This window comes from Ruegeria sp. BG10, assembly GCF_056538575.1.
The window spans coordinates 461,373-503,321 of the sequence record NZ_JBQFTI010000002.1 but is presented as its reverse complement, the minus strand read 5'-3'; the positions used below and the strand labels follow the sequence as shown (position 1 = coordinate 503,321).

General features: G+C 60.6%; 38 protein-coding genes and 3 pseudogenes. 11 read left to right on the top strand and 30 right to left on the bottom strand.

Translation table 11 applies throughout. The features are described from left to right. The 13 genes and pseudogenes from ACR0D8_RS13260 to ACR0D8_RS13200 form a co-directional block, all read right to left on the bottom strand. Nucleotides 1-539, bottom strand: a pseudogene (locus ACR0D8_RS13260) (hypothetical protein); the annotation flags it as partial. Between the two features lie 150 nt (nt 540-689). Continuing rightward, on the bottom strand, nt 690-1,985 hold the full coding sequence (locus ACR0D8_RS13255) for a gluzincin family metallopeptidase (protein ID WP_480647107.1): 1,296 nt from the start codon (nt 1,983-1,985) through the stop codon (nt 690-692). Nucleotides 1,986-2,001: 16 nt separating this feature from the next. Next, on the bottom strand, nt 2,002-3,342 hold the full coding sequence (locus tag ACR0D8_RS13250; RefSeq protein WP_480647105.1) for a TfuA-like protein: 1,341 nt from the start codon (nt 3,340-3,342) through the stop codon (nt 2,002-2,004). After that, nucleotides 3,339-4,544 carry a YcaO-like family protein gene (locus tag ACR0D8_RS13245; RefSeq protein ID WP_480647103.1) on the bottom strand — a complete coding sequence of 402 codons (1,206 nt, stop codon included), beginning with the start codon at nt 4,542-4,544 and terminating at the stop codon, nt 3,339-3,341. The genes ACR0D8_RS13250 and ACR0D8_RS13245 overlap by 4 nt, the downstream gene beginning before the upstream one ends. A gap of 124 nt (nt 4,545-4,668) precedes the next feature. Then, the gene (locus ACR0D8_RS13240) at nt 4,669-5,664 is read right to left on the bottom strand and encodes an aldose epimerase family protein (protein WP_480647101.1); all 996 of its coding nucleotides are present in this window, start codon (nt 5,662-5,664) and stop codon (nt 4,669-4,671) included. A 134-nt stretch (nt 5,665-5,798) separates the two neighbouring features. Further along, nucleotides 5,799-7,277, bottom strand: a complete 1,479-nt coding sequence (locus ACR0D8_RS13235; RefSeq protein WP_480647099.1) for a mannitol dehydrogenase family protein — start codon at nt 7,275-7,277, stop codon at nt 5,799-5,801. Between the two features lie 29 nt (nt 7,278-7,306). Then, nucleotides 7,307-8,080, bottom strand: a complete 774-nt coding sequence (locus ACR0D8_RS13230; protein WP_480647097.1) for an L-iditol 2-dehydrogenase — start codon at nt 8,078-8,080, stop codon at nt 7,307-7,309. Then, a complete protein-coding gene (locus ACR0D8_RS13225; RefSeq protein ID WP_480647095.1) occupies nt 8,077-9,081 on the bottom strand; it encodes an ABC transporter ATP-binding protein in 1,005 nt (334 codons plus the stop codon). Before ACR0D8_RS13225 ends, ACR0D8_RS13230 begins: the two co-directional genes overlap by 4 nt. 12 nt (nt 9,082-9,093) lie before the next feature. Then, the gene (locus ACR0D8_RS13220) at nt 9,094-9,924 is read right to left on the bottom strand and encodes a carbohydrate ABC transporter permease (RefSeq protein ID WP_475164134.1); all 831 of its coding nucleotides are present in this window, start codon (nt 9,922-9,924) and stop codon (nt 9,094-9,096) included. 13 nt (nt 9,925-9,937) lie between these two features. Further along, the gene (locus ACR0D8_RS13215; RefSeq protein WP_170435930.1) at nt 9,938-10,804 is read right to left on the bottom strand and encodes a carbohydrate ABC transporter permease; all 867 of its coding nucleotides are present in this window, start codon (nt 10,802-10,804) and stop codon (nt 9,938-9,940) included. Nucleotides 10,805-10,910: 106 nt separating this feature from the next. After that, nucleotides 10,911-12,215 carry an ABC transporter substrate-binding protein gene (locus ACR0D8_RS13210; RefSeq protein WP_480647093.1) on the bottom strand — a complete coding sequence of 435 codons (1,305 nt, stop codon included), beginning with the start codon at nt 12,213-12,215 and terminating at the stop codon, nt 10,911-10,913. A gap of 95 nt (nt 12,216-12,310) precedes the next feature. Next, the gene (locus tag ACR0D8_RS13205) at nt 12,311-13,336 is read right to left on the bottom strand and encodes a LacI family DNA-binding transcriptional regulator (protein WP_480647092.1); all 1,026 of its coding nucleotides are present in this window, start codon (nt 13,334-13,336) and stop codon (nt 12,311-12,313) included. A gap of 130 nt (nt 13,337-13,466) precedes the next feature. Beyond that, complete coding sequence (locus tag ACR0D8_RS13200) at nt 13,467-14,438, bottom strand: substrate-binding domain-containing protein (RefSeq protein WP_480647090.1); 972 nt, start codon at nt 14,436-14,438, stop codon at nt 13,467-13,469. Between the two features lie 152 nt (nt 14,439-14,590). Here ACR0D8_RS13200 and ACR0D8_RS13195 point away from each other — a divergent pair, with 152 nt between their 5' ends. From ACR0D8_RS13195 to ACR0D8_RS13170, 6 genes are all read left to right on the top strand, one after another. Beyond that, nucleotides 14,591-16,918 carry a DUF1989 domain-containing protein gene (locus ACR0D8_RS13195; RefSeq protein ID WP_480647088.1) on the top strand — a complete coding sequence of 776 codons (2,328 nt, stop codon included), beginning with the start codon at nt 14,591-14,593 and terminating at the stop codon, nt 16,916-16,918. A 35-nt stretch (nt 16,919-16,953) separates the two neighbouring features. Beyond that, nucleotides 16,954-17,925, top strand: coding sequence for an ABC transporter substrate-binding protein (locus ACR0D8_RS13190; RefSeq protein ID WP_480647086.1), 972 nt, complete (start codon nt 16,954-16,956; stop codon nt 17,923-17,925). Nucleotides 17,926-17,994: 69 nt separating this feature from the next. Continuing rightward, nucleotides 17,995-19,044: a quaternary amine ABC transporter ATP-binding protein gene (locus ACR0D8_RS13185; RefSeq protein ID WP_480647084.1), complete on the top strand. Its 1,050-nt coding sequence runs from the start codon at nt 17,995-17,997 to the stop codon at nt 19,042-19,044. Between the two features lie 11 nt (nt 19,045-19,055). Then, nucleotides 19,056-20,636: an ABC transporter permease gene (locus ACR0D8_RS13180; protein ID WP_480647082.1), complete on the top strand. Its 1,581-nt coding sequence runs from the start codon at nt 19,056-19,058 to the stop codon at nt 20,634-20,636. A gap of 182 nt (nt 20,637-20,818) precedes the next feature. Continuing rightward, complete coding sequence (locus ACR0D8_RS13175) at nt 20,819-22,336, top strand: ABC-F family ATP-binding cassette domain-containing protein (protein WP_480647080.1); 1,518 nt, start codon at nt 20,819-20,821, stop codon at nt 22,334-22,336. 109 nt (nt 22,337-22,445) lie between these two features. Next, on the top strand, nt 22,446-23,855 hold the full coding sequence (locus tag ACR0D8_RS13170; protein WP_480647078.1) for a S8 family serine peptidase: 1,410 nt from the start codon (nt 22,446-22,448) through the stop codon (nt 23,853-23,855). Here the strand turns inward: ACR0D8_RS13170 and ACR0D8_RS13165 are convergent. Beyond that, nucleotides 23,852-24,595 carry an anti-sigma factor family protein gene (locus ACR0D8_RS13165; protein ID WP_480647077.1) on the bottom strand — a complete coding sequence of 248 codons (744 nt, stop codon included), beginning with the start codon at nt 24,593-24,595 and terminating at the stop codon, nt 23,852-23,854. The genes ACR0D8_RS13170 and ACR0D8_RS13165 overlap by 4 nt on opposite strands. Next, entirely contained in the window at nt 24,592-25,098 is a 507-nt protein-coding gene (locus ACR0D8_RS13160) for an RNA polymerase sigma factor (protein WP_475164155.1), read from the bottom strand. Before ACR0D8_RS13160 ends, ACR0D8_RS13165 begins: the two co-directional genes overlap by 4 nt. Nucleotides 25,099-25,300: 202 nt before the next feature. Between ACR0D8_RS13160 and ACR0D8_RS13155 the strand changes: the two genes are divergently transcribed. Genes ACR0D8_RS13155 through ACR0D8_RS13145 form a run of 3 tightly spaced genes read left to right on the top strand, consistent with a single transcriptional unit; the run spans nt 25,301 to nt 28,749 of the window. Next, entirely contained in the window at nt 25,301-26,116 is an 816-nt protein-coding gene (locus ACR0D8_RS13155) for an alpha/beta fold hydrolase (RefSeq protein ID WP_480647075.1), read from the top strand. A gap of 27 nt (nt 26,117-26,143) precedes the next feature. Next, nucleotides 26,144-27,190 carry a P-loop NTPase family protein gene (locus ACR0D8_RS13150; protein ID WP_480647073.1) on the top strand — a complete coding sequence of 349 codons (1,047 nt, stop codon included), beginning with the start codon at nt 26,144-26,146 and terminating at the stop codon, nt 27,188-27,190. Further along, complete coding sequence (locus ACR0D8_RS13145; protein WP_480647071.1) at nt 27,187-28,749, top strand: ABC transporter transmembrane domain-containing protein; 1,563 nt, start codon at nt 27,187-27,189, stop codon at nt 28,747-28,749. The genes ACR0D8_RS13150 and ACR0D8_RS13145 overlap by 4 nt, the downstream gene beginning before the upstream one ends. Here the strand turns inward: ACR0D8_RS13145 and ACR0D8_RS13140 are convergent. The 4 genes from ACR0D8_RS13140 to ACR0D8_RS13125 form a co-directional block, all read right to left on the bottom strand. Next, nucleotides 28,689-29,393, bottom strand: coding sequence for an SDR family NAD(P)-dependent oxidoreductase (locus ACR0D8_RS13140; RefSeq protein ID WP_480647069.1), 705 nt, complete (start codon nt 29,391-29,393; stop codon nt 28,689-28,691). The two genes, ACR0D8_RS13145 and ACR0D8_RS13140, sit on opposite strands and share 61 nt — an antisense overlap. Before the next feature lie 42 nt (nt 29,394-29,435). Beyond that, nucleotides 29,436-30,782 (bottom strand): dihydrolipoyl dehydrogenase family protein, encoded by a 1,347-nt coding sequence (locus ACR0D8_RS13135; RefSeq protein WP_480647068.1) that lies wholly within the window; start codon nt 30,780-30,782, stop codon nt 29,436-29,438. Nucleotides 30,783-30,822: 40 nt separating this feature from the next. Continuing rightward, nucleotides 30,823-32,487 carry an FAD-binding oxidoreductase gene (locus ACR0D8_RS13130; RefSeq protein ID WP_480647066.1) on the bottom strand — a complete coding sequence of 555 codons (1,665 nt, stop codon included), beginning with the start codon at nt 32,485-32,487 and terminating at the stop codon, nt 30,823-30,825. 71 nt (nt 32,488-32,558) lie between these two features. Then, on the bottom strand, nt 32,559-33,179 hold the full coding sequence (locus tag ACR0D8_RS13125; RefSeq protein WP_480647064.1) for a glutathione S-transferase family protein: 621 nt from the start codon (nt 33,177-33,179) through the stop codon (nt 32,559-32,561). A gap of 173 nt (nt 33,180-33,352) precedes the next feature. Between ACR0D8_RS13125 and ACR0D8_RS13120 the strand changes: the two genes are divergently transcribed. Next, entirely contained in the window at nt 33,353-34,240 is an 888-nt protein-coding gene (locus ACR0D8_RS13120; protein ID WP_480647062.1) for a LysR family transcriptional regulator, read from the top strand. 53 nt (nt 34,241-34,293) lie between these two features. Here ACR0D8_RS13120 and ACR0D8_RS13115 read toward each other — a convergent pair whose 3' ends face one another. The 9 genes and pseudogenes from ACR0D8_RS13115 to ACR0D8_RS13075 form a co-directional block, all read right to left on the bottom strand. After that, nucleotides 34,294-34,935, bottom strand: coding sequence for an NAD(P)-dependent oxidoreductase (locus tag ACR0D8_RS13115; protein ID WP_480647060.1), 642 nt, complete (start codon nt 34,933-34,935; stop codon nt 34,294-34,296). Next, nucleotides 34,932-35,837, bottom strand: coding sequence for an EamA family transporter (locus ACR0D8_RS13110; protein ID WP_480647058.1), 906 nt, complete (start codon nt 35,835-35,837; stop codon nt 34,932-34,934). Before ACR0D8_RS13110 ends, ACR0D8_RS13115 begins: the two co-directional genes overlap by 4 nt. Nucleotides 35,838-35,957: 120 nt before the next feature. Continuing rightward, the gene (locus ACR0D8_RS13105) at nt 35,958-36,119 is read right to left on the bottom strand and encodes a hypothetical protein (protein WP_480647056.1); all 162 of its coding nucleotides are present in this window, start codon (nt 36,117-36,119) and stop codon (nt 35,958-35,960) included. Next, a pseudogene (locus tag ACR0D8_RS13100) lies at nt 36,109-36,327 on the bottom strand (c-type cytochrome); the annotation flags it as partial. The pseudogene ACR0D8_RS13100 and the gene ACR0D8_RS13105, both read right to left, overlap by 11 nt. A gap of 12 nt (nt 36,328-36,339) precedes the next feature. Then, on the bottom strand, nt 36,340-36,642 hold the full coding sequence (locus tag ACR0D8_RS13095; protein WP_480647054.1) for a c-type cytochrome: 303 nt from the start codon (nt 36,640-36,642) through the stop codon (nt 36,340-36,342). A 24-nt stretch (nt 36,643-36,666) separates the two neighbouring features. Further along, nucleotides 36,667-36,984 (bottom strand): cbb3-type cytochrome c oxidase N-terminal domain-containing protein, encoded by a 318-nt coding sequence (locus ACR0D8_RS13090; protein WP_480647053.1) that lies wholly within the window; start codon nt 36,982-36,984, stop codon nt 36,667-36,669. Then, a complete protein-coding gene (locus tag ACR0D8_RS13085; RefSeq protein WP_480647051.1) occupies nt 36,975-37,142 on the bottom strand; it encodes a cbb3-type cytochrome oxidase subunit 3 in 168 nt (55 codons plus the stop codon). Before ACR0D8_RS13085 ends, ACR0D8_RS13090 begins: the two co-directional genes overlap by 10 nt. Next, nucleotides 37,139-37,870: pseudogene (ccoO, locus tag ACR0D8_RS13080) on the bottom strand (cytochrome-c oxidase, cbb3-type subunit II). The gene ACR0D8_RS13085 and the pseudogene ccoO overlap by 4 nt, the downstream one beginning before the upstream one ends. A gap of 259 nt (nt 37,871-38,129) precedes the next feature. Then, nucleotides 38,130-38,375: a hypothetical protein gene (locus ACR0D8_RS13075; RefSeq protein WP_480647049.1), complete on the bottom strand. Its 246-nt coding sequence runs from the start codon at nt 38,373-38,375 to the stop codon at nt 38,130-38,132. A gap of 237 nt (nt 38,376-38,612) precedes the next feature. Between ACR0D8_RS13075 and ACR0D8_RS13070 the strand changes: the two genes are divergently transcribed. Continuing rightward, nucleotides 38,613-39,116: a MarR family winged helix-turn-helix transcriptional regulator gene (locus ACR0D8_RS13070; RefSeq protein WP_480647048.1), complete on the top strand. Its 504-nt coding sequence runs from the start codon at nt 38,613-38,615 to the stop codon at nt 39,114-39,116. Nucleotides 39,117-39,292: 176 nt separating this feature from the next. On the opposite strand, the gene ACR0D8_RS13065 is transcribed toward ACR0D8_RS13070, so the two are convergent. Together ACR0D8_RS13065 and ACR0D8_RS13060 are read right to left on the bottom strand one after the other, a co-directional pair. Beyond that, complete coding sequence (locus ACR0D8_RS13065; protein ID WP_480647046.1) at nt 39,293-39,721, bottom strand: group III truncated hemoglobin; 429 nt, start codon at nt 39,719-39,721, stop codon at nt 39,293-39,295. Nucleotides 39,722-39,756: 35 nt separating this feature from the next. Beyond that, on the bottom strand, nt 39,757-41,823 hold the full coding sequence (locus ACR0D8_RS13060) for an MBL fold metallo-hydrolase (protein ID WP_480647044.1): 2,067 nt from the start codon (nt 41,821-41,823) through the stop codon (nt 39,757-39,759). Between the last annotated feature and the right edge of the window lie 126 nt (nt 41,824-41,949).

The following is a 41,949-nucleotide window of genomic DNA, read 5'->3' as shown; positions in this document are numbered from 1 at the left end:
CCGCTGATCGCCGGGCTGTCAAAGCCGAAATAGATGTCGAGCAGGACTTGTTCGATCATACCGGTCATTACGTCCATCCGAATGGTGAAGTCGGCCTTATCATAGGGCCAGAACTTAATGTCATTCGCGATCTGGTAATCAGCGCTTGCTACACCAGTTTTGGATGGATCAAGCGGAGCACGAGCTGCTTGCCTTGTTGTATCCTTCTTTGGATCGTAATTCGCACCCGAATTGCCGCCAACCTGCTGAGACAAATTGTACGGAAGGTTCTGATCGGGAAAAAGATTTTCGTCATCCGTTGCGCTCTCTCCCGGTCCGTCAACCAGGAAAATCGCGGGTTCAGGCAAATCGTAGTGTGTGCCTTCAAAGGAAAACGAGTAAATCCGCGCAAATTTCGGGTCGGTCAGTGCAAGCTGATCTTCCAAATGTTTGTTCTTGCCTTTTCCACGTTTTGGTAAGGCGTTCTTATCGTATTTGAAATCTTCAAGTACACGACCAAACAGCAACACTTCTGAAAAACTGAGCAATGACTCAGACATATCACTCCCTCCCAACTTTGGGCTTGACGCTGTCAGAGACCTCATCTCCCCCTCAATGCAGCCTGACTAAGTGCAGGCAAAAAATGTTCCACAAAAATCACCCCACGTCTAAATGCCACAAAACGGCTGAAAAAAAAAGGATTTTAGCCGTCAGCCCGGAACCCGTGTTCGAACCGAATTCGCGTGGCTGTCTTCATTCGGATCGGGCATACGCGGGCCGGCGGTCGTCAGACCGATGTCGCGCATGCGAAAGTTGCCCTGGATGATCCGGCTGAACGCGCCGCCGGTGATTTCCTGATCGACCGCCAACAGAGCTCTTTCGACCCCGAAATAACTAAGCATATCGGCGTCCAGCCGTTCCCACGCGTCGGCCAAGTAGGTACCCAGGTAATCCCGCGCCTCAAGAAGGGCGATACGGAAACCGTCGGGGTTCTCTGCATACCGCGCGTCGAAAATACCCTGCATCACCTCGTTGTAGTCCGGCGAGTCCTCCAACTGATCCGACAGGTGTTCCTCTTCGGCAGAGATGAGGCCGTGCACCAGCAAACGCTCATGATAGATGTCGACGAAAATATCGAACATTGCGCCGGTCAAAGGTTCGGACAGGGCGTGTTCGCTGGACCAACCGTCGGCAAATTCAGACAGGGACCGGTCGTTGGCCGCGACGCGGATCTGCGCGTTTTCTGACAGTTCGGCAAAACGGTTCAGACGATTGAACGTATAGAGGTTTCCGCGCGTGTTTTCGAGCAGCGTCTCGACAACCGATCCGAAATGCAGCGAAGCAAGCAGCGCCACCATATCCGCCGCGGATTCGTGAAACCCATAATACTCGCCCGAGGCATCACCGTCGGACGGCATCCCGATCACGCTGTAGATGATGGCATGCCCGATCTCATGCGCCACCACGTCGAAATTCAGACTGTAGGGGCGGTATTCATCGCCGTGTTCATGCGTGCCGCCTGTTTCCAGAAACCCCCAGCCGATATGCGCATTGTCGAGACTGGGCAACAGCGACAGCTCCAGGCGGTTGAAATCACGGGCGAAATGCCAGGGGATCGGACGGTCGAAATAACCTTGCCAGACATCCATGGTGAAATGCGCGGACCCGAACAGATGCGCGGCCTCGAAGGCGGGGTCCGAGGGATCAATGTGGATGAAATTGCCAAACTCGTCCGGCATGGCGGGCGGCTGGATATAGCCGTCCCACGGGGGCAGATACATGCCCGGCCCGTCCGGACCCGGCACGATCGCGCCATAGGGCGTGGTTTTGCCCACCGGGTTGACGGTGTACATGCGCGGGCCGGACGGGCCGGGCCCGATGCTGCCTTGCGGGGCCGAAACCTCAACCAGTTCCAGTTGCGCGTCGGGTTCCAGAAAGGGCGATTGCGGAAACAGCAGGAACCGCGTGCCGGGCTCTTCATTGTCGGTATGTTCGGGTAAGTTCACAATACGCCCTCCCGCATCAGGTCCGATCAGGCGGTTCGGCCACCCGTGCGGTGGACTCCCGGTGATCGGCTGCCCCATGGCAAAACAAAAACTCAGCTTCTATCAATTCGTAAAACGCGTCACGCCCGGCAAGGCCGAGAGAAACTGCGTATGATTCAAGATCATCGGGCACCTCGCGGTCAAGTCGTGTTTCGAAATACCACATCAGAATGCGCAACCGGTCCGCGCCGGATGTGTTGTCCGGGGCGGTCTGGCCCGCCTTGCGGGCCGCGCGGTCGCGCAGTTCGGCAAAGCGGTCCGAAAGACGCAGTTCGGTCAGAAGCGGGGCATCCAGTTGGCCGCAATGCGCGGTCTTTGCGGCATCGACCCGGGCAGCGTCGGCCAGCATCGCCTCGTACCCTTCGGGGCTGAGGTCATTCGCCTCAAGCCATGCCATCAGATCAGAGCGTCGCGAAAGCCCCGCTTTGCCCCTGTGATCGGCCATCTGCCTGACCAGAGCGTCTCGGTCCGGTTCGCGTTCCTGTCTGGCTGCATCCTGTTGCGACAGCAGAGCCAAGACAGCGCGGTCCCGCATCTGAAAAAAGAGATCGGGTCTCAACCTCAGCTCGTCGATCACGGCTTTATCATGTTTTATGTCTGCCACATCGACGCGGTTGCGCAGTGCTTTCCACATCAGCGTGGGTTCGGTCCGGGCCGTATTGGTCGGGGGCAGGGGGGTGCCGGCCAGATATTCGGACATGCGCACCAGCATGGCGCGGGCGTCTTCGGCCTTGGCGTCGACGCTGCCGTCGGCGATCCAGTCTGCAAAACCTTCAATGCCGCTGTGCCCTTTCATCGCGGCGATGATGCCCGGCCAGTCGCGATTGCGATAATGGATCGCCTTTGCGCATCGCAGCAAATCGGCAGCGGTTTCCTCCGGCAAAACCCCGGCCGCCTGAGCCCGCTCTGCGGTGGCGCGGATGGACACCATCGGCTGACTGAGGGGCCGGAAGCCCAGCTCGGCCGGGCTGTGAAGAACGGCGACCTCATCATCATCCGTAAGGACCCCGCTGTGGTATTCTTCGAAAATGCGCCCGACGCCGATCATCCCGAAATCGGCCAGTTCGGCAGCCCGCAACGCGCCCATGCTTGCACTGCCGAAGACCGGAATGCCCTGTTCCATTGCCCAGAGGATTTCCTTGTGCCAGACCGAAGGGACACCTTCGAAATACCCGTCGATTATTCCGATTGCCAAGGGTTTGGAGCGCGCGACCCGATAGACATCGCCCTGCCGCACAGGGGGAAGAACTGTGGCGTCCAGATGCTCGGACACCGCATCACGCGAAAGGGTTGGGCCCACGAAAACAACGGCCGTCATTCGAGCCCTTCCACAATACGTTGCGTCCGCGTGCCGGGAACGTAATCCGGATCGTCGTGCGGCGCCTCCAGCCCCGGGATAACGGCCCGGACAACTGCGATGTCAAAACCCGGTCGTGACAGATCCACCGTGACGACCTGCGATATCCCCGCCGAAGACAACCGCGCCAGCAGCAGGTTCAGATCCTCCTCAAATGCGCCGGTAACAAAGGACGGGCAATCCGCGAATTGCTGTCCGGCAATCGAGCCGTCGATCAGATCGCGCACGTATTTGCTGCGTTCGATCTTTGCCCGGTCGGTGAATTCGTCAGGGTCCAGATCGTCGCGGGCGCCGGAAATATAGGTCAGCCGTGTCTGCGCCGCTTCGGTCAGGGCGCGCAGCAGGGCGATGGCGCGATCCGGATGACAGCCGTCTCCGATACCGATGTGGCCGGGCTGGTCACTTTTTTCGCAGATCACGCAGCGAAAGCAGGCAATCCCGATATCCGAGGTTGTGTTCCACACCCCAACCTCCAACCCGGCGGCGGTGATCATCTCCAGCGCCTGTTGGCAGCGGGTATCGTCGATACTGTCCGGATCAAGGCGGGCGGCCTGTTGCCGGTGATGCCAAAGCGTTGTCGCATCGCGCTCGATCAATTCGCAGATTGCATGGCAACTGGCCTCAGCCAGATTGTTGCCAGACGCCAATCCGTTGGTGGTGCGGGGAAAAGCGGCCTGACCGCCGACAGGCCGGGCCGTGTAGTCGGTATCAACCATCTCAAGCGGAACCCAGCAGTTGCAATCGGCGAACAGATCCCGCCCCCGGACCCATAGCATATTGCAATGCGGGTCAAAGCGCGCGCCGGTCACCCGGGGCAGCCTGTCGACATCCACAACCGACGCCTCGCCGATCAGGTCGGAATATCTGGCAAGGCGTTGCGGCAGCTGGACCTGTTCGGCATGCCAGGATTCGATCGCCTCCATCACGCCTGAGGCCTCAGCCGCGCGCAGAGACAAGCCTTTGCCAAGTGAAACCGCAACCGAGCGCGAGTTCGGCCGGGCCACCATCACGGTGGGCAGCCCGATCCGGTCCAGACCTGTCAGGTTCGCGATCCGGGTAATGCCCATCTCTTTCAGCCGGGGCTTTACGATTTGCAATGTTTGCTCGGGGTCACGGGCGCGATGTGTGTCCAGCACATATTGCTTCTGCGATGTTTCGGACATGTCGCGGGCCTTGCCAAAAATACGAGCAAATGACCGCAACGTGAAAATTACTGCGCCGGGCCAGTCTGTTAGGGGTCAGGATGATGGATCGGACCGCTGCGGTCAACAGCGGCGACGATGGCGTTCAATCCCCGATAGCCCCGTCACGGCTGAACGCGAACCGCGACACGTGGCGGTACAGTTGTCCATCCCGCAGAACCGCACCGGGAAAATCCGGGTTATTCGGCGCATCCGGCCAGCACTGAGGTTCCAGTGCCAGACCTGCGAATGCGGTGTAGCCTTCCCCCGAAAGCGTCGCCTTGCCGGCGTGGTTCAGATGCATCCCTGAATAGACCTGCAGCCCCGGTTCGGTCGAAGACAGTTCCAGCCGCACACCTGAATCGCGCGAATGCAGCATCGCCACGGGTTTCTCTGCGGTCCTGCCATGAGAAACGCAGTAGTTGTGGTCATACGGGAACTTTCCAATCGCCCTGGGCTCGCGAAAGTCAAAATCCGTGCCTTCGACGGGTGCGGGGCTGCCCTGCGGTATCAGATCATCATCAACCGGCAGGTACTGTTTCGCAAACACCTGCAGGACATGGTCCGTGATGTCACCGGTTCCGTTCAGGTTAAAATAGCTGTGCGGCGCAAAATTGCAGATGGTGTCACCCTCTGACCGGGCCTCAATCTCCAGCACAAGCGTGGCCGGCGCTTCGACCCGGAACCGGGCTTCGACGGACAACGTCCCGCCAAAACCCATATGCCCGTCAGGCAGAACCAGGGCGAAAGTTACGCAGGTTTCGGATTGCCGCGTGACTTGCCACATCTGTACTGCGGCCCCGTCCCGCCCGCCGTGCAGGCAGTGCCGGTCGCGGAAGTTGCGATCCAGTGAGAACTGCTGTCCGCTCAGGCTGTAGGTCGCCCGTGCAATTCTGTTCGCGCAGCGACCGACAATGGGGCCCAGATAGTCGTCATTGCGCAGATAGTCGTCCGGGTTTGCCCACCCCAGGATCAGCGGGTGGGTGACGCCAGCAAGCCGCAGGTCGCACAGCGTTGCGCCCAGCGGTGAAAACGTCGCTGACAGCCCCTTGTTTCGGATCACGATCCGTTGTGCTGCCCGCGCCTGCCATTCCGAACTCATACTCTGCACCCCGATCTTTCCGGGGTCACGGCCCCGCGCCAATGATAGCAAGGCCAAGGACATTTTCTGAATATGAATGCGAGACCCGTTCAGACGACAGCACCCGCCACTCAGAGCAATGGATGCCCGACCGATTACCCTGATCCGTCATTCCGCAGGTAGCTGTCAATCGCCTGCCTGCTGCCATTATGCCAGATCTCGCGCAGCCAGTTCGAAAACGCCTGCGAAAAACGCGCGTCCCGGCCTGCGTCGCCGTAAAGACCGGTTTGGTCAATCCAGACCTGCGGGTTTCCTCTGGCAGCGTGGGCGGATTGCAGAAGCGCATCCCATATCGGATCGTTCGCGGCAATCTCGGTTCCGTCTTCGCGCGTTCCCACGCACATCCGGGCCCAAAAGGCCGCCGCCAATGCCAGACCGCTCACTGGCGCGCCGCTTTTCATCGCGTCGCGCAGCGACGGCAGCAGAAAACCGGGGTGCCGGGCCGAGCCATCAAAGGCGACACGGCGGGTTGTGTCGCGTATGGCAGAATTCGCAAACCGGCCTTCGACCAGAGTCAGATAGTCCTTGGGCGTCGTTCCGGGCACAGCCTGAACATGCGGCAGGATCTCGGCCGCCTGAACCTTTCGGAAAAACGCCGATACCTGCTTGTCCTGCATGCAATCGGAAATGGTTGGGATGCCAAGGATTTCACCGACATTTGCAAGGATCTGGTGACCCCCGTTCAGAATGCGAAGCTTCATCATCTCATAGGAATGGACGTCATTCGTCATCGTGACGCCGACATCTTCCAGCGGTGGCCGCCCGGCGCAGAACCTGTCTTCGATCACCCATTGGCGAAAATTCTCATGCGTCACCGGGGCCAGGTCCTCTATGCCCAGGGCGCGACATTGCGAGATGACCTGATCCGTGGTGGCGGGCACAATGCAATCAACCATCGAATTGGGGAATGCAGCGTTTCGGTCGATCCAGTCGGCAAGGTCCGGGTCCGACAGCCGGGCCAACCTTGTGATGCAGTTGCGCAGAATTGCACCGTTGCCCTGCAGGTTGTCGCAGCTCAGCGCGGTAAACGAGTCCAGCCCCGCGTCCCGGCGCTGTCTGAGCGCGGCGACGATGGCCCCGAACACCGTGTTTGGATGCTGCGGGTTGCGGGCGTCGTGCTGGATATCTTCGTGGTCGGTGTCGAATTCACCGGTGTTTGCGTCAAGGTAATATCCGCCCTCTGTCACCGTCAGGGACACGATGCGGATGGAAGGATCGGACATCTGCCGGATCAGCGGCGCGTTGCCTTTCTCGATCGGCAGATAGTTGATCATCGGACCGGTGACCTCGGCCGACATGCCCGACGGGTCCAGCTCGATCAGCGTCGTCAGACAGTCCTGCGCAAGCAGCTTTTCCCGCATGGCGGCGTCATAGGTGCGTACCCCGGCACCGACAATGGCCCAGTCATGGGAAACACCCTGCTGCATCAACCGGTGAAAATACCAGGCCTGATGCGCGCGGTGGAAATTTCCCAGCCCGATATGAACCATGCCGGGCTTCAGGTCTTGGCCCAGGTACTTTGGCGCTTTGACCGTCCCGGGCAGGTCCTGCAGTCGGTCGCGACGCAGTTTCATGGGGGGATTTGCGGCAGCCTGAGGGTCCATCAGCTCATCCAGTTCCCGCCGTCCACATTGTAGGTCTGGGCGACAATATAGCGGGCGTCATCCGTGGCCAGGAACACCGCCATTCCCGTCAGGTCCTCGGCGCTGCCCATGCGGCCAAAGGGGACCGCGGCGGCAACTTCGCGCTTTTTCTGACCCGGTTCCTTGCCTTCGTATCTGGCGAAAAACGCATCCACGCCGTCCCAGTGTTCACCATCCACAACACCCGGCGCGATGGCGTTGACGTTGATGCCATGCGATATCAGGTTGAGACCCGCCGACTGCGTCAGCGAAATGATCGCTGCCTTGCTGGCGCAATACACCGCGACCAAAGGCTCTCCACGCCGCCCGGCCTGAGAGGCCATGTTGATGATGTGACCCTTTACGTTGTTTGCGATCATGTGCCGGGCGACGGCCTGCATGGTGAAAAGCGTGCCGGCGACATTGATGTCGAACACGCGGTCATAGTCGGCGCGGTCAATCTCGGTGATGGGTGCGGCCGTAAAGATGGCCGCGTTGTTGATCAGGATGTCGATGGGTCCCAGACGTTTCGCCACATTCCGGACCGCGTTGTCGATGCTGGTCTGATAGGTAACATCCATTTCGACGGCCACTGCGGCCTCACCGATTGCGGCGGCGGCGCTCTGCGCCCTGTCGATATCTATATCTGCGATGGCAACCCGGGCACCTTCGGACACATAAGCTTTGGCAAAGGCCAGCCCGATTCCCCGCGCAGCACCCGTAATGAGTGCGGTTTTGCCGTCGAGACGTTTCATTCGATCCGCAACCCCTGCGCGTCAAATCGGTGAATCACATCCGCACGCGGTGTCAGATGAATCCGGTCTCCGTGCCGGAACCCGACCTCACCATCCGCCCTGACGGTGATTGTTTCGGCAAGCCCCGTCTCATGGATGTGGAAGAACGTGTCCGAGCCGAGATGTTCGGACACTCCAACCACGCCGGACCACGTGCCCTCGCTGTCAGACACGGCGATATGCTCAGGTCGCACACCGATGGTATGGGCACTGTGTTTTGCAGCTTCTTCGCCCTCGATGAAATTCATTTTCGGTGAGCCGATAAACCCCGCGACAAACAGGTTACGCGGCGTGCGATAGAGGTCCAGCGGGCTGCCCACCTGTTCGATCACGCCGGCCTGAAGAACCACGATCTTGTCAGCCATTGTCATGGCTTCGACCTGATCGTGCGTGACGTAGATCATCGTGGTCGCGAGGCGTTCGTGCAGTTCGCTGATCTCAAGCCGCATACCAACGCGCAGAGCGGCGTCGAGATTAGACAACGGCTCATCAAACAGAAAGGCCGCCGGTTCGCGCACAATGGCCCGCCCGATGGCGACGCGCTGGCGCTGTCCGCCGGACAATTGACCAGGGCGCCGGTCCAGATAGTCGGTCAGGTTCAGCACGCTTGCAGCCCCTTCGACGCGCTTGTCGATCTCGGCCTGATCCAGTTTGGCCATGCGCAGCGGAAAAGCGATGTTCTTGCGCACGGTCATATGCGGATAGAGCGCATAGGACTGAAACACCATCGCCAGACCCCGCTTGGCGGGCGGCACATCCGTTGCATCCGCACCGTCGATATCGACAGATCCGGTGGTGATGTCCTCCAACCCTGCGATCAGACGCAGGAGGGTGGATTTGCCGCAACCCGATGGGCCGACGAAGACGGTGAATTCGCCATCCTCGATGGTCAGATCCAGTGGGGGAATGACCTGCACATCGCCGAAGCTTTTGGTCACGGACTTGAGTTGAATACGTCCCATGTGTCGTGTTCCTTATTTCACAGCGCCGAAGGTCAGGCCGCGGACAAGTTGTTTCTGGCTGAACCAGCCAAGGATCAGGATTGGCGCAATCGCCATGGTCGAGGCCGCGCTGAGCTTGGCAAAGAACAGGCCCTCGGGGCTGGAATAGCTGGCGATGAAGGCCGTCAGCGGAGCCGCATCAACGGCGGTCAGGTTGAGGGTCCAGAACGCCTCGTTCCAGGCCAGGATGAAGTTCAGCAGAACGGTCGAGGCGATGCCAGGCACGGCCATTGGCGTCAGAACATAAAGGATTTCCTCTTTCAGCGTGGCGCCGTCCATTCGCGCGGCTTCCAGAATTTCCCCCGGAATTTCGCGGAAATAGGTGTAAAGCATCCAGACGATGATCGGCAGATTGATCAGCATCAGGACCACAACCAGCCCCCCGCGGCTGTCCAGCAGACCGAGCCGGATGAACAGAAGATAGATGGGGTACAGCACGCCGACGGCTGGCAGCATCTTGGTGGACAGCATCCACAACAGGATGTCCTTGGTGCGCTTGGACGGCACGAAGGCCATGGCCCAAGCTGCCGGAACTGCGATGATCACGCCCAGAATGGTCGAGCCGCCCGCGATGATGACCGAATTCCACAGAAACCGCATGTAGTCCGAGCGTTCCTGCACGATGGCATAGTTCTCAAGCGTCCAGTCGAAGTTCAGAAACAGCGGCGGGCTGGCAATGGCCTGTGCTTCGGTCTTAAAGCTGGTCAAGATGGTCCAGAGGATCGGGAAGAAGATCAGCAGACCGATCGCCCAGGCAATGGCCGTGTTGATCGTTTTGCGTTGCGTTGTGACTGCGCGGGCCATGGTTCGTTCCTCCTCACGCGTCCAGGTTTTTGCCGACGATGCGCATCAGGAAGATCGCAACGATATTGGCAAGGATGATGGCGTAGACACCTCCGGCTGATCCAAGGCCGACATTCTGGCTTTCCAGCACGCGCTGGAAGATCAGGTAGGTGAGTGTGCGGGTGCCGAATGCGCCGCCGGTGGTCACGAAGATCTCGGCGAAGATCGACAAAAGGAAGATCGTCTGGATCAGGATCACAATCGTGATCGCGCGGCTCAGATGCGGCAGGACGATGTGATAGAACCGTTTCAGCACCGGCGCACCGTCCATCTCGGCAGCTTCCAGCTGTTCACTGTCCAGCGACTGGATCGCGGTCAGCAGGATCAGGGTGGCGAAAGGCAACCACTGCCACGACACGATCATGATGATCGAGGTCATTGAGGCTTCGGACAGCCACGAGATCGGCTCGGCCCCGAAAAAGCGCCACAGATGCGCCAGCAAACCGTTCACTGGGTCCATGAACATGTTCTTCCAGACCAGCGCGGACACGGTCGGCATGACAAAGAACGGGGCGATGACAAGGATGCGCACGACACCCTGGCCCCACATCGGCTGATCCAGCAGCATCGCCAGCAGGATGCCCAGAACCACCGTGATCACCAGCACGCCGCCGACGATCATCAATGTCGCCTGAACCGCGGGCCAGAAGGAACTGGACGAGACGAACCGGACGTAGTTGTCGAACCCGACCCAGCCCAGATCACCGCCGCGCAAGGGCAGGTATTTTTTGAAGGAAAAATACAGCGTCATCGTCAGCGGCACGAGCATCCAGCCGAGAAGCAGGACCACTGCGGGTGCCATCATCAGGCGCGCAACGGAGCGGGAATGTTGGGTAGCCATGACGCAAGACCTCTCTGTTCAGGCGTAGCTCAGCCTGCGAGAAAAACGGGAATTGTGGAAGTGGGGAGCGGGGGACAGATACCTGTCCCCCACCGGGGAGGAGGCCTCAGTACCCTGCGGCTTCCATCTCTTCAGCGGTGAAGGCCTGTGCTTTTTCAAGCGCTTCTTCCACCGATTGCTGTCCGGCATAGACGGCCGAGAATTCCTGGCTGACCTGCGTGGCGATGCCCGCGAATTCCGGAATGGCCGCGAACTGGATGCCGACATAGGGCACCGGCTTGACCGTCGGATTGTTCGGGTCGGCCGACAGGATCGAATCCAGCGTCATCTTGGCGAACGGAACCTTCAGATATTCCGGGTTCTCATACAGCGAGGTCCGCGCGCCTGGCGGCACATTGGCCCAGCCTTCATTTTCGGCCACAAGTTCGATGTAGTCTTTCGAAGTTGCCCATTCGATGAACTGCTTGGCCGCGTCGCTTTGCTGCGTGCCCGCGGGAATGGCCAGCGCCCATGCCCAAAGCCAGTTGGAACGCTTGTCAACGCCTTCCGAATTCGGAGCCAGCGCAAAACCGACCTTGTCGGCCACGGTTGAATCATCTGGGTTGGTCACGAATGACGCCGCGACTGTCGCGTCGATCCACATGCCGCATTTGCCCTGCTGGAACAGCGACAGGTTTTCGTTGAAACCGTTGGTGGCATAGCCGGCCGGGCCGGATTCGCTCATCATGTCCACGAAGAAGGTCAGTGCCTCATTCCATTCCGGCTGATCGAACTGGGGCTTCCAGTCCTCATCGAACCAGCGCGCGCCGAACGAGTTTCCGGTCACGGTGATAAAGGCGCCGCCTTCACCCCAACCGGCCTTGCCGCGCAGGCAGATACCATTGATATCGTTATCGCGATCGGTCATTGCGGCCGCAGCCTCGCGGATGAACTGCCAGGTCGGCGCGTCGGGCATCTCAAGACCGGCCTTTTCCATCAGGTCGGTGCGATACATCACCATCGAGCTTTCGCCATAGAATGGTGCCGCAAACAGCGTGCCTTCGTGGCTCAGGCCGCCGCGCATGGCGGGCAGGATGTCATCGACGTCATATTCCGCGGACAGACCGTCCAGCGGCACCAACCAGCCATTTGCACCCCAGATCGGGGTTTCGTACATGCCGATTGTCATGATGTCGAACTGACCGCCCTTGGTGGTGATGTCGGTGGTCACGCGCTGGCGCAGGACGTTTTCTTCCAGCGTCACCCATTCCACATCAATGCCGGTCGCTTCGGTGAAATTGTCGGAATAGCCCTGCATCCGGATCATGTCGCCGTTGTTAACGGTGGCGATCGTGATCGTCTGTGCATGGGCCGCTGCCGTTGCGACGAAAGTCAGTGCAGTCGCCGCACGAAGTGCGTTCTTGAGATACATCCCTGTCCTCCCTGAGCTTGGATGTCGTACAGGGAGCGTAGTGCAGAACTTGTCGCGGCGTCAATAAAAACTTTACGCGCGTTAAATTTTAGAGATCAGGCGGACTCCCTTAATACCAGCCTGGCCGGAAACAGGGTTTCCGATCGCTTGTCGAATTTCCCCCCGTTTTCAATAAGTTCGAACAGAGTTTCCACGCTGCGCCCGGCCACGTTGTCGTAATCATGCGCCGCCGTTGTCAGAGAGGGGCAGGTAAACTTGGCAAATGGATGATCGTCATTCGACGCGACCCGCAGCGTGCAGTCTTTTTTGCGCCCCACCCGAATCCCCCGCTCGTAACAGGCCGCAAGGAAGCCGATGGCCAGACGGTCATTGCTGCACAGAACCGAGTCTGTCCTGAGCCCACCTTCCTCAAGCACTTTCATCGCGCCGCGACGCCCGATATCTTCGAACGCCCAGCCCTGACCGTCGATCTTGATCACATGCGGCTCAAAGCCCAGATGCTCCATGACGTCGACATAGGCCTTGCGCCGTTTGTTCGCATTCGGGTTCGCCGGCGTGCGCATCTCAAAAAACGACGGCGGCTCACCCGTGCGGGTCATGTATTCGACGGTCTGCGAGACAAAGCTGAAATTATCCGAGCCGACAAACGCCGCCCCCAACCCATCGAGGTTGCTGTCGAACAGAACGGTCGGCACGTTCTCGCAGAACTTTTCAATTTGCGACCGGTCCGACGCCCGCCCCAGAGGCGCAAAAAGAACGCCAGCAGGCTTGAGCGAGCGAAGGCTGTCGAGGATTTCGTTTTCAAGCTTCTGTTCACCATGCGAACTGAACAGTGACGGGCGGTATCCGGCGGCGATACAGCTTTGTTCCAGATAGCGCGCAATCTCGGCAAAGAACGGATCGGCCAGATAGGGCACCACGATTCCGATATTCTTGGTCAGCTTCCGGTTCTGATTCACCGCAAATATGTTCGGGCGATAGTCGAACCGCTCCAGCGCCTCTTCGATGCGCGCCCTCGTTGTGGCCCGCACGCTGTCGGGATCGTGAAAATACTTGGAGATCGTGGGGCGCGAGATGCCGCTGACCGCAGCAAATTCTTCCATGTTCTTTATTTTGGTCATGATCACCAGCCTGCGGACGCTTTCCGTCTCGATCTTTTCGCAACTTTACATATTCTTTGCGCGCGACAAAAATCAATAGTTTGTCAGCCCCTGACTGATCTTTGCGCCCCTGAATTGGCAATGTCAGGGTTTACCCGGACCGGCGCAAAACCGAGTTCCGCTCGACCAGCGCGGCCTCAAGCTTTTCAGCGCGCGGCACTTCCTGATCGGATATCCACCGCGCCAGAGCGACAGCGGCTCTTTCACCCATCCGTGTGACGGGCAGGTGCACTGTCGTCAGCGCGGGAACAGCCACGGCGGAACTGGGCAGGTCATCGATGCCGACCAGCGACATGTCGCCCGGCACTTTCACACCCTGCGACTGAAGACCGAACAATACGCCCAGGGCAACCACGTCTGACAGGCACAGGATTGCATCGGGCACTTGCGCGGCGGCACAAATACGCAGGGCGGCCTCTGATCCCCCGCTGAGGCTGATGGAGGTTTCATAAGTCGTCAGATCTCCGCCCCAGTTCAGGTCATGCAGCCCGGACAGGCGGGCGCGGGTTCTGTCGTTGTTATGGGCAGGGCCGTGCACGACCGCGATATTCCGGTGTCCAAGATCAGCCAGATGTTGCAACGCCAGCTGCGCCGCCGCTGCGTTGTCGTAACCGATTGTCGGCAGTGGGTTTCCACCATCAAAATAGGACGTGATGATCGTCGGCAGCATCGAGCGTTCGATCAGGTCGTGAAACTCGGTGCTGTGGGTGGCGCCGGTAATGATCAACCCTTCGGCGCCAATGTCGATCAGACCTTTCGCCTTGGCCGCCTCCACCTCGGTATCCGAGTCTGTCGTGGCCACGATGAGGGACAATTGATGCAGGGACAGGTTGCGTTCGAGCGAGGCCAGAAACCGGGCAAAGATGGCGTTGTCCAGGGTCGGCACCAAGGCCCCGACAAAGCGGGTGCGCCCGGAATTGATGGCCCGTGCCGCAGCGCTGGGAACGAATTTCAGCGCGGCGATGGCGGCCTGAACCTTTTCCAAAGTGTCCTTTTTTACGACCCCCGGTTCATTCAGCACCCGGGACACGGTGGCGACAGAAACACCCGCTGCCTGGGCCACGTCCCGAAGATTTGCGCGTTTTCTGGTCTCCGAAGCTTTTTTTGACACCGATTTTCTGGCCCATCTGACGATTGTTAAGGAAAGAGTTGACATATGTAACTAGTTTCATCAACTCTTGTAACTAGTTTCATAACCGAGAATCCGACAAAACCATGCTTGGTTCCTCAGTCTTGCACAGTTTTTCGAATACCGGGTTTGACAGCCCGGGCCGCCGGTTTCCCGGCTTTCCGAACGCTGCGGACACGTCCAGCTTTGTTCTGGCCCCGCGCGAGGCTGAGCGGCTGGTGCTACAGCAGGGCGATCTGCTCTCGCTGGACGGGCTGTCGGTGGACACGCCCCTGACGGTTGCTGCTTTCGCTGCGAGCGGGCGGGCGATGCTAACAGCCTTGGGCTTGCCGGCGAACGCGGTTGTCAATACAGACGCGTTCGACAGCGCCCGCTATCGGGGCTGGATCGGTGCACAGGGCGGAAAACCGGATGCGCCGTTCCCCGGTCACCGGACAGGGCAGGTGACGGACGAGTTGATCCTGCGCTCGGATCAACAGGTCACCGTCTGGCTGATCCGTCCGAACCCGGTTTTAGGGTTAATCGAAGGTACGGATGCCGGATGCGTCACCGTGCGGCACAAGCGTGCGAACGCGACCGGCCCGCTGCTTCCTCCGCCTCTGGGCGATATCCGGGACGAATTTACCGTGCAGCGCGGCACCGGAACGGCCTATGAGCTGAAGGCCGGTGAATTTGTGCAGATCATCGACATTGAGGGGCAGCAATGTTCCGATTTCATGGCCCTGCGCGCCGACGGGCTGAGCAACGGCGATGAATGGATGATCGACTCGACTGCGACGCGGTCGATGGTTCGCCGCGCCTATCCGGGCCCCGGTCTGCTGGACAAGTTCTACGATCGTGAAATGCGCCCCCTGCTGAACGTGGTGCAGGATACCTGCGGGCGGCATGACACGTTCGGGCTGGCCTGCACCGCGCGCGGCTATGAAGAACGCGGGTTCCCGGGCCATGTGAACTGTTCCGACAACATGTCGAACGCGCTTGCCCTTTATGGCGTGGCGCGCCGGTCGGCCTGGCCCGCGATCAACTTTTTCTGGAACACCTGGATCGATCCGGCGTCGCATCACATCCTGACCGAGGAATCCCATTCGCGCCCGGGCGACTACGTGGCTATGCGGGCGCTGGAAGACCTGGTCTGCGTTTCGACGGCGTGCCCCGACGACATCGACCCGATCAACGGCTGGAATCCGACGGATGTGCATGTGCGCATCTATCGCCCGGAAACCCCGATCCGCCGTGCGGTTGCCTATCGTGAAAAGGAAGATGCCCCGATGGCTATCAGTCAGGAATCCGCGTTTCATGACCGACTGGCCCCGCTGACCCAGCATTTCGCCCCCGCGCGCGATCTGTGGACTCCGGTCAGCTATCCCGCGCATGGCACGCTGGGTGAATACTGGGCCTGCCGCGAGGCGGTGACGGTGCAGGATATGAGCGGTCTGCGCAAATTCGACATCATAGGCCCGGACGCCGAGAAGCTTTTGCAACTGGCCACCACCCGAAATGTCGTCCGTCTTCCGGTCTGGCGCGGTTCATACACGCTGATGTGTGACGAAAGCGGGTCGGTCATTGACGACGGCACCCTGTTCCGGCTTGCGCCAGAGATTTTCCGCTGGTGCTGCGGGTCCGAGGAAAGCGGGCGCGTGCTGCAGGCGCTGGCCGCGGAACAGGGATTGCAGGTGCGGGTCCACGCAATGCGGGGGGCGATGCCGAACCTCGCCATTCAGGGGCCGAAGTCCCGCGACCTACTGCGCAATATCGCCTTCACGCAACCGCATGTGCCCTCACTGGATCATCTGAAATGGTTTGGGGTTACCGTTGCCCGTCTGGGCAACCGCGACGGCGCGCCGTTCATGCTGTCCCGCTCCGGCTATACCGGTGAGCTGGGGTATGAGGTTTTCTGCGCCAAGTCCGGCGCGGTTGCGATCTGGGACGCGGTTATGGAGGCAGGTGCCGAGTTCGGAATCACCCCGATGGGTTCGGCTGCGCTGGACATTATCCGGATCGAAGCCGGTCTTGCCGCCGCCAACGCCGAATTCGCGCCGGGCATCGATGCGTTCGAGGCCGGGCTGGGCTTTGCGGTCGATCTGACGAAAACCGAATTTACGGGTAAGGCCGCGCTGGAACGGAACGCCCGCGACCCGCGCCGGGTGCTCAAGGGGCTGCTGATCGGCTGCGACGATGTCCCCGCTGCGGGCGCGCACGTATATGCCGGCGAAAGACAGGTGGGGGTAATCACCTCAGCCACCCGCTCACCCATGCTGGAACATGCAATCGCGATGGCGCGGGTGTCGGTCGAGCATGCGCAAAACGGAACCGAACTGGAAATCGGGCAACTGGATGGGCGCATGAAACGCCTGCGCGCGACCGTCTCGGACATTCCATTCACAGACCCGCACCGCAAGCGGGCGCGCGCCTGACGGCGCATGCAACAACACGCAACGGGAGAAACGACATGAAGAAACTGACAACATTGACCGCAACCCTGGCGCTGGCTGTAGGAACAACAGCAGCGATGGCGCAGGAAAAAGTCATGGTGGGCGAGCCCAGCTGGCCCGGCGCCAAGATCATGAGCCGGGTGATCGGTCAGGTCATCGAAACCCGTCTGGGCGGTGAGGTCGGATATGCCCCCGGGGCCAATGCAGTGATCTTTGCCGCCATGGATGGCGGGCGCGGCGACATTGATGTGCACCCGGATGTCTGGCTGCCGAACCAGTCGTCCTTTACCGACGAATATGTCGATCAGAAGGGCACCGTGGCCCTGTCCTCCGGCAGCTATGAGGGCCGCGCCGGGATTTGCGTGCCCAACTATATGGTCGAGGATCACAACATCCGCTCGATCTATGATCTGGCAACGCCCATGGCGCAGGAGCTGTTTGACTCGGACGGCGACGGTATGGGCGAGGTCTGGGTTGGCGCGTCCGGCTGGGCCTCGACCAACACCTTCAAGGTGCGGGTGCGCGATTACGGGATCGAGACGTTCCTGACGCCGACGACCGAGGACGAGACGGTGTTCTATTCAAGGCTGAAGGATCAGATCGACCAGCAAAAGGGCGCCGCGTTCTACTGCTATGCACCGCATTACGTGCACGCGCTGTATGACGTGACCATTCTGGAAGAACCCGAACATGATGCCGCCACCTACAAGATGGTGCAGCCTGATCAGGATGCCGACTGGTACAACAAATCGCATGTCAGTACCGGCGAGCCGGTCAAGACCGTAACCGTTGCGCATTCGAAATCTCTGGAACAGCGCAACCCTGCGGCGGCCTCTTTCCTTGCCAACGTCAACATGGATGCAGGCCAGTTGAGCGGTCTGACCTATGAGGTCGTGGTCAAGGGCCGCGACACTGACGAGGTGGTGGCCGAGTGGATCGCCGCCAACGGCGATACCGTCGACGGTTGGCTTGGCCTGACAACAAACTGAGCCTGACGCACCCCCGGCGCGCTGCGGTCGGGGGTGCCTTTCAACACGTTCAACAGGGATGGGGCCGGTATGACAGCGGAAATCGCAATTGATGCGCGGGGGGTTTGGAAAGTGTTCGGCGCACGGGCGCAGGAGGCGCTAAGCGCCATTCACAACGAAGGGCTCAGCAAGGCCGAAGTCCTGGAACGGTTCAACTGTGTCGTCGGCGTTGCCGATGCCAGCTTTGAAATTGAACGGGGCGAGCTGTTCTGCGTCATGGGGCTGTCAGGGTCGGGCAAATCGACGTTGGTACGCCACGTGAACCGTTTGCTGGAACCGACGGACGGCCATATCTATCTGGACGGCGACGACGTCATGGGTCTGAATGACGATGGCTTGCGTGATCTGCGCAACCGGCGCGTCGCGATGGTGTTCCAGAACTTTGGCCTGATGCCGCACCGGACCGTGCGCGACAACGTGGCCATGCCGCTGGAAATTCGCGGCACCGGCAAGGCCCGGCGTTGGGAAGAGGCCGACCGGGTGCTGGAACTGGTCGAACTCAACGGCTGGGAAGACAAATACGCGCACGAACTGTCGGGCGGTATGCAACAGCGCGTCGGTCTTGCACGGGCCATCGCCGCCGACCCCGAGATTTTGCTGATGGATGAACCGTTCTCGGCGCTTGATCCGCTGATCCGTAAACAGTTGCAGGATCAGTTCATGGATCTCAGCCACAAGCTCAATAAGACCACAATGTTCATCACGCACGATCTGGACGAGGCGATCCGCATCGGCCATCGCATCGCGATCATGAAGGACGGGCGCATCGTGCAGATCGGCACACCGGAAGAGATCATTCTGAACCCGGCGGATGATTATGTAGCCGACTTCGTCGCGGGTATCTCCAAGCTCAACATGATCTTCGCCCATGCAGTGATGAAACCGGTTGATGAGTTCGAGGCCAATCACGGCGAAGTACCGGACGACGCGAAACAGGCGCATCCGGATATGGACCTGTCCGATCTGATGAACCTTTGCGTGGATGGTCACGGCGTGGTGGCGGTTACGCAGGACGGCAAGACCGTGGGCGTCATCAACCGGGCTGGTCTGATCCGCGCCATTCAGGACAGCCAGGCGTAAAGGGGGCGGCCATGAAACATGTAGACGCACAGCAGATCAATCCTGAAACCGCCGACCGGCTGAACGGTTTGATCGGCGAGTTTGTAGGGCAGGGGCAGGCATATTATCAGAAAACCTTTGCCTATATGATGCAGGCGCCCGGCTATCGGTTCACGCTGAACAAAGCCGCAGCGCTGCTGGGGCCGATCTGGTTCGGCGCGCGCGGGCTCTGGTCCTGGTTTCTGGGGTTTCTGCTGCTCGAAACCCTGGCCTATATCCAGATCGGTCTTGGGCTGTTCGGCGACCTGGGTCGTGAATTCCGCGAGCGGGCCGTACAGATTGAACAGACGCTGGATCTGCGCCGGCAGCAAATCGAAGCGGCGGAGCAATCCGGCGCATCCTCGCTGGAATCTTTGAAACGCGCCGCTGAGTCGCTGGAGGGTGCTCTGGCCGGCGCGCAGGAGGCGGCGCGAAGCGCGGATTCAACAGGGTTCGCCTATCTTGCCATCGGCATCCTGTTGTTGCTGGCGGTCAAGTTGCTGGCCGCGTCGCTGGCAAACTGGACACTGGAAGGGCAGTTCGCGCGCTGGCGCTCGGACCCGGACGTCGCGCATGGCTGGTCCGTGCCGCGACTGGTCGTGGCGTCCGTCCTGACCGGCGTAGTTGTCATCCTGTCCGCAATCAAGTTTGCACAGCCGGACGCATTGACCATCCTCAAGACCTTTCCAACCAACCGCGACTGGCGGCTGAATGTGGGCGATGGGGTGCAGGCCGTCTTTGAGTGGACCAAGACTGCCGGGCGCGGGTTCTTTGACGGGCTCACATATGGCATGCGCACCCTGCTGGACTGGATCGAGGTGGTGCTGGTCGATACACCCTGGCCAGTTGTATCGCTGGTGATCATCATGTTGGCCTATCTGTCCGCCGGACCCCGCGTGGCGATTTTCACCGGCGCGGCGCTGGCCTATCTGGGTTTGCTGGATTTCTGGGAAAAGGCGATGACCACAATCGCCCTGCTGGGCGCCGCGGCGCTGATCTCGATCACGCTGGGCATCCCGCTGGGCATCTATTGCGCCCGCCGCCCGCGGGCGTTTGCCATCGTTCGGCCCATTCTGGATTTCATGCAATCGATGCCATCCTTCGTCTATCTGATCCCGGTTGTGGCTTTTATCGGATCCGGTAAACCGGCAGGCGTGGTCGCCACCATGATCTTTGGCAGCCCTCCGGTGATCCGCTTTACGGTTCTGGGCCTGCAACAGGTTCCCGAAACCGTGCGCGAGGCCGCGCTGGCCTTTGGCGCAACGCCGCGCTACCTGCTTTGGCGCGTGGATCTGCCGCTTGCGCACAGGACCATTATGGCGGGGGTGAACCAGACCATCCTGATGTCGCTGGCCATGGTTGTCGTCGCATCGCTGATCGGGGCTAAAGGTCTGGGCGAAGACGTTCTGGAGGCGCTGCAATACGCGGCGGCCGGGCAGGGCATTCTGGCAGGACTTGCGATCCTGTTCTGCGCTCTCATCCTTGACCGCATCGTCGCCGGCAAGAAATCGCCCGTTGAGGCGCACGGGCATCAGTCCGCCCGTGCGCTTGCAAACCTCGCCATAGTTTCCTAGGTTGCGCCTGTCTGGATGTTCACAAAGGGAGGGCAATTGCTGAGCATGCGCATCACACGCCGACTTCAGCATGGTCCCCGTTATGCCCTGCAGATCCGTTTGCAGGGCTGACCGCATTACCTTTCAATCGACGGTCTGCCCAAAGCCGCGTTGCGGCGCTATTTTTGTGACACGAGACCGTTATGACACTTCTCAGCACCAAGTCCCTTGGTATCACCCTGGGCAATTCCCTGTTCAAAGACCTCGACCTGACGATTTCCAAAGGTGATCGCATCGGGCTGATTGCCGCCAACGGGCGCGGAAAATCCACCCTTCTGAGTTGTCTGGCGGGAAAGCTGGACCAGACCACCGGCGAAGTTACACGCGCGCGCGGGCTGCGCGTGGGTCATGTGCCGCAGGACGTCCCGCCCGAGGCCCTGAACATGACCCTTTTTGACTGGGTCCTGGCCGCGCTTCCGACGGAAATGGCCGAATATGAAAGCTGGCGCGTCGACGTAGCGCTTGCGGATTTGCAGGTGCCTTACGAGTTCCAGCACACGCCATTGCAGCAACTCAGCGGCGGCTGGCAACGCACGGCATTGCTGGCGGCGGCCTGGGTCACCGAACCGGACCTGCTGTTGCTGGACGAACCGACAAACCATCTGGACCTGCACCGCATTGCCTTGCTTCAGGACTGGTTGCACGCGCTGCCACAGAGGGTTGCCGTTGTGATGACATCTCATGACCGTGCGTTTCTGGACGAAACCACCGGCAGGACACTGTTTATCCGCCCAGAACGCTCGCGGCTCTTCCCGTTGGCCTTTTCGGCGGCGCGTGCGGCGCTGGACGAGGCGGATGCCGCTGATGAGAGGCATTTTTCAAATGAGATGAACAAGGCGCGACAGTTGCGCAAACAGGCGGCAAAGCTTAGGAACATTGGCATAAATTCCGGCTCGGACCTGTTGCAGACGAAAACCAGGCAATTGACCGAACGCGCCGACCGTTTGCAGGAATCGGCGACACCCGCGCATCAGGAACGGGATGCGGGGCACATTATTCTGACCAACAGCGACACTCACTCCAAAGCGCTGATAACGTTGGACAATGTGGTTGTGCCTAAGCCCGACGGACAGCCGCTGTACCAAACCGGAACGAAATGGATCGCCAAGGGCGACCGTATCGTTCTGCTTGGGTCGAATGGCACCGGCAAGACACGCCTGATCGAGATGATCAAAAGGGCGCTGACCGGCGAGGCCAACGCGATCAAATGCGCGCCTTCCGTCATCCCGGCATATTCGGGCCAGAATTTTGAACAGCTTGAGGGGGCGGACACGCCAATGTCCGCCGTGACCCACCAATTTGACATCGGCGACCGGCGTGCGCGTCAGGTGCTGGCTGGCGCGGGTATCGAGATATCAATGCAGGAGCAAAGGATCGAGAGGCTATCCGGTGGGCAAAAAGCGCGACTCGCCATGCTTGTCCTGCGTCTGAAAAACCCGAATTTCTATCTGCTGGACGAACCGACCAATCATCTGGACATCAGCGGGCAGGAGGCGTTGGAAAGCGAGCTCATCGCGCATAACGCATCCTGCCTTCTGGTCAGTCATGACCGGCAGTTCATCCGCAATGTCGGGACCCGGTTCTGGTGGATAAAGGGCACCCGGTTAGAAGAGGTGGAAAGCGCCGAAGAATTTCTGAGCCGCGAAATGACCCGAGGTTGAGGGGACAGCGGAACCGCCAGCCTGCTTTGCGGCGAGCCGGGATTTGGAATAAAACTCCGGTCCAGGACGTTTTTGTTTCGAAGCGCCTCAAACTCAAGTGGATACTGAAATGAAAAAGCTGACGAAACAGGCCGTTCGCACCTGTCTGACACTGGGATTTCTGCTGCCAGTTCAACTGGCGGTGCCCGCCGATTGGCAAACAGGTTTCGTCTCGTCCGCTTGGGCGGATGATGACGACGATCGTGATGACGATGGCGATGACGACCGGGACGACAATGATGATGACGACGACCGCGAACGGGGCAGTGGCGGCAGTCAAAGACCCTCGGGCGGCAACCCGTTTGAATCTCTGTTCCGACGACCGGCCCCAACGCCTTCATCCCCCCGGACCACGCGGCCAGCGGCACCTGTCACCCTGCCGGCGCAGGCACCGTCCGAATTAGTCGTTTCGGATGCATCCGATGAAGACCTGGAACAGCTTTTGTCCGAGGGGTTTGTCGTCGCGGATACTGAAACCCTTGTGGCCAGTAACCGCGTACTGACCCGGCTGACGACGCCAGCAGGGCTTGGGCTGGAGGATGCACGGGACCGGGTTCGGGCCCTGCCATCGGGTGGCAATGCGGATTTCAATCACTTCTACCGCTCCGAGTTGAATGAAACACCGGAACTGGCGTCGGCTGCCTGTTCTCATGAAAACTGTGCAGCCTGGGACATGATCCGATGGCCGATGGCAGCACAGGGATCCGATACCTGTGCGGTCCGGGTTCCGGTGGGGATGATCGATACCGGGATCAACGCGGACCATGAAATCATGGCTGGGGCGCGGCTGGAGCTGATACAGGTCGCGGACACGACTCAAAACCCGTCCAAGGCCATTCACGGCACCGCCGTCGCGTCGCTGATGATCGGTGACCCCGACAGCCGGGTGCCCGGTCTGATCCCCGGTGCAAGGGTCATCGCCGTGGATGCCTTTTCGCGCAAAGGCACCGACGAACGGGCTGATCTGGTGTCCCTGTTGCGCGGGCTGGACGCCTTGCGCGAGCGGGAGGTCAGGGTCATCAACCTCTCGCTCGCCGGGCCCAGAAACAGCCTGCTTGAAGAGGTGATCGAACAGTTGGCCACCGAAGCCCAGATCGTCATGGTCGCGGCCGCAGGCAATTCCGGCCCTTCGGGCGCGCCCGCCTATCCGGCCGCCTATGACGCCGTTATCGCCGTCACCGCCGTCGATGCCCGGGCGCGGGTGTACCGGCAGGCGCAGCGCGGATCCTACATTGATCTGACCGCGCCGGGGGTGAACATGTTGTCGGCCACATCCATTCGTGGTGCGCGTCTGAAATCGGGAACGTCCTTTGCGGTCCCCTTTGTCACTGCGGCGGTTGCCCTCATGCTGTCCAGGGACGATACGCTGACACCCGATCAGGTCCGTGCGTATCTGTCAGACTCTGCTCGGGATCTGGGTGCGCCGGGCGTGGATGAGATTTTTGGGCATGGGCTGCTGAACGCGTCGACCTTGTGCTAGGGCGTCCATCCGCGCGAAATCAGGTCTGCCTCGTGATCCGGAGAAAGCGCATCGCCCGCGCCCAGCCGATCCAGAAACGGGAGTAACCCTTGCATCTCCGTCCCGCTGGCGGCAACAAATCCGTCCTCGGTGCCCGCTGCGGACAGCGGCTCCGAGACCGTGACCTCGATAACCCATTCCCCGGATGAGTTGCAGGCGATGCCCAGATCGATCCGCTGGTCCGCGCGGTCGACAACCTCAAATTCGCGGCAATGCCCGCCGTTAACCGGCAGCGTGGCGAGGATCATCAGGTCTTCATCCGACCCGGCAGGTTCGGAGATCCCCGAAGGCAATCGGGTCAGGGCCGTGGCCAGAGCCGATCCGTCACTCACCGGCCCAACGGCCAGGGTTGAACCACGGGTTGGCGCTATAAGGTCAGAGCCAACGACAACGGCAATGACAAGTGTGGCCGCAACGGCCAGACCCATCCAGGCCGCAGGCCGTTTTGGGAATGGCACAACCTGTGCGGATCGGACCCGACCCAGAATGGTGTCCTTGATCGCCTGTGGCACAGGTTCCTCCAAGGGGTCCGCAAATGCTTGCGACAAGGCTTCGTTCGCGACCATGAGGTCATCGACATAAGCCTGATCCTGCGGATGATCGGCCAGATGCAGCACAACAGCTGCCGCGTCCTCGGGCGACAATTCTCCGTCAACAAAGGCGGCAAGGCGGGACTTGTCCATTATGGTGTTGGCAGTCATTGCATCGGTCCTTTCGACATCCCAAGCTGGGGCAGCAAGGCTTCGCGGGCCCGCGATAACCGGCTCATGACCGTGCCGACCGGCACGTCCAGAACATGGGCGGCCTCCTTGTAGCTCAGCCCTTCGATCGCCACGAGCGACAGCACGACGCGCTGTTTCTCGGGCAGCGCGCCCATGGCGTCCCGCGCCATGTCCAGCATCAGCCGATCTTCGGGCAATCGCGCGGCACGGCCTTCGTCACACAGGCCGGCGGCCTCGGGGTCGACCGATGCGCCGCGTGTTCTGGCGCGTCTGCGGTCATCGATCCAGAGGGTCTGAATGATGCGGTACATCCAGCTGTCCATGCGTGTGCCTTCACGGAACTGAGCCGCGTTCTTCAGGGCTTTGACACAGGCCGACTGCACCAGATCATCCGCGTCCGGCCTGTTTCCCGTCAGCGACAGGGCAAACCGGCGCAGTTTCGGCACCAGTGTCACCAGATCCCTCCGGAACCGATCCGTCATTTGGCTGCTCCTGTATGGCGTCATGTTCCACAATAACGAGCCAGCCCAAAATCTATTCCAAAATTTTTCGACCGCGGGGCGACATAATCCGATGTCCGAGTGAAGCCCGCCGGAACCGAAGGGGCAGGCGTCTGACCGATTGGAATAGAACCCCGATTGCGGCGTTGTCCCCTCAAGACCCCAGATAAACAGGAGCTGAAAAATGTTTGACGCCGCTATGGATGTATTGCCTGCCGCCGGCCCAATGGCCGTTACCAGGCTTTCAGTGCGTATAGGTGGGCGCGTTCTGTCCGCCGAAATCCGCATTCCCAGCATACAAAACCCAAAACTGCCGCCGCTCTTGGCCCTGCACGGAATCTCGCGCGATGCGGACGGGATTGCCGCGGCGTTTGCGACCCCCTGCGCGGAAAAGGGGCAGGTTTTGATAACACCGCTGTTTTCGCAAGAGCACTGGCAGCACTTTCAGCGGATCGGAGCGTATCGCCCGGATCGGGCGCTTCTGGCCTTGCTCGACCTTGTGCAGCAATTGGGCTACGCGCAAACGGACAGGGTCGAGGTTTTTGGGTATTCCGGCGGCGCGCAACTGGCGCACCGGTTTGCCATGCTGTACCCGCAGCGGATATCGCGCCTGCATCTGGCCGCGGCCGGCTGGTATTGCCTGCCAGACATGACCCAGGAATTTCCGATGGGGCTGGCGCCACCAAACAAGCGACTGCGCACAAACATCCCTGCATTGGCCCACAGCCAGTTGAAGCATTTCCTCGCCCTGAATTTGCGCGTCTATGTCGGAGCAGAAGACACCCTTCGCGACGACGCATTGCGGAAATCGCCACAGATTGATGATGTTCAGGGCCGGCACCGGCTGGCCCGCGCGCGCAGTTACTGCAAGTCGTTCCGAACGGCAGCAATCGCTCGGGGGATCGTTCCCGACCTTTCGCTGGCCGAACTTCCGAACTGCGCCCACAGCTTTTCCACCTGCGCCGAGGCCGGACTGACCCGGCTTGTTTGCAGCAATTAACATTCAGAATTTTCAGGAGTCTTTGCTATGGAACACTGCAACTTCGATACCGCGAAATGGTGTTTTGCGACCAGACGGGTCGATCCGGAACTTGCCAGCGGTCTGTGCCGGGATTTTCACAAGGCACGGCCGGGTGATCTGATCCTCGGGCGGGTCACCTCAATCGGCAACCACCGGCGGATTCAACTGCCTGCGGGGCGTCCCTCGCAACTTTATCCCGGCGACCTTGTGGTGTTGCCCTGCGGCGCGCGCTACGCGCCCGATCAGTTCGAAGGAATTGCCGAAATCGACGCCGAGGGCTGTGACATGCTGGCCGGGGGTGGGTGCATCGGGCATATGGTTCAACGCAGCGAGCGCGTCAAGCAACCGACACGCATCCAACCATTGGGGCGAATTACTGCGCGGAACGGGACGGTGCTGAACACCGGTGACTGTGGATTGCCGCCGCGCTCACCGTCGACCGGTTTTCCGGTTATCTGTGTGGTGGGAACCACAATGAACTCCGGTAAGACAACCGCGACAGCTGCGCTGGCACACGGCCTGACCAGAGCCGGCTGGCGGACGGCGGTTCTGAAGGGAACCGGCACGGGGGCGTTCGGCGATTACAACGCCTATGTCGATGCCGGTGCGTCTTACGTGGCCGATTTCACCGATGCGGGCATGGTTACGACCTATCTGGAACCCTTGTCCCGAATCAAAGCTGGCATAGACGCATTATTGGGCGAAGCCGAAGACCGGGGCTGCGACATCGCCGTCATGGAACTGGCCGACGGCATATTCCAACACGAAACGGCTGCCCTTTTGGCCGATGCCGAGGCGCGCAGCCGGTTTTCAAGATATCTGTTCACCTGTGGCGACGCGGTTGCTGCCAAGGGGGGCGTGACCGATCTGGCACGAAATGGAATTCGGCCGCTGGCACTGACCGGTGTTCTGTCCTGCTCGCCCATGGCGGCCGCAGAAGCACACGCCGCGACCGGAGTGCAGGTTCTGACACGCCGACAGCTTTTGGACCCGGCCTATGCCAATACGTTGGCGGCGCGCGCGCTCATGGGGCGGGCGTCGCGTGCGGCATGACCCCTCCGGGGTTGTTTTCCGGCGCAAGGCGCCATCTGCTGGGTCGGATCATCGGAGTGGTACTGGCCCAGGCTGCCGCATTGTCCGCCGCTGCTTTTGCGACGCGCCGCGTGTTCTTCGCGCTGCACTCCGGCGCAGAACTGCCGGTTGCCGCAATTGCAACGGTTGCGATGGCCGGTCTCTGCGCCGCGCTGCTGCAACTGGCCTTCCGCAATCTCGCCGAACGTCTGGGGCAGGATTACGCAAGGGATGTAAGGCTTACCTTGTTCGAACACGCCAGCCGCAGTGACCAAAGAGAACTCGACCAAAGGCGCATGGGTTACCATGTGCTGCGCTTTACCGGCGATCTGGCCGGGCTAAAGGACTGGCCCGGCCTCGGGGTGCCGCGTCTGGTACAGGCCGCCATTCTGCTGCCGGCATCCACTGCAGTGCTGATCCATCTGGACGCACGCTTTGTCTGGGTTGCCTTGTGCGCGATACTGCCGCCGATACTTTGGGCCGCAGCCACCCAGCGCAGGCTTTTTCGCGCGCATCGGGACCTGAGAAAGCGCCGCGCCCGGCTGGCCGCCGACGTGACCGAGCGCCTGCCAATAGCCCCCAGACTCGCCGCGCTTGGGCGCCGGCATGTCGAGATGAATTCGCTGCGCCGTCAGGCCGATCAGGTCTTGGCGGCGGCATGTGCCCGGCGCAAAGTGTCGGAAAGCAGAAAAGCAATCCCCGAGCTTTCAGCGGCGGTTGCAGCCGCTTTGACAATGCTGCTTGGAAGTTTGAACGACGCGCCGGCGGGCACAATAGCGGCCGCATTGGCGACCCTTGGCCTGATGGTTCGCCCGATGGGAAACGCAATGTCGTCCAGCGATCAGGCGGCAAGGTTCCGGGCTGCGTATCTCAATCTGGTGCGGGCGCTGAACCGCCCGCTTGCGACCCCGCGCGGCGCTAAGGCACGTATTGCCCGCAAACCCCTGTCTGTTGAGATCGCGGTTCGGGACGGCCCGGTTCTCAAACTGCCCGCCGGTCAGCGGGCCGTCATATCCAGCGCCTTGATGAACCGGATCGAACTCGCCCTGCTGGGAAATGCGACGGTTGACGACATCTCTCTGAAGCTGGAAGGCAAAAACGTTTCGGATCTGACACCTGGAAGCCTGCGCCGATCCGTCGGCATCCTCAGCGAACAGCCCCTGATCCTGAAAGGGTCTCTGCGTCGGGCATTGACATTGGGCCTGCGCCCCCGGCCGTCCGACGAGCAAATCATGCAGACGGCGCGCGCCGCTGGATTGCAGGATCTCTTCGGCATTCTCGGCGGGCTGGATTTCAAACTGACCGAGCGTGGCACAAACCTGGTGGCGCATCAGCGGCTTGCCATCTCATGCCTGCGACTGGCCTTGCAGAAACCTGGGCTTATCCTTGTTCGCAGTGTCCCGCCTGACGGAGCGGGCTTACCTGAATGGGAAACGGCGACAAGGCTGGAGGAGCCGCCGGTTTCCGGTGATCAACCGCCTTACCACTTTTCTCCGAAAGGCCGCAGTTCCACATCGAAAGACCATGTGGAACGGTCCTGATGGGCGATATGAAAGACCTCTTCCGCGATGGCGTCGGGTTTGCTGAAAAACTCCTCGGGCATGTCGGGATTGAAGGGCACGCGGGTCCACGGCGTATCAATGGCCGCGTCGATCACCACATAGGCGACATGGATGCCCTTCGGTCCCAGTTCGCGGGCCAGCGCCTGCGCAAAGATCCGTTGCGCGGCTTTTGTCGGGGCAAAAAGCCCGTAATTCGGAACGCCTCGCAGCGCGGACGTGTTGCCGGTGACGATGATCGCGCCGCTGCCGCGCGCGACCATGGCCGGGGTCAGTTCGCGGGCCATGTACAAAAGGCTGGTGGTGTTGACGCGGAAATTACGCTCCAATTCTTGCGGGTCCGCGTCCATGAAGGGTTTGAACGTGGCACGGACGGCGTTGTGGACGATCACCTCGGGCGTGCCCATCTCTGCCTTTACTTGCTGGCAGACCCGGACTAGCTGGTCCAGATCCTCAAGGTCGAAGGCGAAGGACCGCGCGCCGGGCAGTTCCTTTTCAAGTTCCGACAAACGCGCAGTGTTCCGGGCCAGCAAGGCAACGCGGTATCCGTCCCGCGCAAACCGGCGGGCAACCGATGCTCCGGTTCCGTCGCCGACTCCGGTGATCAGACAGACCTTATCTTTCATGACGGCTCTCCTTCTGAAATGTCTCGCTTGCCTGAAGAAACCCTAGATCAGGGACTTCATATCCGCCGCGAAGGTCGGAAAGGCGTAAAGCGAGGTCTTGAGGTCATTGGCGGGAATGCCGTGGCGCATCGCCATGGCAAAGAGATGGATCAACTCATCGCCATGATGCCCAAGGATATGCACGCCCACGATCCGGTCATTGCTCTGATCCACCAGAACCTTGGACCAGGCAGCGGTTTCGGCATAGGTCTTGGCCGAGAACCAGCCGGACATGTCCGACACCGTGACCGCCACATCCAGACCGCGCTCGCGGGCTTCGGCCTCGGTCAATCCAACGGAACTGAGGGTCGGAACGGTATAGACCGCGCTGGGGATCACGCTGTAATCCGGCTTTTTGGTCGGGCCGTTAACGATGTTGTGACCGACGATCTGGCCTTCATAGGTCGCAACAGGGGAGAGTTGCGCCGAATGGGCGACGGCATCACCCGCCACCCAGACCGAGGGGTTCGAGGTGGATCGCATCGTGTCGTCGATCAGAATGCGCAGCCCGTCATGGTCGACGCCACCAGCCTCAAGGTTCAGGCCGTCGATATTGGCGATACGGCCCGCGCCGTTGACAACCCGCTCGGCGGTCACGCTCTGGTCGCGGCCTTCATGCTGGAACCGGACGTTGAGTCCATCGGACGTTTTTTCGACGGCCGTCACCGACACCCCGGTTTTGACGACAACGCCAAGGCGTTCTGTTTCGGCACGCAAGGCGGCAACGGCGTCACTGTCGAGACGCGGCAAAAGCTGCGGCAGTGCCTCCAGGATCGTCACCTGCACTCCTGCACGCGCGTAGACATGGCTGAACTCCATTGCGATGACGCCACCGCCGATGAACACGACCTCGCGCGGCAGGGTCGGGTCGGACAATACCTCGTCCGAGGTAATCATGTGTTCGGCCCCAGGGATAGGCAGAGGTCTTGGCTTCGATCCCGTGGCAATCACAATGTTCCGGCCCCGGATGACTTGACCGTCCACCTCGACGCTGTCCGGTCCGACGAAACGCGCCGTGCCGCGAAAGACATCACCGCGTTTTTCGGCCAGCCCGTGCATCGCGTCCGGAATAAACCCGATCAGGTCTTTTTCACGCTGGATCAGTCTGGCCCAGTCCAGCCGGGGCTTGCCGACGTCGATCCCGTGGATTGCGGCTTGTTCGATCTCGTGCATGGCGTGGGCCGCGGCCACCAGCACTTTCTTGGGCGTGCAGCCGCGATTGGGGCAGGTGCCGCCAAAATCACGCGCCTCGATAAAGGCGATGGATTTCCCGGCTTCATGCGCAATGGCCGACACTCCGAACCCGGCATTGCCGCCACCGATAATGATTACATCATAAAATTCGCGCATTTCCTTGCTCCTATGGTTTAAGTTTATTTGCCCCGAAGAATCACGTCAGATCACCGGCGGGACCGAAACTTTCGGTATGAATATGCTCCGGAGAGATGTCCCGGCGTTCCAGATCGGCCTGCATCCCGGCCATGAAACCGACGGGGCCGCACAGAAAGAAATGCGCGCTGGCATCGTCGATCAGCTGCGCCAGAAGTGCTCCGTCAACGCGGCCATGCGAGTCATAGTCCACCCCGATCTCATCCTCCGGCGCAGGTTGACTATAGGCCACATGAGTCGCGATCCCCGGCCGTCTGGTGGCCAGATCGCGAACTTCATCGGCCAGCGGGTGGTGCTGACCATCCCGCGCGCCATGGATGAACCAGACAGGGCGGTTGCCACGCTCGCCTGCGACCTTATTCAGAATGCTCAACATCGGCGTGACACCCACACCGGCGCTGACCAGAACTAGGGGACATCGGTCGCAGGTCATCACAAAATCTCCCGCGGGCCGGCGACTGTTGATGATCGCGCCCGGTTCCAGATGATCGTGCAGAAATCGCGACGCGACCCCTTTGGGCTCACGCTTGACCGTGATCCGATAGCGATGCTCGTTCGGTCCGTTGCTCAGCGAATAGGTGCGGCGCGCCGGTTCGGAGATCCCCGGAACTTCAAGCTCGATCGGCAGGTGTTGGCCGGGTTCGAACCCGGCCAGCGGGCCGCCGTCACGGGCCTCGAAAACAAACGAGGTGACATCGGCGCTTTCGCAGGTTTTTTCGATCAGGCGGATCGAGCGGACCGACTCCGCATCCGAATTCCACCTGAGGCTGACTGCTGACCGGGTTTCGACGACCTCGTCGATCTCCAGCGTCACCAGACGCCGCGCGCCGGGCACCTGTGCTATCTCATCGCTGCCCCAGTCGATCGAGGCGGTGCCGGTCAATTGCAGCAGGCTGCCGCTTTCGAAATCGACGAACAGGAACCCCGCCTTTGGATCAAGCAACAGGTTGCCGATTGTGTTGAAGTGATTGTTGCCGGCGTAATCGGGAAACCGCAGTCGCCGGTTGTCCAGAACCTGCACGAAACCGCGGTCACCGCCGCGATGGGATGCGTCCATCCCAAAGGTCGGACTGTCGCCGTCTTCGCGGTATCCGCTGGCAATAAAGAAGGTATCGGCGGTTTCGATCCACCGGGTTTGATCCGCCGTCAGACGTTGGCCGCGTGTGGCCGGCCCGGGCCCCGCGCTGTCGACCCGGGTCCACGCACGTTCACGGATGTATTGCGGGCAGTTACCGAAGGTCTGGTCGACGTGAAAGTCAAAGCCGGTCGGCGTGACGCGGCCAGCGCGGCCATTGACCCGGTTGCGCCGCCGCGTGGCCAGTTCGATGCCAAGGATGCCGATATCGCTTTGCGGATGAATGGCATTGTGCAGCGCATCACCCCGGACGGGCAGGGCGGTGATGGACAGCGTTTTGGTGTCCGGCGCCGAGACGAACCCGTCCGGCCCCTCGACCAGAGTGGCCCATGGCCGGCCCTGTCCGTCGCGGGCGGCCATCACCAGAAACGGCAGCGCGGTGTGAAAGTCCCGATGTTGTTCCGGCATGTGGTCTCGAACGACTTTGCGCGCCCAGTGTTCGATTTCGCGGACACCCATCCGCGCCTGCGCCATGTGTTCGCCCCGATGGAAAGGGGAGGTGCTGCTGTCGCTGAGTTCGAAGGTAAGCATGGGATCTCTCCTTGGGCGGAACACGGGGTCGTAACACGCGCCCGGCCTTCGGGACCGGGCGCGCGGTTTGGTCAGGCGGCGAGGCCGACTTTGGTGCTTTGCATGGGCACAAAGCCGGGCAGCGCTTCGACCCGGGCCAGCAGGGCGCGGATGTTGGGATAGTCGCCGAGCGAAACGTTCCCTTCGGGGGCATGGGCCGTATAGCTGTAGATCGCGACATCGGCGATGGTGGGGCCGGCTCCGACCAGCCAGTCGCGCCCGTTCAGATGCGACTCAAGACGGTCGAAGGCAGATTTGGCGACAGCCTTGGCACGCTCGGCATCCAATTGCGCACCAAAGACGGTGATCAATCGTGCCGCGGCAGGGCCGTGGGCGATGTCTCCGGCGGCCAGCGACAGAAACTTCTGAACCTCGGCCTCACGCACCGGATCGGTCGGCAGCCAGTCGGGCGCGTATTTCCGGGCGAGGTAGATCAGAATGGCGTTGGAATCGGTGATGGCAGTTTCGCCATCCTCGATCACCGGAACCTGTCCGGCCGGGTTCAGGGAGAGGAACGGTTCCTTCTTGTGCTCACCGGCCAGCAGATCGACATCGACAAGTTCGTGATTGATGCCGCCCAGCTTGGCGAACAGCTCGACCCGGTGCGAGTGACCGGACAACGGATGGCGGTGGATGCGGATGGCGTTTGGCATGTCTGTTTCCTTTCGGAGGTTTTTCCTGAGGGTGAGCCGACGAAACCCGTCAGCAATCACTGGCCCAAACATGACAAAAGCCTGTTTCATTTATAATCCCACATTTCATTCAGTGACTATGAACATTTCGGGTATAATGGGATGAACACCAAATAAGACGAAGGAGCGGTGCGTTGGATACGATCGACACGATGCGGGCCTTTATGGCCGTCGCTCATGAGGGCTCGTTCACCGCGGCCGGGCGGCGGCTGGGCCTGTCGACCAAACTGGTCAGCAAATACGTCGCCCAGTTGGAGGCCAGGCTGTCGACCCAACTGTTCAACCGCACCACCAGAAGCGTGTCGCTGACCGATGTAGGCGTTGCCTACCTCGAACGCTGCCGCCCCATCGTAGAGCAAATCGACGAGCTGGAAGACCTTGTTCAGGAACGGCAATCGGCGCTGGCCGGGCCGATCCGGATGACAGCGCCAACCGGGTTCGGCAGCATCAACCTGACACAGGCTTTGGCCCCGTTCCTGCGGGCGCATCCACAGGTCGATATCGACCTCAAACTGTCGGATTCGCGCGTGGCGCTTGTCGAAGAAGGTTTCGATCTGGCCGTGCGGATCGGCGTATTGCGGGATTCGACCCTGATTGCGCGAAAACTGTCGGATATGCCGCTGATCGTCTGCGCGTCACCTGAGTATCTGGAGGAACGGGGGCGTCCGGGTGATCCGATGGCCTTGGCCACGCATAACTGCCTGATTGACGAAAACCCGGCCGACGCAACCGCGTGGAGGTTTCGGGCCGGGACAAGGGATTTTGTAGTAAAGGTCGCCGGGGTGTTTCACGCCAACGCGCCCGCAGCGATTGCCAACATGGCGATTGCCGGGCTGGGCATCGCACGTTGCCCGCATTATGTGGTTGCCCGCAGTCTGGAAGAGGGCGCCCTGGAACATCTGTTTCAGGACTATGAGACCGAGAACTTCGGCCTTTATGCGCTCTACCCACCCAATCGTCACCTGACGGCCCGCGTGCGCGCATTGATTGATTTTCTGGCGCTGCATTTCCGGTCGGGATGATGCGAAGCGGCTGAACCGTGATCTCCGGGTCCAGCCGCACGCTTAACGCAGCTTCAGTAACCAGCGGTGAAGGCCGACCGGCTGTGGGCGGCCGCACTGGCCTCGTCGACGATTGCAACGGCAAAGTCCTCCATCGAAATCGCAGAGTTTCCGTCGTCATCTACGATCAACGTGTCAGTGCCGAGCCTAAATTTACCCTTGCGTACACCCGGCGTCAGCATCGCGGAGGGGCTGGCATAGGTCCAGTTAACTGTCGGCATGCTGGCACACAGCTCTGCCTGCGCCTGCGACGCGCGGGCAATCGGGACCACGTCGTCGGGCAGGAATTCGGGGTCCGTCAACACGGTGTGAGGGCTGCCATTCGGCAACCGCAGGCGCGCTGCACCACCGGCAATGATCACACGCAGGTTCAGCGAGTTTGCGGCTTCCAGAATGGACCGGGTCAGCCGAACCAGTTCACCTTCCTGCCCCTGCGGTGGCCGAAGGGCGGTGATGGCCAGATCATGACCAGCCATCGCTTGTGCAACCGATGCGGTGTCGGTGGCGTCCGCCGCGCGGACCGCAACGCCTTTCGGCAGAGCCCCGGCCTTTGCGTTATCCCTGACAACAGCGGTGACATTGTGACCACGCGCCACGGCTTCGGTTACGATCCGCGAGCCAACGTCGCCGGTTGCGCCAAATACGATGATGTTCATTTGAACCTCCATGATTGAAGTTGAGGGGTGAGTTTTGGAAAAGCCGAACGGCGGCTGAACCGGTCGGGGTTCTGACCGACCCAGACCGAAAGCAGGATCATGGCCGCACCTGCAAATTGGGCGGCGGACAGCGATTGCCCCAGCAAGGCCCAGCCGATGACCACCGCGGCCACGGGGCTGAGAAAGGCGAGGATGGACACCGATGACGGCTCGATCCGGGCGATGCCGCGGAACCAGAGCAGATAGGTGACCGCGCCACCGATCAGGGTCAGGTAGGACAGGCCAAGTAGGTTCGCCGTGGTCAGTTGCGGCAGCGCGGGTTCCAGCGTCAGGGCCAGCGGCAACAGCAGCACCCCACCAGCGGTCAGTTGCCAGGCCGTGAAGGTCAGCAGCGGAACAGGCGGCTGCCAGCGGCGGGTCAGAACCGTTCCGGCGGCCATGGCCAGCGCTCCGCCAAGCCCAGCGGCGATGCCCCAGCCATCCAGCGCCATCGTCGACGTCAGCACCAGCAACGCGACCCCGGCAATCCCGATTAACGCCGAGACCAACGCAGCCGGGCGCACCGAAGATCCCAGCAGCAACGCCGCCAGAAAAACGACGATCAGCGGTTGAACCGCGCCAACGGTGGCGGCGACACCACCCGGCAGCCGGTAAGCGGCGATGAACAGGAACGCCCAGAACAGGGTGAAGTTGAGTGCACCAAGAACGGCCGATCGCAGCCACCAGATGCCCCAGGGCAACTGCCGCGCGATCAACAACAGGATCAGCCCCGCCGGCAGCGCCCGAAGTGCCGCAGCCGTAACCGGATACCCGTCCGGCAGGAATTCGGTCGTGACGTAGTAGGTGCTGCCCCAAACGATCGGAGCCAGAGCAGTCAGTGCGGTATCGGCCCAGCGGGTCATGGCGATCTCCTTTATCTTGACTTCAAGATAAACATTTTTAACTTGAAGTCAAGATAAATGGCGAAGTGAGCTCTGATGATCTGCTCAGCCAGCGAACTTCCAGCGGAACGGCTGAAAAACCTACTTTGCCGCGCGTGAGGTGCCCGCAGTCATTTGTTGCGCGCGGAAGGCTTCAACAGCAACGCTGATGTTCCACGCTTTGAACTCGGCATAGGCCAGCAAAAGAGCAGTGATCGCTGCGAAAGCGGCACGCGACGCACGTTTCGGGGCGTTATTTGGCATGGCTATCATCCTCGGCAGCCCAGATGACATATGCGGTCAGCATCCTGATATCCGCATCGGACAATCGGCCCTCCCACGCGGGCATGACTCCAATGCGCCCGATTGTTATCGAATCCCTGATGCTGTCCCAGGAGGAACCGTATATCCAGGACGCATCAGACAGCGCTGGGGCTCCAATGTTCAGCCCACCCGCACCGGTCTCCCCGTGGCAGGTGGCGCATTAATCCGCAAACAATTGCGCGCCCCGTGCACCGGCCACCGGATCGTTGGACCGGGCAGAAAGAGAGGGCACATATTCGGTGACATCGGAAACCTCATCTTTTGACAGGATACCGTCACGACCAAACGCCAGCATCTGGGCGTTCCGTGTATCCGGATGCGCGGCGTTGATGCCGTACCGGATCGTCAGCTCAATCTCTTCTGGGTCGCCGGACCACAGCCAATGGTTATCGCGCAAGCTGGGAAAGCCAGCCTGACCGGACAGATCGCGCCCGTGGCAGGCTGCGCAATTGTCAAGATACAAGACTTCGATTGCGGATTCGTAGGTTTAACGAAGGTCATGATCCTGCGCGATCACAAGGATGTCCTGATCTGCAAACGCGGCCGTCAGGTTCGCGCGTGCATCTGTCCCGGCGCGGACACTCTCAAGCACAGCCTGCCGCGAATTGTAGCCAAGGATGCCGCGCGTGAAGTCACTCGGCATCGGCCAGCCCGGAAACAGAATCCAGTAACGAACCGAGAAGGCAATCGTCAGGATCATCGCCCAACGCGCGGGCCAGGGAACCGGCGTTGCCAGTTCCTTGATGCCATCCCATTCGTGGCCAATCGTTTCCGTGCCGGAGATCGGGTCGCGTTCTACCGGCATGGCCGATCCTCGTGGTTGGAAAACGGCGCTCTGGCCGCCCGTTTGTAAACGGGCTTTCTGGAAGGCCAATAGACCCAGACAACAGCGGCCAGAAACACCACAAGCAGGTAAATCGCGCCCCAGGTTTTCAAGAACAGCAACACCGTGTCATGGGTCATCGGATCACGTCCTCGGGGCTGAGCACATCAGTATCCACGAGCGTACCCAGCACCTGAAGGTAAGCCACCAGCGCGTCCATCTCAGTCAGCCTGCGCGGGTCTCCGTCAAAGTCGCGGATCTGAACGTTTTCGCCATGGCGTTCCAGCAGACCGTCTTCGCCCCGGAATTCGGCGTCAGCCTGTGCCTGCGCATCCCATGCAGCATTGGTAATCTGCTCCTCTGAATAGGGCACACCTGCACGCTGCAAAGCACGTAGCGACGCGGGAAAAGCAGCCGTGTCAAGCCAGGCATCGGAAAGGAACGCGTAGCCGGGCATGACAGACCCTTCGACCAGTTCTCGGAGTGCAATCATGTGCGCGACGTGCCACGCATCCGAATACTTGCCACTGATGCGCGCCAGATCGGGGCCGGTGCGCTTGGATTCCCATTGGAACGGGTGGTCATACATGCTCTCGGCTGCAAGGCTGAAATGCCCGTACCGTTCCACATCCGAGCGCAGCGTGCGGATCATCTGGCTGTGGCAGGCATGGCAACCTTCGCGCACATAGATATCCCTCCCGGCCTGTTCCAGCGGCGTTTAGGGGCGCATGCCTTCGACCTCTTCGACCGTGTTTTCGATGGTGAACAGTGGCGCAATCTCAACAATGCCGCCAATGGAGGCGACGAACAGGATCATCGCGGCAAACCCGAGACCGTGGCGTTCAAGCTTTTGATGGGCTGTGTCCATGATCCTTACTCCGCCGGATGCACCAGGGGAGCGGGTGCATCTGTTTCGGCAGACCGTGCCGGGCCGTTCACCGTCATCGTTTCCAACGGCCCGGCAAACGGCCGGAGGCCGAAGAAAACCGCAAAAAGGATGGTCGCAGCCCGGATCCAGACCAGGGCGAAAACCGTAAGTATGATCCCGGTCAGAACCAGTTGGGACGTGTTCGCCTGTCTCGGCCCAGTCCCCGAGCGCTGCTGCGCCAAATGGTACAGGTAAGAGGTCACCACGGGCCAATCAGCACTGCGCCCGCCGCGGCAGGCAAAAGCATCCAGGCCAGCCCCAACATGACGAACATGCAGCCTATGACCCAAATCGCGGCGACTATAAGAATGCCAAAGGTTAAACTCTGTGGCAGAAACCGCCGCAGATCGCTGAACCCGTCCGCCAACCACACCCGCACCGTCGCAAATTCAGGTTCGGAGATCACCGGCGCCTTTCGGTATTTGTCCGATCTGTCAGCAGTCATGGGTTTCAGCCTTGATTAATACGGGCGGCACAACGTCCGGCCCGAATTCAGGAGTCCGTCGGCAAACATGGTGTCCCAGTCGCGCCCTGACCCAAGGATGAGTGGCATCCGCCGCGGCACGGGGGCCTGGCACAAGGGAGGATGATTTAGATCTTGCCGGAAAGGTGAATTTGACTTGATGTCAAGGTAATTTGATTCTAACTTGACGTCAAGGAAAACTGAACGAGGACCGAGAGCATGCCGAAAGACCACGTTGACACTGTTCTCAGCCAATGGCGCAGGGAACGCCCGGATCTTGATGTCGCTCCGATGGGATTGATCGGTCGCCTGAAGCGCCTGACCCAGCGCCTGACGACCGAGATGGAGAAGACCTGGGCGGAATATGGGCTGAACGCCGCAAGTTTTGACATGCTGGCGACCTTGCGACGGTCCGGCAGCCCGTATCGGCTGACCCCCAGCGCGCTGATCGCTTCGACCATGGTGACGTCCGGCACGATGACGAACCGGATCGATCAGCTGGTCAAGATCGGGTTTGTCGAACGCATTCCCAACCCCGAGGACGGGCGCGGCTTTCTGATCGCGCTGACCGACCAGGGGTTCGATGTGATTGATCGCGCCGTGTCCGCCCATGTCGAAACGCAGCACCGGCTGGTGGCGGATGTTCCCGCCGACGACCGGGCCGAACTTGACGCGCTGCTCAAGTCTTTTCTGATTGCGCTGGACGAAAAAGAATCCGGGTAAAGGGTGGAAACCCGGGCAATCTGCTTCGGCACTCCGCACACGGAACAAGCGCCGGGGACGATGATACCGGCGGCTTCGGGTCAGCGCGGCAGGACGGGTGATTTGAGTAAGGACCTTGGTTCCCGCACTCTTCCTGACCTTCAACAAAAGAACCGCAGGATGACTTTCGGGACGGGTCATGTCACACACCCGTCTCTTGAGTCGACAGCTGATCTCAGAGTTCGCGCAATGCGCTCGGCGCGCAGCATCATATGGGCCTTCGCCGCGGCGGTTGGTGACAGCGCGTCCAGCGTCTGTTCGAAGAGCCCGAGCCAGATGCCGAATTGACCGGGCGAGATCGCCGGAATACGCAAGTGAACGATCACCGGCTTGCCGGAATAGGTCCCGGAATTGAGCGCCACCGACCGCCAGAAGCGTTTCATCGTGTCCAGATGCGCATCCCACCCGTCGCCGATCTGGTCGTTGAAAACCTGTGCCAGGGCCGGGTGCTTTCGAACACGTGCGTAGAAGTCGTCGACCACAGCATCCAGAAACGCGTCGGTCACTCCGATTTCATGCGCGGCGGATTGAAGATTTGCGCGCCGCAGCGCTGCGGGTCGTTCCATGTTCGTCCTCCTTCCATTTGCGGACAGACCGCCGGTCAATGACCGGCAGCGTCGGCATGGTGATCATCCGCATCATCGCGGGTGGCAGGGATGGGATGTTGTTCGGTCTCGCGCAGTTCGGTATAGGTGGCGAATTTGAACGGGTTGAAATACTGGTTGGCGCTGCGCAGACGATCTGCCGCCTCATTGCGCAATGCCAGGAACTCGGCGTTTTCCGGTGACACGGTGAGGGCCGAGACCGCCATCCGCAGCGCCAGGGCATTGTCACCCCCATCCAGCATTTCGCGGATGCCCTTGGCGATACGGCTGTGCGAAAGCCCAAGGTAGTCGGACAGCATCCGCCCGTATTCCACTGACCCGATGACATCCAGCCCGCCGGGCGCCTGACCGGTGACGTCTTCCTGCCAGATCCCCGTCATGCTGTCGGCAATCCTGCCGATCGCGGCCTCATAGGCGGCGAGATAGCCAAGAAAAACCTCGGGGTGGTCCTTGATGCCGGGCGGAATGAGGTCCAGCTTGATGATGTCGGCTACCGAATACCCGGCATCGATATGCCGCCGGGTTTCCCGCGCCAGCCAGGCCAGCGCATCCCGGAACGCGGGCAATTGGTGAACGTCGTAGATGATGGTGATACCGTAATGGCCGTGCAGAATGCGGTCGGGCTGCATATCCAAAAGCGCATCTATCGCTTCAAGCGCGCCGTTCACGCTGCCTTCTTCTTCCCAAGGTTCACCAAAGAATGGCATCAGGACATCACCCGCGAAAACGGTGCCAAGGTCAGGAAAGTGGATCAACAGCGCGTCTTCGGTCTCGCCGCCGGTGGTGGGCACAAACCGCACCGGCGAGCCGCCGATCTCCATATCCGTCGGTTCCGAGATCACGATATCCGGGCGATAATTTGTAACCCAGTCATCTTGCCAATGCAGGCTGCGAAACTGCTTGTAGCGCGGCGTGCGGGCGGTGTTCTTGTGAACGGTGTGCTCGAAATTGTCATGCCCGATGAATTGCGGTCGGGGTGACATTACACGGAAATGCAGTTGCCCGCCGATATGATCCCAATGGGCATGGGTCACAAGCACATGGCTCAGCGGTGGCAGATCCGGGCGCTGTTCGGCAAGATAGTCCATTGCGGCGCTGGCGCTGAACGGCTGCGTACCCGCGTCGATGGCAATCAGGTGCCGCCCATCGGCGGAAACGACGAAGTGGAAATCTGAGAAACCGAACCCGCGCAACGCAAAGACGCGGTCCGGTACAACCTCTTCCATCCAGGGGGTCGGCGCGAATTGCAGACCCTCGTCAAAAGTCGATGCAAACCAGCCGGTGAAGGGAACCGCAGGCGGATCACCGCGATACCCGGAGCGGATTTTCAGATCGTCTGTGCGCGGCAGGGCTTCCTCGTCCTCCAGAAGATCGGCAAGGTATCTGTAGGCTTCGCGGTAGAACCCGGATGTCGGCTCACTTTCGGGGTGGTCCAGCAACCATGTCAGCGCATCGACCGCCGCGGCGCGCTTGCCGAAAAACCCGGGAACCTGAGCGTATACCAGCCCGGCGGACCATTTCACCAACGGATGCGATCCTTTGGAAATGGCATCGGCCTCTTCCAGCATGCGGAAGGTGTCACGCATCCAGCCAATGCGGCGCAACAACGAGACGTCATCGGCATAGGTTGCCCTTAACAAAGCCAGCGCGGCCAGATAAGTCGCGCGCGTTTCGTCGGACATCTGACCGCCGTATTCGGACAATTGGCGTTCGAAATAGGCAATCCCCTCGGCTTGCTGACGCGCAACGATATAAGAATTCGCCAGCAGAAAGACGGGATTGGGATCGTCGCTGGGCGCATAAGACAGCACGGTCTCCAGAAACGAGATTTCGAAGTGGTAGCTGCGGTCAATGCCCGTTGAGCCGAACGCGCTGAAGGCCGGCGCGGGGGCCAGCCGGGTCGCCATTCCCGCAGGGACGGTTTCGGTCGAGCGGGCTGGCGAGACGGCCAGAGTCACAGCAAGCAGCGCGCCGGCCACAACCGGAGCAATCGCGGCGGATGCGCGGGTTATAGCGTCCGGAAACGCTGTGGCGGGGGTTTGTCGGTCAAAGAAATGGCGCATGGGTGGTGCCTCCGTTTTGCAGGAGGAACATGCGGACGTTCCCGTCGCGATACGAGATGGTTACGGTTAGTAACGCAGGTTACGGTATGCGAAACGCAGCAATTACAGACTGTTATGAGAGGTGTC

Bases quoted from the DNA above. Each gene is read 5' to 3' on its own strand.
- ACR0D8_RS13250 (WP_480647105.1), bottom strand. From the start codon at position 3,342: ATGACGGCCGTTGTTTTCGTGGGCCCAACCCTTTCGCGTGATGCGGTG.
- ACR0D8_RS13245 (WP_480647103.1), bottom strand. From the start codon at position 4,544: ATGTCCGAAACATCGCAGAAGCAATATGTGCTGGACACACATCGCGCC.
- ACR0D8_RS13240 (WP_480647101.1), bottom strand. From the start codon at position 5,664: ATGAGTTCGGAATGGCAGGCGCGGGCAGCACAACGGATCGTGATCCGA.
- ACR0D8_RS13235 (WP_480647099.1), bottom strand. From the start codon at position 7,277: ATGAAACTGCGTCGCGACCGACTGCAGGACCTGCCCGGGACGGTCAAA.
- ACR0D8_RS13230 (WP_480647097.1), bottom strand. From the start codon at position 8,080: ATGAAACGTCTCGACGGCAAAACCGCACTCATTACGGGTGCTGCGCGG.
- ACR0D8_RS13225 (WP_480647095.1), bottom strand. From the start codon at position 9,081: ATGGGACGTATTCAACTCAAGTCCGTGACCAAAAGCTTCGGCGATGTG.
- ACR0D8_RS13220 (WP_475164134.1), bottom strand. From the start codon at position 9,924: ATGGCCCGCGCAGTCACAACGCAACGCAAAACGATCAACACGGCCATT.
- ACR0D8_RS13215 (WP_170435930.1), bottom strand. From the start codon at position 10,804: ATGGCTACCCAACATTCCCGCTCCGTTGCGCGCCTGATGATGGCACCC.
- ACR0D8_RS13210 (WP_480647093.1), bottom strand. From the start codon at position 12,215: ATGTATCTCAAGAACGCACTTCGTGCGGCGACTGCACTGACTTTCGTC.
- ACR0D8_RS13205 (WP_480647092.1), bottom strand. From the start codon at position 13,336: ATGACCAAAATAAAGAACATGGAAGAATTTGCTGCGGTCAGCGGCATC.
- ACR0D8_RS13195 (WP_480647088.1), top strand. From the start codon at position 14,591: ATGCTTGGTTCCTCAGTCTTGCACAGTTTTTCGAATACCGGGTTTGAC.
- ACR0D8_RS13190 (WP_480647086.1), top strand. From the start codon at position 16,954: ATGAAGAAACTGACAACATTGACCGCAACCCTGGCGCTGGCTGTAGGA.
- ACR0D8_RS13185 (WP_480647084.1), top strand. From the start codon at position 17,995: ATGACAGCGGAAATCGCAATTGATGCGCGGGGGGTTTGGAAAGTGTTC.
- ACR0D8_RS13180 (WP_480647082.1), top strand. From the start codon at position 19,056: ATGAAACATGTAGACGCACAGCAGATCAATCCTGAAACCGCCGACCGG.
- ACR0D8_RS13175 (WP_480647080.1), top strand. From the start codon at position 20,819: ATGACACTTCTCAGCACCAAGTCCCTTGGTATCACCCTGGGCAATTCC.
- ACR0D8_RS13170 (WP_480647078.1), top strand. From the start codon at position 22,446: ATGAAAAAGCTGACGAAACAGGCCGTTCGCACCTGTCTGACACTGGGA.
- ACR0D8_RS13165 (WP_480647077.1), bottom strand. From the start codon at position 24,595: ATGACTGCCAACACCATAATGGACAAGTCCCGCCTTGCCGCCTTTGTT.
- ACR0D8_RS13160 (WP_475164155.1), bottom strand. From the start codon at position 25,098: ATGACGGATCGGTTCCGGAGGGATCTGGTGACACTGGTGCCGAAACTG.
- ACR0D8_RS13155 (WP_480647075.1), top strand. From the start codon at position 25,301: ATGTTTGACGCCGCTATGGATGTATTGCCTGCCGCCGGCCCAATGGCC.
- ACR0D8_RS13150 (WP_480647073.1), top strand. From the start codon at position 26,144: ATGGAACACTGCAACTTCGATACCGCGAAATGGTGTTTTGCGACCAGA.
- ACR0D8_RS13145 (WP_480647071.1), top strand. From the start codon at position 27,187: ATGACCCCTCCGGGGTTGTTTTCCGGCGCAAGGCGCCATCTGCTGGGT.
- ACR0D8_RS13140 (WP_480647069.1), bottom strand. From the start codon at position 29,393: ATGAAAGATAAGGTCTGTCTGATCACCGGAGTCGGCGACGGAACCGGA.
- ACR0D8_RS13135 (WP_480647068.1), bottom strand. From the start codon at position 30,782: ATGCGCGAATTTTATGATGTAATCATTATCGGTGGCGGCAATGCCGGG.
- ACR0D8_RS13130 (WP_480647066.1), bottom strand. From the start codon at position 32,487: ATGCTTACCTTCGAACTCAGCGACAGCAGCACCTCCCCTTTCCATCGG.
- ACR0D8_RS13125 (WP_480647064.1), bottom strand. From the start codon at position 33,179: ATGCCAAACGCCATCCGCATCCACCGCCATCCGTTGTCCGGTCACTCG.
- ACR0D8_RS13115 (WP_480647060.1), bottom strand. From the start codon at position 34,935: ATGAACATCATCGTATTTGGCGCAACCGGCGACGTTGGCTCGCGGATC.
- ACR0D8_RS13110 (WP_480647058.1), bottom strand. From the start codon at position 35,837: ATGACCCGCTGGGCCGATACCGCACTGACTGCTCTGGCTCCGATCGTT.
- ACR0D8_RS13105 (WP_480647056.1), bottom strand. From the start codon at position 36,119: ATGCCAAATAACGCCCCGAAACGTGCGTCGCGTGCCGCTTTCGCAGCG.
- ACR0D8_RS13090 (WP_480647053.1), bottom strand. From the start codon at position 36,984: ATGCCGGTAGAACGCGACCCGATCTCCGGCACGGAAACGATTGGCCAC.
- ACR0D8_RS13085 (WP_480647051.1), bottom strand. From the start codon at position 37,142: ATGACCCATGACACGGTGTTGCTGTTCTTGAAAACCTGGGGCGCGATT.
- ACR0D8_RS13075 (WP_480647049.1), bottom strand. From the start codon at position 38,375: ATGACTGCTGACAGATCGGACAAATACCGAAAGGCGCCGGTGATCTCC.
- ACR0D8_RS13070 (WP_480647048.1), top strand. From the start codon at position 38,613: ATGCCGAAAGACCACGTTGACACTGTTCTCAGCCAATGGCGCAGGGAA.
- ACR0D8_RS13065 (WP_480647046.1), bottom strand. From the start codon at position 39,721: ATGGAACGACCCGCAGCGCTGCGGCGCGCAAATCTTCAATCCGCCGCG.
- ACR0D8_RS13060 (WP_480647044.1), bottom strand. From the start codon at position 41,823: ATGCGCCATTTCTTTGACCGACAAACCCCCGCCACAGCGTTTCCGGAC.